Source organism: Hymenobacter aerophilus DSM 13606 (assembly GCF_000382225.1).
Classification (GTDB): domain Bacteria; phylum Bacteroidota; class Bacteroidia; order Cytophagales; family Hymenobacteraceae; genus Hymenobacter; species Hymenobacter aerophilus.
In genome coordinates this window covers 1-55,515 of sequence record NZ_KB907824.1, presented here as the reverse complement: position 1 = coordinate 55,515, position 55,515 = coordinate 1, and the positions used below count along the sequence as shown (strand labels likewise).

The following is a 55,515-nucleotide window of genomic DNA, read 5'->3' as shown; positions in this document are numbered from 1 at the left end:
CTTCGCTATCCTGCGGCGCCGGACGAGTTGTGCGTTTCCTGGCTCCAGGTGGGCATGGTGGGGGAGCCGGGGGCAAGCCGTTGGCCTCCGCTTCTGCTTCGACCAGGTCGATCCAGTGCCGAACGGTTTTACGTGTGAGCTCAAATTTGGCGGCGGCCTGGGCAATGTTGAGCTTGCCCAGATGAATTTCAGCCACCATTTGGCGCATGGAAAGCGCGTGCTTTTGCATACGCAAGTCAGACAGTGATGCCATAAGTTAACCAAGTTTTTGGTCAACTTTTTCTAGGACGAGACATACGCTGTTTTTCCAAACGCTGGGCTTTGCGGTGCTGATGGTCCTGCTGGGCCTGTCGGTGCCGGGCTGCATCAACCCGCCCGATTACCCCGATACGCCAGAAATTGAGTTCCAGCGCATCAGCATCCAGTCGATTCTCAAGCAGGGCAGCCCCTTCGACAGTATCAACATAGCCATCAGCTACCGTGATGGCGACGGCGACCTGGGCCTGGGGCAGAACGATACGCTCCCGCCCTTCAATCCGCGGCTGCCTGACAAATCGCCTAACCCTAATACGCTGAACTACTTCTGCCAGGCGCAGATTCGCCAGACCGATGGCACGTATGTAAACTACGACCCACCGGCCGGTACGCTCAGTGGCCGCTACCCCAACCTGACGCCTGAGAGCCAGGCCGACCGGAAGGCGCCGTTGCGGGGCGAGATATATTACGGCATCCTGTTTTCTCCGATTGGTTCGCCGCCGCCCGGAACAGTTATGCGGTTTAAAGTGAGCATTCAGGACCGCGCCTTGCACCGCAGCAACGAGGTGCTAACGGACCCCATCACCATCCCGCAATAACCCCATTTGCCCTGAAGCGTATGGGCAAAGCGCCCGCCCCAGCAGTTGCCGGGGCGGGCGCTTTGCGTTACGGGCCGCCGCTTAGTAAATGGCCGGGAAGCGCTTGGGGTCGGCTTCCTGCATCATTTCGTACACGGCATCGAACACATCCTCGGCATTGGGCTTGCTGAAATAGTCGCCGTCGGAGCCGTAGGGCGGGCGGTGCGCCTGCGCCGAGAGGCAGCGCGGCTGCGAATCGAGGAAGCGGTAGGCCTGCTGCTCGTCGAGCACCTGCTGCATCATGAAGGCGGTGGCGCCGCCTGGCACGTCCTCATCGGCAAACAGCACGCGGTTGGTGCGCCGGATGCTGTCCACAATCAGGTGGTCGGTGTCGAAGGGCAGCAGGGTCTGCACGTCGATTACTTCCACCTTGATGCCCACTTCGGCAAGCTGGGCGGCGGCGTCGAGCACGATGCGGCACATCGAGCCGTAGGTGACGATGGTGAGGTCGGCGCCGCGCAGCAGGGTTTCGGGGCGGCCCAGCGGCAGCATAAAGTCGCCGGGGTTCCGGGGCATTTTCTCCTTGAGCCGGTAGCCGTTCAGGCACTCAATCACGATGGCCGGCTCATCACTCCGCAGCAGCGTGTTGTAGAAGCCGGCCGCCTGGGTCATGTCGCGCGGTACGCACAGGTGCATGCCGCGGATAGAGCCCAGAATCATCTGGATGGGCGAGCCCGAGTGCCAGATACCTTCGAGCCGGTGGCCGCGGGTGCGCACAATCAGCGGGGCCTTCTGGCCGCCTTTGGTGCGGTACTGCAGGCAGGCCACATCATCAGAAAGCGGCTGGATACCGTAGAGCAGGTAGTCGAGGTACTGGATTTCGGTGATGGGCCGCAGCCCGCGCATCGAGGCGCCGATGCCCTGCCCGATGATGGTGCACTCACGGATGCCGGTATCGGTCACGCGCAGCTCGCCAAACTTCTCCTGCAGGCCAGCAAACGCCTGGTTTACGTCGCCGATGCGGCCCACATCTTCGCCGATGGCAAAGATGCGCGGGTCGCGCTCGAAGTTGGCTGTGAAGCAGGCCTGCAGCACCTCGCGGCCATCAACGGCGGCGGCATCGGCGGCGTACTCCACTTCCACTTCCTCGATGTTGCCCACGGCTTCCTCGCTCTGGCTGAACAGGTAGGAGTTGTAGCGGTCGGCGTTATCGGCCAGAGCCTGCTCCAGCCAGTGCTGCAGCTCGCGGCGGCTGCCGCTGTGCTGGCCGCGCACATTGCGCAGGGCCTTGCGCACGGTGCGCACCAAATCGGCGCGGATGGGCGTGGTGTTGTGCTTGAGGGCTTCTACCAGTTCGTGGAGCTGGTTTTCGGTGCCGGTTTCGGCTACCAGCTTGTTCAGCAACTCCACTACCTCATCGCGCTCCTGCTTGATGGGGTTGAAGAACTCCTGCCAGGCGGCCGTGCGGGCTTCTTTCACTGTTTGCTGGGCTTCTTTCTCGATGGCATCCAGCTCTTCGGCCGAAGCGTGGCCCTCGGCCAGCAGCCACTCGCGCATCTTCAGCAGGCAGTCGTGGGCCTGCTCCCAGCTCAGGCGCTCGGCGTTCTTGTACCGCTCGTGCGAGCCCGAGGTGCTGTGGCCCTGCGGCTGCGTGACTTCGCGCACGTGGATGAGCGTGGGCACGTGCTGGCTGCGGCAGATGTCGGTGGCGCGCTCGTAGGTTTCGAGCAAAGCCGGGTAGTCCCAGCCATTTACGCGGTAAATCTCGAAGCCGTCCTGGCCCTCGCCTTCGCGCTGGAAGCCCTTCAGGATTTCGGAAATGTTCTGCTTGGTGGTTTGGTACTCGGCGGGCACCGAAATGCCGTAGTGATCGTCCCAGACGCTGACGAGCATCGGAATCTGGAGCACGCCGGCCGCGTTGATGGCCTCGAAGAACATGCCCTCCGAGGTGCTGGCGTTGCCGATGGTACCGAACGCCACCTCGTTGCCGTCCACCGAAAAGTCCGAAAATTGGTGCAGCTCGGGGTTCTGGCGGTAGAGCTTGGAGGCGTAGGCCAGGCCCACGAGGCGGGGCATCTGGCCGCCGGTGGGCGAAATATCAGCCGTCGAGTTTTTCATCTCGGCCGAAGGGCGGAACTGGCCGTCCTCGTCGAGAAAGCGGGTGCCGAAGTGGCCGTTCATGGCGCGGCCGGCGGTGGCGGGCTCGGCCTCCACATCGGGGTGGGCGTAGAGCTGGGCGAAGTACTGCTGCAGCGTCAACTCGCCGATGGCCAGCATGAAGGTCTGGTCGCGGTAGTAGCCGGCGCGCCAGTCGCCGGCCCGGAAGGCGCGGGCCATGGCCAGCTGGGGCAGCTCTTTGCCGTCGCCGAAGATGCCAAATTTGGCCTTGCCCATGAACACCTCCTTGCGGCCGGCCAGCGAGGCGTGGCGGCTTTCCCAGCCCAGGCGGTAATCGTGCAGGAAATCGGTTTTGGTGAGCGAGGCAACGGGCACAGGCGCGGTGGCAGTCGAAGCGGTGTCGGTAGTGGGCATAGACAGAGGCGGCGGGTGGGATGGAAAACCGGGAGCGATAGAGGGGTAGGCGCCCGCTTCCCGGAAAACAGGCCTACAAAAGTACGGATTTGCCGCCGATGCCGCGGCGGCCGGGTTTGGTTGAGTATCTTTGAGATACGCCGCGGCGGTGTATTCCTGTCATCCTTCATCTTGCGTCCGCTTGCGAAGGATCTATACAGAAGCTATTATTCAATGTTACCCTCTGTATAGGTCCTTCGCAAGCTCAGGATGACAGGCGGGTTCTGGCCGCCTGTCACCTTCCAACAATTTTCTGCCATGAAACACCTGCTTTTTCTGCTGCTCAGCTTCGCCACGCTCACGGCCGCCCGCGCCCAGGGCGTACTTACTTTCCAGGGCGAGCAGCACGATTTCGGCTCCATTCCGGAGGGCACGATGGCCGCCCACGAGTTCCGGTTCAAGAACACCGGCAACCAGCCCATCATCATCGCCAATGTGCAGGCCAGCTGCGGCTGCACCACGCCCGACTGGACCAAAACCCCCATTCTGCCCGGCAAAAGCGGTATGGTGAAGGCCGTGTACAGCAGCGCCGGCCGGCCCGGCGTGTTCAACAAAACCGTGACGGTGGTCAGCAACGCCACTACGCCCAGCGCGGTGCTCACCATCAAGGGCAACGTGCTCAACAAGGAGCAGATGCGCTCCAGGCTCACGCCGGCCCAGCTGGCCCAGTCGCCGCGCCTGACGCTGGACCGCACCCGTTACGACTTCGGCAAGGCCGAGGCCGGGCAGACGCTCACGGCCCGCTTCAAAGTAACCAATACCGGCAAGCAGGACCTGGTGCTGAGCGCCATCACGTCGCAGTGCTACTGCGTGGGCTACCGCAACGTGCCCTCGCCCATCAAGCCCGGCGAAACGGCCGTGGTGGAGCTGGTGTACAACCAGCGCCGGGTGGGCCAGCAGCAGGAGCCCGTCGTCATCACCAGCAACGACCTGAACGGCGACGCCAAGCTGCTGCTCACGGCCGACCTGGTAAAGGACCTGAACGCCGGCAGCATGGTGAAGGAAAGCGCCACCTCGGTGCCGTTTAAGTAAGGAGTGCGCAGCGGGGTGAGCCGCTTGTCATGCTGAGCGAAGCGAAGAATCTCGCGTGCAATGGTAACTTCTCATAGCAGAATTACTTTGGCACGCGAGATTCTTCGCGCTGCTCAGCATGACAAGCGGCTCATCGTCTCGCTCCCTCACCCCGCAATTCTAAGCGCCAACTTCTCTATCTTTGCCCCGCGTTAACCCACCCATTTACCCCACCCCTTTTTCCTGCTGTCAGCCATGCTTATCGGCGTTCCTAAAGAAATCAAAAACAACGAAAACCGCGTGGCGCTGACGCCCGGCGGTGCGGCCGAATTTGTGAAGTACGGCCACGAGGTGTACGTGCAGGCTACGGCCGGCGAAGGCAGCGGCTTCTCGAACGAGGAGTACGAGCAGGCCGGCGCCACCATTCTGCCCACCATTGAGGACGTGTACGCCAAGGCCGACATGATTATCAAGGTGAAGGAGCCGATTGCCTCGGAGTACCCGCTGGTAAAGGAAAACCAGCTGCTGTTCACCTACTTCCACTTTGCCTCGGGCGAGGAGCTGACCCACGCCATGATCAAGAGCAACTCGGTGTGCCTGGCCTACGAAACCGTGGAGGCGCCCAACCGCGCGTTGCCGCTGCTGATTCCGATGAGCGAAGTGGCCGGCCGCATGGCCCCGCAGGAGGGTGCCAAGTACCTGGAGAAGCCCCTGAAAGGCCGCGGCATTCTGCTCGGCGGCGTACCCGGTGTGAAGCCGGCCGAAGTACTGGTGCTAGGCGCCGGCATCGTGGGCACGCAGGCCGCTAAAATTGCCGCCGGCTTCGGTGCTCAGGTGACCATCATGGACATCAACCTCAACCGCCTGCGGGAGCTGGATGATTTCATGCCCAAAAACGTGACCACCCAGTACTCGAACGATTACAACATCCGCGCCGCCGTGAAAACGGCCGACCTCGTGATTGGGGCCGTGCTGATTCCGGGCGCCAAGGCCCCGCACCTCGTTACGCGCGACATGCTGAAGACTATGAAGCCGGGCGCCGTGCTCGTGGACGTGGCCGTGGACCAAGGCGGCTGCATCGAAACCTGCAAGCCCACGACCCACGAAAACCCGACCTTCATCATCGACGACATCGTGCACTACTGCGTGGCCAACATGCCGGGCGCCGTGCCTTACACCTCCACGCTGGCCCTCACCAACGCCACGCTGCCCTACGCCCTCAAGCTGGCCAATCAGGGCTGGCGCGTGGCCTGCCTGCTCAACGACGACCTGCGCCTCGGCCTGAACGTGGTAAACGGCAAGGTGGTGTACAAGGGTGTAGCCGATGCTTTCGGCCTGGAGCTGACCGACGTGCTGAGCGTACTCAACGAAAACTCGCTGGTCGAAGACAGCTCGTACCACACGGCGTAAACTGCTCGTTGCTTAACCTGAAAAGCCTTTCCCGCCCCGTGCGGGAAAGGCTTTTCTGTAAGAATACACTGCCCCCGTTTTGCGGTAGTACACCCATTAAAATCGAGGGCGACTTTCGCACCTGACTTCTCATGAAAGGAATAATTTACACCGGTGGCGAGCTGACCGACCTCGTGACGCTGGCGCGGCTGCCAACCTATTTGCAGGCGTTTCTGCGGGCCCGGAATGGCGTGGTGGCCTACTTCGGCGGGCTGCACATCCGGGGCTGCGTGGCCGCGCCGGGCTGGCACGCGCTGGCCCAAGTCTGGCAGGGCGAGCAGGCGCTGTGGCGCACGTATGGCGAGCTGCGCAAGTCCGACATTCCGTTCGGGCAGGATTGCGTGGGCAACCAGTTTCTGCTGCGCGGCGACGCGGTGCTGCTGCTCGATACCGAAACCGGCGAGCTGGCCGACCTCGACGTGGACTTCAAGCACTTCCTGTTCGGGGCCGAGAAGTTTCCGATGGATGCCCTGGGTCTGGAGCCGCTGCGCACCTTTCAGCAGGCGGGCGGCGTGCTGCAGCCGGGGCAGCTGCTGAGTTTGTATCCGCCGCTGTGCCTGGCCACCAACGGCAGCACGCCTGCCGCCACCAAAGCCGTACCGGCGGCCAAGCGGCTGGACTGGCTGGCCGATTTCTACCGTCAGATAAAGGATTTGCCCGACGGCCAGGCCGTAACGCTGGCGCCGTTGTAACCGACTGCAGGCACCAAGGAGCGGCCCGTGCCCGGGCTGTAGCGACACGACCCCTCGCGTCTTGGCGTTGAACGACCGACCCATGCGCCGCGGCCTAAACAACATCAGCAACGCCGAGGCGCGAGGGGTTGCGTCTCTACAACTGGCTCAGCAACCTAAAAAAGTACTCCTGTCTGCTGATAGCTTATTACTAGCCTATGCCCACTGAGTTTTTACGTCTGCTGGTTCGTCGATTTGCGCTGCTGCTGGGGGCGTATCTGCTGCTGCGGGCGGGCTTTTTCGGGCTGAACTACGCCGTGTTCCGCGAGGCGCCGGCGCAGCAGGTGGCGCTGGCCTTCTGGCACGGTTTCCGGTTCGATTTATCGGCGCTGCTGCTGCTCAATATTCCGTGGCTGCTGCTGAGTCTGGTGCCCAGTCGGGGCCAGGGCTGGCAGCGGCTGGTGCGGGCGGTGTACTTGCTGCTCAACGGCTTCGGGCTGCTGCTGAACCTGGTCGATTGGGAGTATTTCCGCTTCATTGGCCGGCGCACCAGCAACGAGCTAAGCACCATCGGGGCCGATGTGCAGCGGCAGGCGGGCCAGCTGCTGCTCAGCTACTGGTGGCTGCTGCTGCCCTTCGGCGCGCTGCTGGCGACGCTGTGGTATTTCTACCCGATGCCTAGGGCTGAGCGGCAAGCTGACGAAGGGAAGCTACAAGCTGCAAGCCGCAAGCCACAAGCTGATGGCCGAAAAGGCTGGTGGCAAGGAAAAAGGCTTATGGCTTGGGGCTTGCAGCTTGCAGCTATAGCCGGCCTAGTGGTGCTCGGCATCCGGGGGGGCTTGCAGCTGAAGCCGTTGCGCACCGGGGCGGCCTTCGTGCAGCAGCCGGCGGTGCTGGGGCATCTGGCGCTCAACAGCACGTTTACTTTCCTCAAAAGCCTGGGCTACGCGGCACCGGAGCGCAAAAGCTACTTTGCCACGAAACAGGCCTTGCAGGCGGCCCTGGCGGCCCGGCCGCTGCCGAAGCGGGCCACCGCGCCGCTGCCAGGCCGCAACGTGGTCATCCTCATTCTGGAAAGCTTCGGCTCGGAATACAACGGCGTGGAAAACCCCGGCCGGCGCGGCTACACCCCGTTTTTCGACTCGCTGGCCACCCAAGGCGGCGGCCTGCTGCTGCCCGACCACTACGCCAACGGCCGCCGCTCCATCGAGGCGCTGCCGGCCGTGCTGGCGGGCCTGCCCAGCCTGATGGAAACCTCCTTCATCACCTCCGATTTCCAGACCGACGAGCTGCACGGGCTGGGCAGCCTGCTGGCCCGCCACGGCTACCAGACCAGCCTGTTCCACGGCGCCCAGAACGGCACGATGGGCTTCAACACGTTCGGCGGCATGGCCGGCATGCAGCAGTACTTCGGGCTCGATGAGTACCCCGGCGCGGCCGGCAGCCCCGATTTCGACGGGCACTGGGGCATTTTCGATGAGCCGTATCTGCAGTATTTCAGCCAGCAGCTGAGCCGGCAAAAGCAGCCATTTTTCAGCACCCTGTTCACGCTGAGCGCCCACGAGCCGTTCGGGCTGCCGGACAAGTACCGGGGCAAACTGCCCACCGGCCCGCTGGCCATTCAGCCCACCATTGCCTACTCCGATTTGGCTCTGCGGCGCTTCTTCGCCACGGCCCGCCGCCAGCCCTGGTACGCCAACACGCTGTTCATCCTGCTGGCCGACCACACCTCCCAGTCCGACGCGCCCGGCTACCAGAACGTGCTGGGCGAGTACAAAACGCCAATGTTGCTCTTCGCGCCCGGCCAAACGCTGCCGGCCGTATCCCAGCCCCGCATCAGCCAGCAGGCCGACGTGCCTGCCACCGTGCTCGACCTGCTAGGCCTGCCCGCCGAGGGCCAGCTGCTGCCTTTCGGCTCGTCGGTGTTCGATACCGGCACCAGCGGTCGGGCCCTTTTCTCAAGCGGCGGCAGTTACTGGCTGGTGCACGCCGATTACGTAACCGAGCTCACGGCCGACAACCAGGTGCGCCTCTACCCCTACCGCCGCCACCAGCTGCCCGCCAGGCCTCTCTCCCACCCCGACTCCGCCAAGCTGCGCCAGTATGGCGACGAGTTGAAAGCCTGCGTGCAGTTTTACCTGAACGGGCTGGCCGACAACACGCTGTATAAGTAACGACTATTCCGCAGCCGGCCGCAGGTAGTAACGCGAACTTTGCAGTTCGCGCCCTCGCGCCGTTAACGCCATTCCAACGGTGCGGGGTCGCGAACTGCAAAGTTCGCGTTACTACCTGCGCCACATTCTATATTCATCTTTTATACAGACTTTTCCTTTTGGAACACCTCTTCATCACCGGCATCGGCACCGACGTGGGCAAAACGCTCGTGGCGGCCATCCTCACCGAGGCCCTGCAAGCCGATTACTGGAAGCCTGTGCAGGCGGGCCTGACGCCCACCACCGACGCGGGCACCGTGCGCGGGCTCGTCACGAATCCGGTCAGCCGCTTCTGGCCCGAGCGGTACCGGCTGGCGCTGCCGGCCTCGCCCCACGCCGCCGCTGCCGCCGAGGGCCTGCTGCTGCGACCCGACGATTTCGAGCTGCCCGCCACAACCAACCACCTCGTGGTGGAGGGTGCCGGGGGCCTGCTGGTGCCGCTGGCCCCCGGCTTTTCGGTGGCCGATTTGGTGCAGCGACTGGGGCTGGCAGTGGTAGTGGTGTCGCGGCACTACCTGGGCAGCATCAACCACACGTTGCTGACGCTGGAGGCGCTGCGGATGCGGCAGATTCCGGTGCGCGGCCTCGTATTCAACGGGGCGCCTAACCCGGCCACCGAGGAGGCCATTCTGAGCTACTACGATGGGCCGGTAATGCCGCGCATATTGGAGGAGCCGGCAGTATCGGCCGCGGTGGTGGCGCGGTATGCGGCGGAGTTTCGGGCGTGGTTTAATCACTGATTTACGCTGCTTTTTTGGCTGATTCCGCTGGACTATTTTACCAGAACAGCTCTGCGTACCTCTGCGAAAACCTCTGCGCACCTCTGCGGGAAACGCTACCTGGCCTACCTTTGCGCCCATGCCTACTCTTGCTGAACGCGACGCCTCCGTGCTGTGGCACCCCTACACCCAGATGCAGACTGCCCCGCTGCCCATTGCCATCACCCGGGGCGAGGGCAGTTGGCTGGTGGCCGAGGATGGCACCCGCTACCTCGACGCTATTTCGTCGTGGTGGGTGAATTTGCATGGGCACGCCCACCCGCACCTTGCGGCCCGCGTGAGCGAGCAGTTGCGCACGCTGGAGCACGTGCTGTTTGCCGGCTTCACGCACCCGGCCGCCGTCGAGCTGGCCGAGCAGCTGCTGGAAATTCTGCCCCAGAACCAGGCCCGCGCGTTCTACTCCGACAACGGCTCGACGGCCGTGGAAGTGGCCCTGAAAATGGTGCTCCAATACTTCCACAACCAGGGTCAGCCGGCGCGGCGCACGTTTATTTGCTTTCAGAACTCCTACCACGGCGACACGTTCGGGGCCATGGCCGTGAGTGCACGTGGGGCCTTCACCGAGCCGTTCTGGCCGCTGCTGTTCGACGTGGAGTTCATCGACGTGCCAGTGCCGGGCCGTGAGGCCGAAGTGCTGGCCCAGCTCGACCAGCTGCTGCAGAACCCGCAGGTGGCCGGCTTCATCTTTGAGCCCCTAGTGCTGGGCACGGCCGGTATGGTAATGTACGAGCCCGAAGTGCTGAGCGAAATGCTGCGCCGCTGCCACGCGGCCGGCGTTCTGGCCATTGCCGATGAGGTGATGACCGGCTTCGGCCGCACCGGGCCCCTGTTTGCCAGCAGCCTGCTGACCGAGCAGCCCGACCTGATGTGCTTTTCAAAGGGCCTGACCGGTGGCACGCTGGCCATGGGCCTGACCACCTGCGCCGCGCCGGTGTACGCCGCTTTCCTGAGCGACGACAAGATGCGGGCGCTTTTCCACGGGCACTCCTACACGGCCAACCCCGTGGCCTGCGCCGCCGCTTTGGCCAGTCTGGAGCTTACCCGCGCCGAAGAATGCACCCAACAGCGCCAGCGCATCGCCGCCGCCCACGCCGCGTTTAAAGCCGAAATTGAGGGCCAGCCGGGCATCCGGGCAGTGCGGCACCGGGGCACCATCCTGGCCGTGGAGTACGACCCGGGCGAGGGCACCAGCTACTTCAGCCGCCTGCGCGATGCCTTCTACCAGCTCGCCCTCGACCACCACGTGGTGCTGCGGCCGCTGGGCAACGTGGTGTACCTGCTGCCGCCCTACTGCACCACCGACGCCGAGTTGGCGCTGCTCTACGCCGTGCTGCGCCGCATGCGCGAGCTGATGCTCGACTTCGTGCCCGCCGCCAACCTGCCCCATATCCTGCATGACTAACTCGGATTCGGACCTCGTAATCGTTATCCGGGGCCGAGGCCGCGTATCAGCACTGGGGCTTGGTTTAGATTGGAGCGCCCCGACCACCTCACCCTTCACGCAGCACCCGGCAGGCTTGCCCGTAGCCGCCCTGCCGGCCGCCGCCGAAGCTGCCGTGGCCGAGTTGCGCCAGTCCCACCCCGCCTACCGCCAGCTCGACCGCACCGTGCTGCTGGCAATGCTGGCCGCCCGGGCCGCTGCGCGGCAGAATAAACGTCATTCAGAGCGAAGCGAAGAATCTCGCTCGGAGTCATCGCACCTATTTGCAACGATTCCGAGCGAGATTCTTCGCTTCGCTCTGAATGACGTTCCGTTAGCTGACACCAATCAACTGCAACTGGCCGTCAGCATCGGGAGCAGCCGGGGCGCGACGGGGCGGCTGGAGGAATTTCATGCGGATTTTCTGGCCGACGGGCGGGTGCCGGCCGCCGCTTCACCCCTCACAACGCTGGGCAACGTGGCCAGTTGGGTGGCCTTTGATGCCGGGCAGGCCGGCGCGGCGGCGCTGAGCCATTCGAGCACCTGCAGCAGCGCGTTTCAGGCCCTGGGCAACGCCGTGGCTTGGCTGCGCGCCGGCATGGCCGACCGGTTTCTGGCGGGCGGCGCCGAGGCCCCGCTCACCGATTTCACGCTCGCCCAGATGCGGGCCATCGGCATCTACTCGCCCCGGGGCGCCGCCGACTGGCCCTGCCGGCCGGGCGCGGGCCGGCCCTCCACGTTTGTGCTGGGCGAGGGCGCGGCGGTTTTCGTGCTGGAGCGCGGCAGCCGGGCGGCGTTGCGGGCCGCCGGCGAAACGCTGCCGCTGCTCGAAGGCGTGGGCTTCGGCTTCGAGGCGCTGGGCAGCAAAACCGGTCTTTCGGCCGACGGCCAGCACTTTCAGCAGGCCATGCGGGCGGCGTTGCGGCAGGCGAACATCAGCCCTACCGAGGTAGATGCGGTGGTGCTGCACTCGCCCGGCACCCCCGCCGGCGACGCGGCCGAGCGGGCGGCGCTGCGGGCCGTATTCGGCGAGCAGCTGCCGCTGCTGCTGTCGAACAAGTGGCTGCTGGGACACACGCTGGGCGCCTCGGCTGCCTTGAGTCTGGATTTCGCTTTGCACGTGCTCGAAACCCAGAGCTGGCCTACGCCACCCTTTGCCACCGACGTGAATGGCCCGGACGAGCGGCCGGTACGACGGGTGCTGGTGAATGCGGCCGGCTTCGGCGGCAACGCGGCGAGCGTGGTGGTGTCGTTGGGAATGTAGCGCGAAGCTCCCGCTTCGCGTATCGTTGAACGGAATCGTTGTAGCGTCAGCAACGACACGCGAAGCGGGAGCTTTGCGCTACTTCCCCAACTCCGTCCTATATTTCCCTCTTCCAACCACAACCCGCCCCTTATGTCCCGCCCGCTACTCCTGCTGCTCGGCCTTAGCCTGCTGACGACTCCCGTTTTCGCCCAGATCCAGCCCACCAAAGCGCCCGACCCGCTTATCCTGCAGATGGTGCAGCAGGTGTCAGAAAAGAACCTGCGCGACGACATCGACAAGCTCGTGAGCTTCGGCACGCGCCACACGCTTTCCGATACCAAAAGCAAAAAGCGCGGCATTGGGGCGGCCCGGAATTGGGTGGAAAGCGAGTTTCGCAATTACAGCAGGGCCAGCGGCGGCCGACTCAAGGTCGAGCAGGACACGTTCACCATCAAGCCCGACGGCCGCCGCATCAACCGGCCGGTGCTCATGGCCAACGTGATGGCCACGCTGCCCGGCACCGACCCCACCGACACGCGCGTGTTCATCGTCAGCGGCCATATCGACTCGCGGGTGACCGACGTGATGAACGCCACGGCCGACGCGCCGGGCGCCAACGACGACGGCTCGGGCACGGTGGCCGTGATGGAGCTGGCCCGCGTGATGAGCCAGCAGCAGTTTCCGGCCACCATCATTTTCGTGGCCGTGCAGGGCGAAGAGCAGGGCCTGTATGGCTCGACGCACCTCGCTCAGCGGGCCAAAAAAGAGGGCTGGAACCTGGTAGCCATGCTCAACAACGACATCGTGGGCAACTCGACCGGCCACGACCCCACCATCAAAAATACCACCCAGCTGCGCGTGTTCAGCGAAGGCATTCCGGCCGCCGAAACACCCGAGCAGGCCCGCCTGCGCCGCACGCTTTCGGCCGAAAACGACTCGCCCAGCCGCCAGCTGGCCCGCTACGCCCGCGAGGCCACCCGCCAGTACGTGCCCGGCCACGAGCTGGTGCTGGAGTACCGCCCCGACCGTTTCCTGCGCGGCGGCGACCACCTGCCCTTCAACCAGCAGGGCTTCACGGCGGTGCGCTTCACGGAGATGAATGAGGATTTCCGGCACCAGCACCAGGATTTGCGCGCCGAAAACGGCGAGGAGTACGGCGACCTGGCCAAGTTTATGGACTTTACTTACCTGCGCCAGAACGCGGGCGTGAACCTGGCCACGCTGGCCAGCCTGGCGCTGGCCCCGGCCGCCCCGCGCAACGTGGGCGTGCTCACGGCCAAGCTCACCAACCGCACCGAGCTGCAGTGGGAGGCCCCCGCCGCGGGCGAAAAACCGGCCGGCTACTACGTGCTTATGCGCGAAACCAGCGCCCCCGAGTGGCAGCAGAAGTTCTTCGTGAGCGACCTCAAAGCCGATTTGCCCTACAACAAGGACAACTTTATGTTTGGCGTGGTGAGCGTGGACGCCGAGGGCCACGAGAGCCTGCCGGTGCTGCCCACGCCGGTGCGGTAAGCTTCCTGATCCAATCAACGAATACAGGGCCACGACGCAGCTCCTTGCGTCGTGGCCCTGCCTTGCCTTTGTCATAAGCATGTCCCTGCCCGCGCCTGTTCAGTTCAAATACCCCTGGCGGGGCTACCAGCAGCGAATTCTGGACGAGCTGAGCGCGCATCTGGCCAACGACCACCTGCACGTGGTGGCTCCGCCCGGCTCGGGCAAAACCGTGTTGGGCCTGGAGGTGCTGTGCCGACTCGGGCAGCCCGCGCTGGTGCTGGCCCCTACCCTCACCATCCGCGACCAGTGGGTGGAGCGTTTCTGCGAGCTGTTTCTGGCCGACGCCACCCGGCCGGTCTGGCTTTCAACCGACTTGCACCAGCCGGCCTGGCTGACCATCAGTACCTACCAGGCGCTGCACGCCGCCTGCGCGGAGCCTGCTGCCGATGCAGCGGATGCCGGCTCAACCAAAGCCAGCCATACCGGCCAACGTGCGCGCGGCCCGGCGGCGCTGGTGCAGCGGCTGCGGGCGCAAAAGCTGGGGACGCTGGTGCTGGATGAGGCGCACCACCTGCAGAATGCCTGGTGGCGCAGCCTGATGCAGGTGAAGGAACAGCTGGCCCCGACCGTAGTCAGCCTGACGGCCACCCCGCCCTACGACGTGTCGGCGGTTGAGTGGGAGCGGTATTGCGACCTGAATGGGCCGGTGGATGCCGAAATAACGGTGGCCGAACTGGTGGCGGCCGGCGACCTGTGCCCGCATCAGGATTACGTGTGCTTTTCGGAGCCCACCGGCACCGAAGGCCAGCAGCTGCAACAGCTCCACCACCTGCTGCAGGCCGAGTACGAGGCCCTGCGGCAGGACCTGGCGTTGGGAGCCGCGCTGGCCAGCCACCCAGCCCTGCAGGCCCCGCTCAGCCACCTCGACTGGGTATACGGCCAGCTGCCCAGCTTCGCGGCCAGCCTGATTCTGCTGCATTCGCAGGGCCAGCCGCTGCACCCCGACCAGCTGGCCGTGCTCGGGGTGGCGCCGACGCAGGTGCCCCCGCTCACGCCCGAGTGGCTGGAGAAGGCCGTGCAGTTTTATTTGTTTGAAGACGGTTTCGAGGTGGCCCACCACGCCCACCGCCAGGCCCTGGAGAAGCGCCTGCGCCAACACGAGCTGCTGCAGGGCAAACGCCTAACGCTTCGCTTCCATCCCCAGCTCGACCAGCTGCTGGGCACCAGCCTGAGCAAGCTGCACGCCATTGGACAAATCGTGGAGTTCGAGCAAGCGGCGCTGGGGCCCGCTTTGCGCCTGGTAGTGCTCACCGACTATATCCGGCGCGAATTTATGCCGGCCACGCCTACGAATGAGTTGCCGCTCAACCGGCTGGGCGTGCTGCCGGTTTTTGAACTGCTGCGTCGCCAGCCGGTGCCGGGCCAGCGCCTGGGCGTGCTTACGGGCAGCGTGGTGGTGCTGCCGACCGCCGCCTTACCGGCCCTGCAGGCGGCAGCCCCCCACCAGCCGCCGCTGCCGGCCCGGCCGCTGCCCTACGATGCTGCCTACTCGCTGCTGCTGCCCCCGGCCAACCGGCAAACCGAGGTGGTAGGCCTCGTCACGAAGCTGTTTGAGCAGGGCCACATCACCACGCTTATTGGTACGAAGGCGCTGCTGGGGGAAGGCTGGGATGCGCCCTGCCTCAACACGCTGCTACTGGCCAGCTTCGTGGGCTCGTTTGTGCAGTCGAACCAGATGCGGGGCCGGGCCATTCGCACCGACCCGGCCCGGCCGGCCAAGGCCAGCCACATCTGGCACCTGGCCTGCCTCGACGCGTACGCCGCCAGCGGCGGCCCCGACCTGGAGCTACTGCAGCGGCGGTTTCGGGTGTTTGTGGGCGTCACGCTTCCGCCCCGGCCCCCCGCCCTGGCCGAGGGCCTGGCCCGCCTGGGTTTGCCCAGACGGGCGGGGCAGCTGGATAGGGTTCCGGCGCCCGATGTGCCAACGGCCGAGGCATCCGCCGCTGCGCCACCATCGGCCCAAACCCTCAACGCCCCCACCTTTTCCCACGCCGCCGACCGGCCGGCGCTGGTTGAGCGGTGGCGCACGGCCCTGAAGACCGGCTCGCAGTTGGTGCCCCAGCTACACGTGCGGCCCACCGTCAATTTGCCCGAAAGCCTGCCCCGGCTCCGCCGCATGTCCCTGCAACGTACTCTCGCTTACCTGTTGGCCGAGCTGGGGGCCGCAGTAGCGCTGTTTGCCAGCGAAACCCTTACCAGTTTGCTTCGCTCCCTGCGGCCCGGGCACTCGTGGGCAGAGTTGCTGCTGTTCCTGAAAATAGCGGCCGTTACCGCGCTGGTGGTGTTTGGCCGGCGGCTGTGGCGGGCGCTGCGGCTCTACCTCACCTACCGCGACATCGGGCGCGACGTGGAGCCGATTGCGCGGGCCCTGCTCGCGGCCCTGCGCCAGGCGGGCCTGGTGCAGGGTGGGGCCGACCTGGAAACAGTGGTCGAGCCCGCCCCCGATGGCAGCGTGACCTGTTACCTGCGCGGGGGCAGCACCCACGAAACCAGCCTGTTTCTGCGGACTCTGGCCGAAGTCCTCGACCCGCTGGACAACCCCCGCTACGTGCTGGAGCGGCAGAGCACTTTGTGGCAGCTCATCGCCCAGCGCGACTACCACGCCGTGCCGGAAGTGCTGGGCCGCACCAAAAAGGAAGCCGAAACCTACGCCCGTTTCTGGCGCCAGTATGTCGGCCCCTGCCACCTCCTGTATACCCGCACGCTTGAAGGCCGCGAGCAGCTGCTGCAAGTGCGCGGCCGTACGCTGGCCGCTGCGCTGGCCCCGCGGGCAAAGCCCCGCAGCCGGTGGCAATAGGCAGCTTTCAAGTTGGCCCGGCGGGCCGGGCTTTCGGCTGAGGTGGCAGCAGTGGCCAAAAAGTCACTCAGCTTACCAGTTTTTCAATTCATTTTATTGAATATCCCGAATCCGGAGCGTACTTGCGGCCGCTAATGCGCCGGGGTTGCCGGCTTGCTCCTATGCTGACTTCTGTTTCCACATTCTCTTCTCTCGCTTGCGCCCGCCTTTCGGCCGGGGCCGGGGAGGCGTGTGGGCAGGCGGCCGGCAGTAAATTGATGGGCAAGAAATCGAAGAAACGCACCCCGACCCGACCGTCGCACTAGTTCACTGTACCTGATTCTGAACGTTTTCCGCGCCGGTCCTTTCGAGGGTCGGCGCTTTTTTTTGGCCCGGACGAAACGATGCTTCGTCTCACAACTGTTTTTTCATGAAGATTTTGAAGTTTGGCGGCACGTCCGTCGGGTCGGCGCAGCGGATGCGCGAAGTGGCGGAGCTGATGCACGCGCCGCACCTGCAGCGCCGCCTCGTGGTGCTCTCGGCCATGAGCGGCACCACCAACGCGCTGGTCGAGCTGGCCGGTTTGCTCTACGCCCGCGACGCGGCCCTGGCCGCCGCCGCCCACCTTGCCCAACTGCGCCAACGCTATCACGAAGTAGCCCACGAGCTGCTCGGCACGGCGGCCGCGGCCGTGCTGCCTTACCTCGACGAGTCGTTCCAGACCCTGCACGAGCTGGCCGCGGAGCCGCTGTCGGCGGCCGGTGAGCGGATTATCCTGGCCCAGGGAGAACTGCTGAGCTCCCGGCTGCTGCACGGCTACGTTACGCAGGTGCTGGGCCGGCCGGCGGTGCTGCTGCCGGCGCTGGAGTTCATGCGCCTCGGTGCCGATGGGGAGCCCGATGCCGCCGCCATCCGGCAGGGGCTGGCCGCCGCGCTGCTCCCCTACCCCCACGAGGCGCTGTTCATCACCCAGGGCTTCATCTGCCGCGACGCCCACGGCCACATCGACAACCTCAAGCGCGGCGGCTCCGACTATTCGGCTTCGCTGATCGGGGCGGCCCTGGAAGCCGAGGAAATCCAGATCTGGACCGACATCGACGGGCTGCACAACAACGACCCGCGAGTGGTGGCCGGCACGTATCCGGTGCGCGAGCTGTCGTTTGATGAGGCCGCCGAGCTGGCCTATTTCGGGGCCAAAATCCTGCATCCCAGCTCGGTGCTGCCGGCGCGGGCCCACGGCATTCCGGTGCGGCTGCTGAACACGATGCAGCCCGACGCGCCCGGCACGCTTATTTCGGCCCGCACCGGCCCCGGCGCCATCAAGGCCATTGCTGCCAAAGACGGCATCACGGCCATCAACGTGAAGTCGAGCCGGATGCTGCTGGCCCACGGGTTTCTGCGGAGTCTGTTCGAGGTGTTCGAGCGCCACTGCACGCCCATCGACATGATTACGACCTCGGAAGTGGCGGTTTCCCTGACCATCGACGACGCCGGCCGCCTGCCGCAGATTGTGGCCGAACTGCAGGACTTTGGCGTGGTGGCCGTCGATGAAAACCAGAGCATCATCTGCCTCGTCGGCAGCCTCACGCAGGATGCCAACGGCAGCGCCCACCGCGCCTTTGCCGCCCTGCGCGATGTGCCGGTGCGCATGATCAGCTACGGCGGCTCGCCCAACAACATCAGCGTGCTGGTGCGCACCGAAGACAAGGTGCGCGCCTTGCGGACGTTGAATGCGGACCTGTTTGAGGATATTGAAGGCAACCATCTGTCATCCTGAGCTTGAGAAGGACCTATACAGAAGCTGACGTCAAATATTACCTTCTGTATAGGTCCTTCGCTCTGCTCAGGATGACAGGTTTTTTCTCCCAGTTCACGACACCCCAGCCCCTAACAACCCCCATGCCTTTCCAGCTTCCCGCTGAATTTTTGAATCAGCCTACCCCCTTTTACTACTACGACCTCGGCCTGCTCGACCAGACGCTGGCGGCCCTGACGGCTGCCGCCCGGCCGGGCAACTTCCGGGTGCATTACGCCCTCAAGGCCAATTCCAACCTGCCCATTCTGGAACGAATAAAGCGCGCCGGGCTGGGGGCCGACTGCGTGAGCGGCGGCGAGGTGGCGCGGGCCCTGGAGGCCGGTTTCGGGGCCGACGACGTGGTATTTGCCGGCGTGGGCAAGTCGGATGCGGAAATAAACCGGGCGCTGGCGGCCGATATTTTCTGCTTCAACGCCGAGTCGGTGCCCGAGCTGCGGGTGCTGAACGAGCTGGCCGGAGCGCAGGGCCGGCGGGCGCGGGTGGCGCTGCGCATCAACCCCAACGTCGACGCCTACACCCACCCCCACATCACCACGGGCCTCGACGCCAACAAGTTCGGCATCAGCCTGCCTGACCTGGTCGGCGTGCTGGAGCAGCTGGAGCAGCTGCCCCACGTGGAACTGCTGGGTTTGCACGCCCACATCGGCTCGCAGATAACCGAACTGAGCGTATTCGCTGCCCTCAGCCGCAAGCTCAACGACCTGCAAACCTGGCTCGAAGACCGGGGCCACCACCTGCCCCACCTCAACGTGGGCGGCGGCCTGGGCATCAGCTACGAGCAGCCCGACGAACACCCGATTCCTGATTTCGCCACCTACTTTGGGCTGTTCGAGCAGCACCTGCAGCGGCGGCCGGGCCAGCAGGTGCACGTGGAGCTGGGCCGCTCGGTAGTGGCGCAGTGCGGCACGCTGCTCAGCCGGGTGCTTTACGTGAAAGAAAGCCAGCACACGCGGTTTGCCATTCTCGATGCGGGCATGACCGAACTCATGCGCCCGGCCCTCTACGGCAGCCACCACCACATCCAGAACCTAAGCAGCCACCGCCCCGAGCTGGCCTACGACATCGTGGGTCCCATCTGCGAATCGACCGACACGTTCGGCCGCGCCCGCCTGCTGCCCGAAACCCAGCGCCACGACCTGCTGGCTATCCGCTCGGTGGGCGCCTATGGTGAAGTCATGTCGTCGGGCTACAACCTGCGGGAAAAGGCCGCGGCGGTGTACGGCTCAAGGTGATTTGGTGACGTGGTGATTTAGTGATTTGGTTAGGGGGCAGCCCCGGAGGGGCGACATATTGGTAGCCGTGACGTAACCAGAAGTAGAAAAAGCCCCAGCGGGGCGGCACCAACCGCTGAACGAGGGGTGTCGCCCCGCTGGGGCTTTAACCTGAATAGATGCCGACCTGCTACCAATATGGCGCCCCTCCGGGGCTGCCCCATCACCAAATCACCACCTCACCAAATCACCACCTCACCAAATCACCAATACACCACCCATTTGCCCAGCTTTTCCTGGTGCTCGAAATTAGCCAGCAGCCAGCGCCGCTCGGGTTTCAGCTCGCCTTTCACCAGCAGCACGGGGTGGCTGGCCAGCAGCCAGCGTAGCGGGGCCTCAGCTTCGGGCTGATTGAGGTAGAGCAGGTAGCGGTGCCAGCTGGTGCCGGGCTCGAACTGGGTTTCGCGGTTGAGGTTGTGGTTGCCGTCGTTGAGGAACACCGGCAGCGTGCCCAGCTCGAAGGCCAGCGACGGCAGCAACTCGTCGTAGACCACTACCTGACGGGCTTGCAGGCCCTGCTGCCGGATGAAATCGGCCAGCGGGCGGCTGCCGTTGAAGGTCAGCTCGTTCTGCTGCATAATGGGCTTGGCCGAAATCAGCAGGAAAACCGTGAAAATACTGGTGGCCACCAGCAGCCGGGGCGCAATGCGCACCTGGTTCCAGACGGTGAGCGTGAGCACCAGCGCAACCACCCCAACGGCGGGCCGGAGCGAGGCGATGGGATGCACCTCCAGGCCCAGCTCGAACACGGCCGCCAGCACCGGCAGCAAACACAGCGCCCCCAGCAGCAGCCCGAAAAAAGCCAGCATGCCCACGTACCAGCGGTGCAGCGCGGCCTCGGTGCAACGGCCCAGGTAGTAGGTTGTGAGCAAAGCCACGCCCGGAAAAATGGGCAGCACATAAAGCAGCAGCTTGGAGCTGGAAAGCGAGAAGAACAGCAGCGGCATCAGCACCCAGAAAATAAGCACGTTGCGCCACTGCCGCGGCACCGTGGCCCAGGGCGTGCGCACGGCCCGCACCACCAGCGCCACCGCCCAGGGCAGGCTGGTAGCCGGCGCCAGCACCACGTAAAACCACCAAGGCTTGCTGCGGTTGAAAGTGGCCGCGTTAGCAAAACGCTCCACGGTGTGCTCGTACAAAAAGTAGCGCACGAAAGCTGGGTTTTCGGCCACCAGGTAGCCGTACCAGCTCAGCCCCACCACCACAAACAGCGCCAGCCCCAGCGCGTGGTGCACCGTGAAGGGCCGCCGCGCCAGTCCGGTTCGCTCGGCGGCCGGCAGCCGGAAGTAGGCGCCCGCCACGGCCATCAGCGGCAGCACGAAGCCCACCGGCCCCTTGGTGAGAAACGCTAGCCCCAGCCCCAGCCAGAACAGGTACAGCCAGCGCACCCCGCCGCCATGATAGTAGCGCAGGATGCCGTAGGCCGCCGCTAGCTCCAGCGTAGCCAAGTATACATCGGTGGTCACGTTGAGGGCCGAGATGAGCACGACCGGCAGCGAGCCGTAGATGACGGCCGCCGCCAGCGCCCGGGCCCTATCCTGGCCAAACAGCAGCAGACCCAGCGCGTACATCAGGCCCACCTGCGCCAGCACGGCCAGCACCGGCAGCAGCCGCACGCCCACCGTATTCAAGCCAAACAGCCCCAGCCCCGCCGCCGTGGCCCAGTACGTGAGCGGCGGCTTGTGGAAGTGCTGAATGCCCAGCAGCCGCGGGTGCAGCCAGTCGCCGCCCGTCAGCATTTCCCGCCCGATTTCGGCGTAGCGGGCCTCGCTGCTTTCCAGCGGCCCCCAGCTACCCAACTGCCAAGCAAAGGCCCCACCCAGCACCAGCAGAAACAGCCACAGCCAGCGGCGCGAAGTCATTGGGAAAGGCATGGGGCGTTGGGTTAGTGGAGTGATGAGGTGAGGGGGTAATAGGGTGAGCAAAGGTAGCCTGTGAGGGCGATGAAAAAACGTCATTCAGAGCAGAGCGAAGAATCTCGCGTGCTGACGTTGCAACGGTAATCCAACGTCAGCACGCGAGATTCTTCGCTGCGCTCTGAATGACGTTCATTTTCCCCTTACCTCCTCCCCTCATTACCTCATCCCCCGATTCACCGCCGTACCTTTGCGGCATGAACCTTCTTTCTGCCGAGAACCTCTCCAAGAATTACGCCGACCGTTGGCTGTTTAAAGACCTGAACTTTGGGCTGCTGCAGGGCCAGCGGGTGGCCTTCGTGGGCATCAACGGCACCGGCAAAACCACCCTGATGCGCATTCTGGCGGGCCTGGAGCAGCCCGACACCGGCCTGGTGAGCACCCGCAAGGGCATCCGGGTAACCTACCTGGGCCAGCAGCCGGTGTTTGATGAGACGATGACGGTGGAGGAAACCATCTTCGCCAGCCAGAACGACACGCTCAAGGCCATCAAGGAGTACGAGCACGTCGTGAACGACCCCGACCATAAGGCCGACGATTTGCAGCGGGTGCTGGAGCGCATGGACTCGCTGAATGCCTGGGACTACGAGGCGCAGGTGCAGCAGATTCTGAGCCGCCTGGGCATTTTGGGCGAGTTGCTGACGCGCAACGTGAGCAAGCTTTCGGGCGGGCAGCGCAAGCGCGTAGCTCTGGCCCGGGTGCTGATTGAGGAGCCCGACGTGCTGCTGCTCGACGAGCCCACCAACCACCTCGACCTAGCCACCATTGAGTGGCTCGAAAACCGCCTGTCGTCGCCCAGCCTCACGCTGCTGATGGTGACGCACGACCGGTACTTTCTGGACAGCGTGGCCAACGAAATCGTGGAGCTCGACAAGGGCCAGATGTACCGCTACCAGGGCAACTACGCCTATTTCGTGGAGAAGAAGGCCGACCGCGAGATGCGCGAAGCCACCGAGGTGGAGAAGGCCCGGCAGCTGTTCAAGAAGGAGCTGGAGTGGATGCGCCGCATGCCCCAGGCCCGCGGTACCAAGCAAAAGGCCCGCATCGACGCCTTCTACATCACCAAGGAGAAGGCCAGTACCAACCTGAGCAAGCAGAACGTGGAGCTGAGCGTGAAAACCACCCGCCAGGGCGGCAAAATCATCGAAGCCAGCCACCTCAACAAAGCCTTCGGCGACAACGTGGTGCTCGACGACTTCAGCTACGTGTTCAAGAAAAAGGACCGCATTGGGCTGGTGGGCCCCAACGGCGCGGGCAAGTCCACGCTGCTCAACATGCTCACGGGCAAGCTGCAGCCCGATTCCGGCACGATTGAAGTGGGCCAGACCACCGTGTTCGGCTACTACACCCAAACGGAGCTGGAGTTCGACCCCAGCCAGCGCGTGATTGACATTGTGAAAGAAGTGGCCGAAGTGGTGGAGCTGGCCAACGGCGACGTGCTCACGGCCAGCCAGTTCCTGAGCTTGTTCCTGTTTCCGCCCGCCCAGCAGTACACGCTGGTTTCCAAGCTGAGCGGGGGCGAGAAGCGCCGCCTGCAATTGCTGCGGGTGCTCATCAAAAACCCCAACTTCCTCATTCTCGACGAGCCCACCAACGACCTCGACCTAGGCACGCTCAACATCCTCGAAGACTTCCTGCTGCACTTCAGCGGCTGCCTGCTGATTGTGTCGCACGACCGCTACTTCCTCGACCAGCTGGCCGAGCACCTGTTCGTGCTGGAGCCGGGCGGGGCCGTGCTCAACTTCCCCGGCAACTACACCGACTACCGCGAGTACCTGGCCGAGCGCGAAACCGAAGCCACACTGTTGGAAGAGGAAAAAGCTGCCAAAGCCGCCCGCGCCGAGGCCAAAGCGGAAGCCGCCAAGCCCGCACCGGTAGCCGCGCCCGCCCCGGCCGCCGCCCCCAAGCGCCGGGCCTCCTACGCCGAGAAAAAGGAGTACGAGCAGCTCGAAAAAGACATGGCCGCCCTTGAAACCGAGAAGCAGCAGCTCACCGCCAAGCTCAACGGCGGCAGTGCCGACGAGTTTGCCACCTGGGGCGCCCGCCTCGGCACGCTCACGCAGGAGCTGGAAGAGAAAGAGCTCCGCTGGCTGGAGCTGGCCGAGCTGGTATAAAGCGGCAGTAAGGCAAAAAAGGCGGCCCCGAAGCTGAGCTTCGGGGCCGCCTTTTTTATTTCCGGCTGAGCTGTTGCAGCTGCTGCGTGAAATCAAACTGTACCGGCTGCTCGTCGAAGGTCAGCACGAACCGCAGCTGCCGGGCCGCATCGAGGCGCGGGAAATACACCAGCCCCACGGCCCGGTCGCCGGGCTGCAGCGTGGCGCGGCGCAGGCTGGTTACGGCCTGTTCCGCCACGGTGGCGTGCAGCTTTTGGGCCTGCGCGGCCCGCACCACCCGCTGCACCTCAAAAAACGCCTGCCCGCCCTGCTGCCGCACCTGCCGGCTGGTCCGCTGAATGGGCGTTTCGCGTCTGTTGCTGCTGGCTACGTCCTCCGCCACGCTGGCCGCCAGCAATAGCACCTGCAGCACGCTTGCCCGGCTGGCCTTAACGGCCAGTTCGTCGCGGCGGTAGGCCATTGAATCCAGCCGCATTTCGGGATTGAAGGCCAGATGGTGGCCCTCCGCGGTAGTAGGCGCCATGGCCGGAACTGCGGCCGTGGCCGCCGCACTATCGGGCAGCGGCTGGAAGTAGAACTGTGCCGGGTCGATGCTGATTGGGTGGTTGGCGGCGTTGCTGAACTCGGCCTCAAAAACCAGCTCCCGTGGCTCAGCCCGCACAAAATTAAAGCGCACGTACACGCTATCGGGGCGGCTGATGAGGCTGGAAGCCGGGCCCGTGCTGGCGGGCGCCACGCTCAGGGTCTGGCTGGGGGCGCACGCGCTCAGCAACGAGCCCAGCAAAAGCACGGCCGCGGAACCCGGCAGCAGCCGGCGCAGCAAAGGCAACTCCGAAGTAATAGTAGCAGGCATAAAACGACGCGTTGGAATGGATAGATAGAAACCGGAGCCGCGGCAGCAGGCATTACCGGCCCAACCGTTTTGCGCAACAATAGTACCGCTTTCGTCCATTCTTTCAGCGGCTTACCGCCCCGCCAGCTCGGGCGGCAGCGTGGCCGCGCCGTCGGTGGCTATGGGCAGCGGCCACACCCGGCGCACGGCCGCCAGCGGCACCGGCCCGAACAGGTGCGGAAACCACGCCTGCCGCCCCGCTGCCCACTCGCGCGCCACCCGCACGCCGGCAGTCTGCAGAGCCGCCTCGTCTAGTTCCAGCAGCAGCGCGTTGGGGCTGCCGGCGTAGTAAAGCCGGGCCGTTTCCAACACCTGACCCAGCTCCGAGGCGTGGATAAACCCTTCGGCCGCCAGGTCGGCGCTGGCGAAAAAGCCGGTTTGCTGCGCCCGTTGCCAATCTTCGGGCCGGCTGATGCGGTAGAGCACTTTGGGGGGATTATGAATTTTGGATTATAAATTTTGAATTGCTGGGGCCGCCTGAACCAAGGAGCGCTCGGTGCCGGACTTTGGTTTATCCTTTTACCTCAACTTCGCTATACAGCTACAAACACAAAAAAACGGGAGCCTACGACCCTGCCGCCGGCTCCCGTTTTCAATTCCTAATTCAGAATTAAAAATTTATAATTCCCTCTCTACGCTTTCCACACGTCTTCCTGCACGGCTTTGCCCACCGTGAGCACGAGGCGCACGGGGTTGGGCACCAGCGTCAGGCGGGCCTCCTTGCCGGAGTATTTCTCCGAATCAATCCAGACGCCTTCCTTGGGGCCGGGCTTGGCGCCGGTGCCGGCCGGCAGGTAGGCGGTGGGCAGCAGCACGTCGGTATCGGAGCTTAGCTCGTCGTGTACTTTTTCGAGGGCCGCTTCGAGGTAGGCGCCGTACTCTTCGTTGAAGTCGTCTTCGAGGTCGTGCAGTTCTTCCTCCACGTCGTCGTAGCGGGCATCATCGTAGGTGAGTTTGTGCAGCTCGGCTTTCTTGTCGATAAGGGCCACGAGGGCGCTGTTCAGCTCTTCCGAATTCATAGGTCGAATGGCAATAGGTTCGCTGGCAAAGGTAAGGGCTGCGGGTTGGTTTTCAGTTAGGGTCTGCTTGTTTATGGATTTTAGCAAGCTCTTTTAGGCCTCTGCAGGTGCAGCGGCCGGCGCCCTCAACCCACGGCCGAAAGCCGCGCCGCCGAAACCGAAAGTTAAAAAACTGTATTTTTACCCCACCCAATCGTTTTCCCGCTCAACAAGCCACCCTTCTATGCAAACCATGACTTCGCCGGCCGTGCAGGCCCATCCCGCCCACGATTTCCTGCCCCTCAACGGCACCGACTACCTCGAATTCTACGTCGGCAACGCCAAGCAGTCGGCCTACTTCTACCAGGCCGCGTTCGGCTTCGAGCTAGTGGCCTACGCCGGCCCCGAAACCGGCGTGCGCGACCGGGCCAGCTACGTGCTGCAGCAGAACAAAATCCGGCTCGTGCTCACCACCTCCCTCCTGCCCGACTCCGACATCACGCGCCACGTGGCCCAGCACGGCGACGGCGTGAAGGTGATGGCGCTGTGGGTGGACGACGCCCGCAAATCGTTCGAGGAAACGACCAAGCGCGGCGCCAAAGTGGCCTTCGAGCCCTACGTTATCGAGGACGAAAACGGCTCCGTCACGCTGGCCGGCATTTATACCTACGGCGAAACAATCCACACCTTTGTGGAGCGCAGCAACTACAACGGGCCGTTTATGCCGGGCTTCGTGGCCCGCACCAGCACTGTGCCCCAGGGCAACCCGGTGGGCCTGCAGGTGGTCGACCACTGTGTGGGCAACGTGGGCTGGGGCGAGATGAACCAGTGGGTGAAATTCTACGAGGACGTGCTGGGATTCAAGCTGCTCATTACGTTTGATGACGACGACATCAGCACCGAGTATTCGGCCCTGATGAGCAAGGTGGTCAGCAACGGCAACGGCTTCGTGAAATTCCCCATCAACGAGCCCGCCGAAGGCAAGAAGAAAAGCCAGATTGAAGAGTACCTCGACTTCTACCACGGCCCCGGCGTGCAGCACATGGCCCTGGTAACCAACGACATCCGCACCACCGTAACCGAACTACGCCGCCGTGGCGTAGAGTTCCTGACGGTGCCGGCCAGCTACTACGACGACCTGCTGGAGCGCGTGGGCCACATCGACGAGGACCTCGACAGCCTGCGCGATTTGAACCTGCTCGTCGACCGCGACGAGGAAGGCTACCTGCTCCAGATTTTCACCAAGCCCGTCGAGGACCGGCCCACCGTGTTCTACGAAATCATTCAGCGCAAAGGGGCCAAGAGCTTCGGCAAAGGCAACTTCAAGGCCCTGTTTGAGGCCATTGAGCGCGAGCAGGGCCTGCGGGGCAACCTGTAGGTTTTAGAGGTGAGAACTTAGAAGTGAGACGCTGACGGCTTCTTTCTAAAGTAGTACGTCATTCAGAGCGAAGCGAAGAATCTCGCGTGAAGTCGTTGGGAACCACCCTGACGATTAGCACGCGAGATTCTTCGCTTCGCTCTGAATGACATCCGCGTTTTCTCCTCTCGGTACGCTTGCTCCTTTCTTTGTACTCACTCCTGTCCTCTATCTTAGCCCCGCGTCTCACCTCTAACTTCTCACTTCTCTATAAAATGCCGCTCTCTCCCGACCTGCAAACCAAAATCAACGGCTGGCTCACGGCCGACTACGACGCCGACACCCAGGCCGAAATCCGGCAGCTGCTGGCCGACGGACAGGACGAGCAGCTCTCCGACGCCTTCTACCGCAACCTGGAATTTGGCACCGGCGGACTGCGCGGCGTGATGGGCGCGGGCTCGAACCGCATGAACCGCTACACGCTGGGCATGGCCACCCAGGGTTTGTGCAACTACCTGCTGCAGTCGTTTCCGGGCCAGGAAATAAAGGTGGCCGTGGCCCACGACTCGCGCCACAACAGCCCGGAGTTCGCGCGCATCGCGGCCGATATTTTCTCGGCCAACGGCATCACGGTCTATCTGTTTGAAGCCCTGCGGCCCACGCCCGAGCTGTCGTTTGCTATCCGCGAACTGGGCTGCCAGAGCGGCTGCGTAGTCACGGCCTCGCACAACCCCAAGGAGTACAACGGCTTCAAGGTGTACTGGACCGACGGCTCGCAGGTAGTAGCCCCGCACGACCAGAACATCATCCGCGAAGTCGACGCTATTCAGTCGGTGCGGGAGGTGAAATTTGAGGCCGATCCGAGCCGCATTCACTTCATTGGGGCCGAAATTGATGCGGCTTATCTGGCCAAAGTGAAAGGCCTGAGCATCAACCCGGAGGCCATCCGGCGCCAGCACGACCTGAAAATCGTGTACACGCCCCTGCACGGCACCGGCATCACGATGGTACCGGCCGCCCTTTCGCAGCTTGGGTTTGATAACGTGCACATTGTGGCCGCCCAGGCCACGCCCGACGGCTCCTTCCCCACCGTGCAGTCGCCCAATCCCGAGGAGAAAGTAGCCATGCAGATGGCGCTTGATGAAGCCAAGGCCCTCGACGCCGACCTCGTGCTGGCCACCGACCCCGACTCCGACCGTGTGGGCATCGCCCTGAAAAACCCGGCCGGCGAGTGGGTGCTCGTCAACGGCAACCAGACGGCCGCGCTGCTCACGCATTACCTGCTGTCGGCCCGCCGCCAGGCCGGCAAGGCCACCGACAAGGACTTCATCGTCTACACCATTGTAACCAGCGAAGTGCTGGGCGACATTGCCCGCGCGCAGGGCGTGAAAGCCTACCGGACGCTGACGGGCTTCAAGTACATTGCCGGCATCATCCGCGACCTGGAAGGCCAGGAAAACTACGTGGGCGGCGGCGAGGAAAGCTACGGCTACATGCTCGGCGACTTCGTGCGCGACAAGGACGCCATTTCGGCCTGTGCGCTGCTGGCCGAAATGGCCGCCGTGGCCAAAGACCAGGGCCACACGCTCTACGAGGAAATGGTGGCCATGTACCTGCGCTACGGTTTCTACAAGGAGCACCTGATTTCCATCACCAAAAAAGGCCAGCGCGGGGCCGAGGAAATTCAGGAGATGATGCGTGAGCTGCGGGCCAACCCACCCGCCACGCTGGCCGGCCTGCCGGTAGTGGAAATGCGCGACTTCAAGACTGGCAAAATAAAGGACCTGCGCACCGGCCTCGAAACCGAAACCGGCCTCGAAAGCTCCAACGTGCTCCAGTTTATTCTGGAAGACGGCAGCAAGATTTCGGCCCGCCCGAGCGGCACCGAGCCCAAAATCAAGTTCTACTTCAGCGTGAAGCAGCCGCTGGCCTCCGCCGTGGATTTCGACCTGGCCACCCGCCTCGCCGACGAGAAAATTCAGCGCATCATCCAGGATATGGGCCTGGAGTAAATCAACCTGAGTCGTAGTTTTATCGGACCTTTTCAATTTCCAAAAAAGCAAAATCCCCCGCACGTTTTCGTGCGGGGGATTTTGCTTTATCTGGTTGTGAGGCCCGGCTACTTCTTGTTCTGGTCGCCGTCCTGGGCAGCCTGGCGGATGGCCTCCTCGTTTACCTGGTCGCTGATGGGGGCGTTGGCATCGGTCTGACCGTCGGCAGCGGTGGTCATCACCTTGGTGGCACCGGTGAGGTCGGTGGCGGTGCTGCCGGTTTTGGTCGAGTACGTTTTATCGTCGTTCTGGTCAGTGGTCTTCTTGGAATCGGACATGGGAAAGGGAAATAAGGAAAGAATAGGTTAAGCGCGGCCCCAATGGAGCAGCTTGCTAAGTAGTACGCACAACAGGGCCTGCAGGGTTATTCTCTGGGTAGATAGGCAGCCGGTAATTCGAATTTGGCCATCCGCCTACTCCGGCTTGCGGCGGCGGGGCGGGCGGCGGGTGCCCAGCAGCAGCAGAATCAGCAGCAGCAGCGCGGCCACGGCCAGGGCCCACCACGTGATGGCGGGCAGCCCGCGGTAGTAGGGCATTTGGGGCGAGTAGTGGCCCAGCAAACTCAGGCCCGCAAACAGAATGATGGCCACCGTAACGGCCGCCAGAATGCCGCGGCCCACCAGCTCGTCGGCTTTGGCCATAAGCTGCTGATAGCCGCTGAGCTCGACGCGCAGCCGCAGGTCGCCGCGCGAGATTTTGCGCACGATCTGCCGCACGTCGGTGGGCAGCGTCTGGAGCAGGGCCAGCAGCTGGGTGCCGGTATACAGGGCCTCGTTCTGGATGTTTTCGCGCGAATACTGCTCGGCAATGATGCGCGCGCCGTAGGGCCGCACGAACTCGAAGGTATTGAAGCGCGGGTGCAGCACCTTGCCGATGCCTTCCAGAATCACGAGGGCCCGCAGTATCAGAAACACGGCGCCCGGCACCTGCAGCTTGTAGCGGTAAATCACGTCCTGCAACGAATCGGCCAGATCCGACATGCTCATCTCCTTCACATCAAGCGAGGCGAAATCCTCAATCAGCTGGCTCAGATCGGCCTCAAAAGCCCGCATATCGGGAATTTCCGAGGTTATGGCCAGCCGGCGGAAGTTGAGCGCCATGCTGCGCGCATCCTGCCGGGCCATGCCGATGAACACCCCCGCGAAGGCATACTTCTGCTGCTTGGTCAGTCGGCCCACCATCCCGAAATCGATGAGGACCAGCGTGCCGTCGGGGCGCACCAGCACGTTGCCGGGGTGCGGGTCGGCGTGGAAGGCGCCGAACTCGAAAATCTGGGTTAGGTAGATGTCCATACCCGTTTCGGCCACCTTTTCCGGGCTCAGGCCCCAGGCCAGCAGTTGGGCTTTGTCGGTGATTTTGCAGCCGCTCACAAACTCGATTACCAGCATGCGGCTGGTGCTCAACTCGCGGTAGGGCTTCGGGATATAGAACGTGTCGTAGTCTTCGTAGAGCTTGCGGAACTGCTCCATGCTGCGGGCCTCGGAGGTGTAGTCCAGCTCCTTGGTCATGCTGCGCTCGAAGGCGTCCACAATGTCCTGGGGGTTGCTCAGGCCCTGTTTGCGGAGGAAACCGGCGGTCAGGCGCACCAGCTCGTGGAGCAAGCTCAGGTCGGTGCGCACCTTTTCCTGCACGTCGGGGCGCTGCACTTTCACCACTACCTTCTCGCCCGTCAGCAGCCGCGCGCCGTGCACCTGCCCGATACTGGCCGAGCCCAGCGGCACCTCCTCAAACTCATCGAACACTTCCTCCAGCGGCTGGCCCAGCTCGCGCTCAATAATGGCGCGGGCCTCCGCCACCGGGAAGGGCGGCACGTTGCTCTGCAGCTTCTCGAACTCATCAATCAGGGGCTGGGGCAACAGGTCGGCGCGGTTGCTCAGGGCCTGGGCCAGCTTGATGAACGTGGGCCCCAGCTCCTCAATCACCATCCGGATTCGCTCCCAGCGGGTGGTTTCAAACACCGCCTGCTCGCCCTCCAGCCACGAGCGGCGGCGGCTGTTGGGCACCAGCCGCCGCAGGGCCGTGCTCGTCACCACGTCCTCGAAGCCGTAGCGAATCAGCACTTCGGCCACCTGCCGGATGCGGGCAATATTGGAGATGGTGTTCTTGAACATAGTCGGGGCAAGTTACGGCGCCGGTAGGGAGTAGACTGTCATTCTGAGCATGTGGCGCATCAAGCCAGGGACGAAGAATCTCGCGTGCCACAGTAATTTCTGACGACAGGGTTAGCATTGCACGCGAGATTCTTCGACTTCGGCTACGCCTTCGCTCAGAATGACGTTCTTTTACCAACTCTTACCGAAAAACCCCGCCCGCGAAACACGGACGGGGTTTTCTATTTCATTTCGAGGAAGCCAGCCGCTTGCTACTTGGCGTCGGTGCTGTCGGCCTTGCTCTCGGCTTTCCTGGCGGCCCCGGCCGAGCCGGCAGCTGATTTCTGGGCTTTGCCAGCGGCGGCGCCGGCTTTATCGGTGGCTTTTTTCACGGTGCTGGCGGCCTTGCTGGTGGCGCTGGCAGCAGCCCCTTTAGTGGCGGCACCGGCCTTCGAAGGCGCGGCTTTCTTGCTGCCCGCCGATTTGCCGCCGGCTTTGGTGCTGCGCTTCAGCTCCTCCAGCTCCGAGTTGGGGGCCACGCCCACCGTTTTCAGCATTTTAGAGGCCAGGCTCTGGGCCTGCTTTTCCAGCTCCCTGCGCTTGGAATCGGTATTTTTCTTGAGGTCGTCCATGATTTTGGCACCTTCCTTCTCCGAGAGCTTGCTTTCCTTCACCAGCGCATCAATGCTTTTCTGCACCCGGTCATTGGTCAGCGACACGAAGCCCACACCAGCGTTTACGAACTTCTTGAACAAATCTTCCATGATGAGTTGGGGTTGAATGATGGGAAAGTGAAGAAAGTCAGACGAAAAAACCGCGCCGGCAAAGCCGGCAGGCCCAAAATAGTATGCAAGCCTACTATCTGCTACAAACCTACGAAATACCCGCTATATAGTTAAGCTCCAATCTGCAATATTTCTCCTGATACGGCTCATTTTCAGGCTGCTTGCCGCACGGCAGCGGTTTCCGCCACCAAGCGCGTTTCCGATTCGGCCCACACCTGCCGGGTGAAGTCGGCCACCCGGGCCAGGGCCACATCGGCTTCGGGCACGAAACGCCAGAACAGGTGCCACCAATGCACCAGCCCATCGAAAATCTGGAGCGTAACGGGCGTGCCGGCCGCGCGGGCCTGCTCGGCGAAGCGGCGCACGTCGTCGCCCAGCACTTCGGCATCGGATACCTGCAGCAGCAGCGGCGGCAGCCCGTGCAGCGCGGCGCGGGCCGGCGACACCAGCGGGTGGCTCAGGGGCGTTTCGGCGGCGTAGAGTGGGCCCCAGCTCCGGATTTCCAGCGCCTCCAGCAGCAGGCTTTCGTGGTGGCTGAGGCTGCGCAGCGTGGCCGTGGGCAGCCGCAAATCGGTCCAAGGCGAAAGGCCGACGGCGGCGGCGGGCAGCGGCTCGGCAGCATCGCGCAGGGCCAGCAGCAGCGCCAGCGCCAGCCCGCCCCCGGCCGAGTCGCCGGCCACGATGATATCGGCGGGCGCGTGGCCCTGGTTGAGCAGCCAGAAGTAGGCCGTCAGGGCATCTTCGAGGGCGGCCGGGAATGGGTACTCGGGGGCTTTGCGGTAGTTGATGGCCAGCGCCGCCACGCCGCACTGCTGCGCCAGCCGGCCCACCAGCGCCCGGTGCGTGTTGAGCGAGCCTAGCACGTAGCCGCCGCCGTGCAAATACAGCAGCACCCGCCCGGGGGCCGCACCGGCCGGCCGCACCCACTCGCCCGGAATACCTTCCACGTCGACGTCCTCCACAAACACATTCCAGGGCGTGAACTGCCCGAAGGCCAGCAGCTCGGCAAACAGGCGCATAGCCGGCAGTTGGGGGCGCCGCGCAGCCAGCGGCCCGGTAGCCTGCACCAAGAACTGTTTCAATAAGGCGTGCTGCGAAGAAGCCATTCTGGGTTAATTATGGATTTTGAATTATCAATTTTGAATTAATAAGGCGAGTAATAAACTGCTGTTACGCAGTGGGTTCGTTGCAGTGCTGCCAGGGTAGTAGCGCGAACTTTGTAGTTCGCGTCCCCGCGCCGTTAAAGCAGCGTGAACGGCGCAGGGACGCGAACTACAAAGTTCGCGCTACTACTCCCTGCGTAACAGCAGTAATAAACACGCATATCTTCACATTAAAACCTTGACGGAATTCATAATTCTACTTAATCCGATGGTTTTTGTAGCCGCGGATGGCGATGGGAATCCAGCCCAGCAGCGGAATAAAAAAACTGATGGTAAAGGGGTTGCGCCAGAGCATGCGCCAATAGGCGCCGGGCGTGCGCAGGTCGAGGTCGAAGTCGCGGCGGCCGGCGCGGATGTATTGGCGCTCGAACTCCTGAAACAGCGCGGGCCAGGCCCACGGCAGGAAAAACGGGAAGTAGCGCCAGTTGGTTTTGATGCGCTGCCACAGCTCGCGCCAGCGGTACGGGTGCTGGCCGTACTTGGCCACGGCGGCGTCCAGCTCAGGTTGCATGCGGGCGCGCAACTGCTCCGAAAGCGCCCGGTAATCGTCGCGGGTGAGGTCGGCGGGGGTTTTGTCGGTCAGCTCGTAAGGCTTCACGCGGGTGCCGAGCACGAAGGTGAGCTTGGCCGGAAAGGCCATGTAGAAAAACCAGGGCTGCAGCAGCACCAGCAGCAGCACCGGCCCCACCGGAATAAACGGAATCCCGATTTTCTTGCTCAGCCGGTTCACCCACTCCCAGCTGTAGGTGTAGGGGTTGAGGTACTCGCCGTTGATGGTGTAGAATGGGATGATGTCGGTGCGGTGCTCGATGCCCAGGCGCACGATGCTAGTGGCCAGGCGTTGCAGCCGGTACTTATTATTGAACCCCTTGCCGATGCCCGGCACGCCCTCGGGGTACAGCATCAGGTTGTGGTCGTTGTAGTACATCATCGTCTCGAAGTTGAGCGTGGTGGCATCCACGCACCCGGCCCGCTTCCAGAAGTTTTTCACCAGAAACGGGTTCATCAAACTCGACTGCGAAAGCATGGGCGCCGACAGCGGCCGGGGTAGGTCGCGCAAATCGGGCAGTTGGCGCCACAGGTGGGCCAGGGCCACCATGGCGTCCCACGGAAAGGCCATGCCCGAGTGGTTGGAGGCGAACAGCAGGGGCCGGTCGGGGCGGTTGCGCTGCGGGTAGTCGTCGAAGCCCACCAGCTCGGAGCGAAACCACACCCGGTCGAGCAGCTGCATAATGTTGCGGTCGAGCGTCTCGACGAACTGCTCGTCGAAATAATCGGCGTAGATGTACTGGTTGGCCACAACGGCCGGTGGTGGCCCGGCAGGATTCGCAGCGGCAGCGGGGGGCGTCATCATAGGGGGCGGAACACGGTCGGGTTTCCAATGTACTGCTTTTAGCCGCCTCCGAGTTGCGCCCCGCCCTGGCAATGGCCGCAAAAGATTCAGCCAACAGCGCCGGGCGGAGGCCGAACTCAAATCTGGCGGGTGAGGCGCACGCGGGCCGTTACCAACTCGTCTGAGCCCGCGCGGCGCACCACAAACAGCAGCTGGCGGCCGTTGGCCGAATGCAGCAGCCGGCTGATGTCGGTGAGCGAAAAGAACTCGGCCGGAATCAGGTTGATGGACACGATTTCGTCGCCGGCCCGCAGCCCGGCCTGGTCGGCGGGGCCGCCTGTTTCGGTGCGCAGCAGCCGGTAGCGGCGGAAACCGGGTCCGAAGGCCAGCAGATCGAAGCCGCACATATCGTGCTCGAACGGGTCGCGGAACAGGTTGTTAGGCCGCAGCAGCAGCCGGTTGTGGGGGTAGTCGATGATGGTGGTGAAGCGCTTGAGCAGCTCGAAGCCCAGGTTGCCGTTGCGGAAGCTCTCGGCCCGCGCCGCCACGTCGGTCGAGTCGGGGTAAGACGTGAGCAGGTTTTCGATGCGGTAGCGGCCCAGCTGCAGGGCCGGCACCCGGCCCAGATAGCCGTTGATGTTGCCGTTGAGGCCGCGCCCGAGCTGGGTGCGCAGGCGGGCCGGCGGCAGGCGCAGGCGCGGGTCGGAGGTGGTTTCCAAGGACAGCGCGTGGCCCGCGCCGGTATCGAGCACCAGCCGCAACGGCAGCTGCAGCGAGTCGGTGAGTTGCACGGGCAGGTTGAGGAAGGCTTTGGAGCCGTCGAACTCCAGCGGCAGCCGCGTCCAGCGGCGGCCCCGCGGGGCGCGGTAGCGGGCCGGGTCGAAGAAAACGAGCTGCTGCTGCTGGGCATCGACCTGCACCACGAGGTGGCGGAACACATCGGAGCCCAGCAGGCCGTGCACCGGCAGGCCCACGTAGCCCGAAATGTTGAGCACATCCTCCGAAAGCATCAGAAACGGAACCCGGGCCGCCCCTACCCCGCCGGCCAACGCCACCGCCACGCCCGGCACCCGATAGGCTTCCAGCGCGTTTTCCTCGCCGGCGCCCGACACCAGAAACCGGTCGGTGGTGGCCAGCTGCAGCTCGCGGCCCACGGCCGGGTCGGTGATGAGCGAAGTGCCCAGGCCCGTATCGAGCAGAAAATTGTACGGCCCCTGCCCATTGAGCAGCACTTCCACCACAATCAGGTTGCGCTGCAGGCCAAACGGGATGCGGGCCTTGCGGGCGCGGGGCTGCGTGAGCCGGAACACCGGCTCGGGGCCCTGCGCCCGACCAGGCGCCGCGGGGCCGGCCAGTGCCAGCAGCAGGAGCAGCAGCCAGCCCAAAAGCGGCGGCCGGCGCCAAGAGTACGCACGCAAGAAAGGCCCGATTCGCAGCGGCATACCAAAGGAAAAACTTCCCTGGTAAGGTACTTAAAATTAGACACCAAGCGCAAGCCCCAACGGCCCCGGCGGCTAGCCGGGCGCCTCCCAGGGGCCGGCCGGATGGTAGTGCAGCTGCCCGGCCGCAATGCTGAGCGGGGCCGCCAGGTTGTTGTGGTAGAGCTGGCCGGTGCCCAGGCCCTGCGGAAAGCCCGGCCGGGCCACCGTGCTGGCCAGCTGGCTGATGGCATTCAGGCCCACGTTCGATTCCAGCGCCGAAGTCAGCCACCAGCCGATACCGTGCGCGTCGGCCAGCGCGGCCCAGCTCTGGCTGGCGGCCAGCCCGCCCAGCAGCGTGGGCTTGAGCACGAGGTAGGCCGGGCGCACCCGTTCGAGCAGCTCGGGCCAGCCGGCGGGGTTGGTCAGGCCAATCAGCTCCTCATCCAGCGCCACGGGCACCGGCGAGTGGCGGCACACCTCGGCCAGCGCCGCCCACTGCCCGGCGGCAATGGGCTGCTCGATGGAGTGGAGGTCGAAGCGGGCCAGCTGTTCGAGCTTGCCCAGCGCCTCGGCCGGGGCAAAAGCGCCGTTGGCATCCACGCGCAGCGTAAGCCGCTCGGGCCCCGCCTGGGCCCGGATGTCGGCCAGGATGCGCAGCTCGGTGGCAAAATCGAGGCTCCCGATTTTCAGCTTCAGGCAGTCGAAGCCGGCCGCCAGCTTGGCTTCAATCTGCTCGCGCATGAAAGCGGCGTCGCCCATCCACACCAGGCCGTTGATGGGCAGGCCGGCCTCGCCCCGGCTGAAAGCGTTGTCGTAGAGCTGGCGGCGGGCGCCGTGCTGGTAGTCGAGGGCGGCCGTTTCGAGGGCGAAGCGCAGCGCCGGCCACTCGGGGCCCACCAGGTCGGCGGCCTCGTGGGGCAGCAGCTCGCGCAGCTGGCGGCGGTTGAACTCGTGCACAAACCCTTCGAGCGTCGCCTCAAAATCGGGGCCGTAGTCGGGGCTGAGGCCGGCCAGCGGGGCGGCCTCGCCCCAGCCGGCGCGCTCGGGCGCCCCCGAATCGGAGAGCAGCAGGTAATGGGCTACATGCTCGGTGAGGGCCCCGCGCGAGGTGCGGGCCGGGAAGTTGAAGCGCAGGGCGCGACGAGCGGATCGAAGCTGAAGCATGGCGGCAGAAATCGGCAGAAATAGCAAACGGCCCGCTGCGGCGGGTGCGGGCCAATATACAACCCGCCCCAACAGCAACGCCGCCTTCCGACCGGGCTGAACCGGGCAGAAGGCGGCGCTGGGGTTGGGGCCGAAGCCGAAAACCGACTAGGAGTTGGTTTTGGCTTTGGCAGAGCCGCGGGTGGCCTGGCCGCCCTTGCGGCCGGCGGCGCGGGCCTCCTCGGAGGTGAAGCGGTGGCCGCGGCCGCTCTGGTGCGAGGCACGGCCGCCTTCGCTGGCGATGCGGCGCTGAGTGGCGGGGTCCATGGCGGCGAAACCGCGGGGGCGCTTGGTAACCGTTTGGCCGGCGGCGGCTTTGCTGGCGGCAGCTTTGGAACCGGAGGCGCTGGCTGCTGCGGCAACGGGACGGGCGGAGGAATTGGTGTTCATCGGTTGGAAGGAAAGTGGTGGACGAATAAATGAAGGGGAAGCGCCGGAATTCCGGAGAGTAGCGGAAGGGCCGGCGAGGTAGCTGAATTGTTGATTGCCTACGTTCAATTAGGCGCTTTTAACCTTATTTATAAGCATTTAGCGGAGTCAAAACAGTAAAATACCACTTTCTACGGACGAGCTAATCCGTATTATTACGCAGCAGCTTCGGTTTATTCAGCAACGCCCCTGGGAATTTGCGCCGCTAAACCACTCGGCCGTTTTGGTGTTTTAGCTGTTATTATAGCTGCCGCTTCCATCCCCTATCCTGCCCATGTCTGTTATTTCTGCCCCGATTTCCGCCGCGCCGCGCCATTCACCTCCGGCCGCCCTGCCGGCCCCAACCGTCCTGCCAGTTCCCGCCACCCGATTTGCGGCCGTGCGGGCCCAGTCGGCCGAGCTGTGCCGGCCGCTGCTGCCCGAGGATACCGTGGTGCAGCCCATGCTCGATGTGAGCCCGCCCAAGTGGCACCTGGCGCACACCACCTGGTTCTGGGAAACGTTTCTGCTGCGCGAGTATCTGCCCGGCTACCAGCTGTTCCACCCCGATTACGCCTTCCTGTTCAACTCATACTACAACTCGCTGGGCTCGCGCGTGAACCGGGCCGACCGTGGCACCCTGTCGCGCCCGCCCCTGGCCGACGTGTACGCCTACCGCCAGGCCGTTGATGCGGCCATGCAGCAGCTGCTGACCCAGCAAGCCGATACGCTGCCGCCCGCGTTCTGGGAAGTGTTTGAGCTGGGCCTGCAGCACGAGCAGCAGCACCAGGAGCTGCTGGCCACCGACATCAAATACATCCTCAGCACCAGCCCGCTGGCCCCTTCTTATTTGAATGAAGAATTAATAATTAATAATGAAGAATTGTCATCCGAAGAAGTAGCTCAAAAACACAACCTACCGGAGCAGGATAATTCTTCATTACTAATTACTAATTCTTCATTACCAAAAGCGGCCTGGCTGCCGGTAAAAGGCGGCGTGCACCGCATTGGCTTCGAGGGCGAAGGGTTCTGCTTTGATAATGAATTGAGCCCGCACGACACCTACGTGGCCGATTTTGAGCTGCAGAACCGGCTCGTGACCAACGCCGAGTACCTGGAATTTATAACGGCCGGCGGCTACCACGATTTCCGCTACTGGCTGGGCGAAGGCTGGGATTTGGTGCAGCAGCAGGGCTGGCAGGCGCCGCTCTACTGGCTGGAGCGCGACGGGCAGTGGCTGCGCTTCACGCACCACGGCCTGCAGCCCGTGAACATGGCCGCGCCGGTTACGCACGTAAGCTTTTATGAGGCCGACGCCTACGCGCAGTGGCGGGGCTGCCGCCTGCCCACCGAGCAGGAATGGGAAATTGCAGCCCGCCAGTTTGGGGCCACCACAGCCGGCGGCACTTTCCTGGAAAGCAGCCGCTTCGACCCGCAGCCGCTGCCGCCCGACGCCGCCCCCGACCAGTGCCACCAGCTGCTCGGCGAGGCCTGGGAATGGACGTATTCGGCCTACCACCCCTACCCCGGCTACCAGAAAGCGGCCGGCGCACTGGGCGAGTACAACGGCAAATTCATGGTGAACCAATTAGTGCTGCGCGGCGGCTCCTGCGCCACGCCCGAAAGCCACATCCGCCTCACCTACCGCAACTTTTTCCACGCCGACAAACGCTGGCAGTTCACCGGCATCCGCCTGGCCCGCTAACTGCTTTACCGTCATTCAGCGCGCAGCGAGGAATCTCGCGTACTAGCATTAAATTACTATAGCAACGTCAGCACGCCGGATACTTCGCTGCGCGCTGAATGACCCGTCCTGTTAGCGGACAGCCCGTAAACCTTCCTTTATGCCCCACGATAGTACTGTTTCTACGGTTGCAACGGCTCCGGCTGCAACTACCGCCGCTGCCGCCGACCCCAACTTGTTGCTGCGCGAGCATGTGCGCGAGGGGCTGAGCCGGCCGTTCAAGGCGCTTTCGTCGATGTATTTCTACGACGACGAGGGCAGCCGGCTTTTTCAGCAGATTATGGCCCTGCCGGAATACTACCCCACCCGCACCGAGTTTGCCCTCCTGACCCGGCACCGCGCCGCCATTGCGCGGGCGCTGCGGCCCCAGAACCCCGCCGAGCCGTTTTTCCTGCTGGAGCTGGGCGCCGGCGACGGGCTGAAAACCAAGATTCTGCTGCGCGAGCTGCTCGAAAACGGCGCCGATTTCACCTACGTGCCCGTTGATATTTCGGCGGCCGCGCTGGCCGGCCTGGCCACCAGCCTGCAGGCCGAGCTGCCGGGCCTGCGCGTGGAGCCCGTAGTGGCCGATTACGCCGACGCCCTGGGCCTGATGGCCGCCCGCCCCGGCCGCAAGGCGGTGCTGTTTCTGGGCTCCAACATCGGCAACTTCAGCCCCGAGGAGCGCCACCAGTTTCTGGCCGACCTGGCCCGCCCGCTCACCCCCAACGACCGGCTGCTCATCGGCTTCGACCTGCAGAAGGACCCGCGCCTCATTCGGGCCGCCTACGACGACAGCCAGGGCGTAACGGCCGCCTTCAACTTCAACCTGCTGCACCGCCTCAACCGCGAACTTGGTGCCGATTTCGACCTCGCCCACTGGCAGCACTACACCGATTACAACCCGCTAACCGGGGCCGTGCGCTCGTTTCTGGCCAGCACCCGCGCCCAAACCGTGCACTTTGCCGAACTCGGCTGGTCGGTTGATTTCCGGGCCTGGGAGATGATTCACACCGAGAATTCCTTCAAGTTCACCCAGCCCGGCATCGAGGAAATTGCCCAGGCGGCCGGCCTCACCACGGCCGATTTCTTCACCGATGAGCAGGACTACTTTGCCGACGTAATTCTGCGGCGCGCGGGCCACTAAACGGGCTGGCTGCGGGCCGACTACGCTTTTTGCTTATGACCGATTCTGTTTCCCTAGCCTCGGGCTACGGCAATTTTGCGGTGCCGCCCGAAGCCGCTGCGGCCGCCGCCCACGCCCTGCAGTCCTCGCCGCTAGCCGTGCTGCCCGCCGCGGGTTCCGAGGCGCTGCGGGCCGCCCTGGCCGGCCGCGCCCGCCCGGCCGATGCCGCGCCGCTGGGGTCTACCAACGTAGTAATTACGCCCGGCGCCAAGGCGGCCCTGTTTGCGCTGCTGAAAACCGTGCTCCGCCCCGGCGACGAGGTGCTGCTGCCCACGCCCAACTGGTTCGGCTTCGAGGAGCTGGTAGTGCGCGCCGGCGGCACCCTGCGCACCCTGCCGCTGCACCCCGACGATGGCTACGCCCTGCCGGAAGAGCAGCTACGGACGGCGCTGACGGAGCGTACGCGGGTGCTGCTGTTTTCCAACCCCAACAACCCCACCGGCCGCCGCTACGGCCGCGCCGAGCTGGCCGGCTGGCTGCGCGTAGCCGCCGATTTCCCCAACCTATATCTGCTGAGCGACGAGATTTACGACCTCATTTATTTCGACGCCGAGCCGCCGGTTTCGCTGCTCGATTTCCCCGACCCGCGGGGCCGCCACCTGGTAGTCAACGGCTTCAGCAAGTCGCTGGCGCTTATTGGCTGGGGAGTCGGTTACCTGGTAGCGCCGGCTCCGGTAGCGGCCGCGTGCGCCGCCTATCAGCACGCCACCGGCGCGGCCGTGCCCGCCCCGTTGCAGGCCGCCGCCCTGGCCGTAACCGGGGCGGCCACCGACGTAGCCGGCCGTCTCGTGGCGCAGTTGCGCCCTACCCGCGCCTACCTGCTCGACTTTCTGGCGTCGCTGCCGACCAGCGCGCTACTGGTGGCGCCAACCAGCACCTACTATGCCTTCCCCGACCTGCGCGCCTACCTACGTCCCGGCCAGCCGGCAGTTCAGTCTTCCGCTGAGTTGGTAGCCCGCCTGCGCACGGCCGGCGTGGATGTGGTGGACGGGGCCGGCTGCCAGGCTCCTGGTTTCGCGCGCCTCTCTTACGCCGTTCCGGAAGCCGACCTGGCCCTGGCCTGTGAGCGAATGGCGGGGGTGTTGGAAGTGCTGGGGTGATGGGCTAAGGAGGTGATGGCCTGACAAAGTGGTGTCATTCTGAGCGGAGCGAAGAACCTCGCGGGCAGTGGTAACTCAGATGTTAGGATATCCTGTGGCCCGCGAAATTCTTCGCGGCGCTCTGAATGACAACCTCCTTACCCTCTGACCCACTCCTGCTCTTGCCCTCCGGCAAAGCCGTACCTTTGCGGCCTGTTTTGCTGTTTGGTTATGTCTGCTACTACTTTCCGTTCCCATCTCAACCCCACGCTCAGCCTGGCCTACCCGGTGGTGCTTAGCCAGTTAGGCCACGTACTGGTCAACGTGGTGGACAGCATGGTGGTCGGGCAGACGGGCAAGGTGCCACTGGCGGCCGTGTCGCTGGCCGTGAGCGTGAGCACGGTGGTGATGGTGCTGGGCCTGGGCCTGACGATGGGCATCACACCGCTGGTAGCCGCCGCCGACGGCCGCCAGGATGTGGCCGCCAACGGCCGTTTGCTTGTGAATGGCGTGTGGCTGAGCGCCTTTGCCGGCCTGGTGCTGGCTGCGGTGGGCCTGCTGGTGCCCGCGCTGCTGCCCCATTTGGGCCAGCCCGCGCCGGTGGTAGTGCTGGCCGCGCCCTGGGTGCAGGTGTTGTTTCTGTCGTTTTTCCCCCTGATGATTTTTCAGGGTTTCAAGCAGTTTGCCGAGGGCCTGGGCCTCACCCGCCAGGCCATGTCGCTCTCCATCCAGGCCAACGTGGTGAATGCCGTGCTCTGCTACGGGCTGGTGTTCGGCAAGCTTGGCATGCCGCAGCTGGGCATGATGGGCGCGGCCTGGGCCACGCTGGTCGCCCGCGTGCTGATGGCCATTCTGATGGCCTGGTACGTGCTGCGGGCCGCCCGGCTGCGGCCCTACCGCGAAGCCGCCGCGGCCAACCCGCGGCCCGATATGCCCGGTTTGCGCCGCCTGCTGGGCCTGGGCGCCCCGATTGGTGTGCAGATGACCTTTGAGATGGGCGCGTTCAGCTTCTCAGCCATCATGATCGGCTGGCTCGGCGCTACCCAGCTGGCGGCCCACCAGATTGCTATCAACGTGGCCTCGGTTACCTACATGGCCGCCAGCGGCATCGGAGCGGCAGTTACGATTCGGGTGGGCAAGTTTTTCGGGGCCCACGACGGCGCCGGCGCCCGGCAGGCCGGCCAGATGGGCTACCTGCTCACGTTCGCGTTTATGTGCCTGACGGGCCTGGTGCTGGTGCTGGTGCGCAACTACCTGCCCTTCTACTATAACCACGACCCCGCCGTGGTAGCCCAGGCGGCCACGCTGCTGCTGATTGCCGCCGCCTTCCAGGTTTCCGACGGCCTGCAGGTGGTGGGGCTGGGCGCGCTGCGGGGCCTCGAAGACGTGAAAGTGCCCTCGGTGGTGGCCCTGCTGGCCTACTGGGTGGTGGCGCTGCCGCTGGGCTACGTGTTGGCTTTCAAATTGAATATGGGGGCCGTGGGCGTGTGGCTGGGCCTGCTCACGGGCCTGACGCTGGTAGCCGGCATGCTCCTGCTACGCTTCTATCGTCGCCCCCTGGTAGCGGCTTCCCTGAGCGAACCCGCCCTGGCCACCCATTGAGCTGGTAGCTGGTAGCTGGTAGCTGGTAGCTGGTAGCTGGTAGCTGGTAGCTGGTAGCTGAAAAAACGAAGCCTGCTGATTAACCGCTCGAACACAGCCGGCCGGAAAAGGAACGAAAGCGGCCGGCTATCCGCTATAAGCTCATAGCTCCCGAACAATGGTTTTCACTACTCCTTTCTGGCTTCTGAGCCTGCTGCTGCCCGCCCAACCCGTCCAGAACACGCTGCCGCCCCCGGCTCCGAAGGTTGTCTGGAGCGCCGCCCGCCCGCTTACCTGGGACGATTTCCGAGCCCGCCCCAACACCGACCGGCTGGCGGCCCTCACCTCTTCCTCCATCGATGCCACCATTGGCTGCGTCGATTTCCACTTTTCGGGCAAGGTGCAGGCCACGTTTGCCCCTTCCGAGTCGTGGGTGCGCAATGCAACCCAGGCCTCGCCGGCACTGCTGCGCCACGAGCAGCTGCACTTCGACCTGACGGAAGTGCACGCCCGCATGCTGCGCCAGAAGCTTAGCCTGGTGAAGTTCGACTGCCTGCACCTACAGCCGGCCTTCAACAACCTCACGAAAGTGGCCTTCCTGGCCTGGCAGCGCGACGAAGCCCGCTACGACCAGGAAACCAACCACGGCCTCAACGCCCCCAAACAGGCCGAGTGGGAGCAGAAAACGCGCCAGCGCCTTGAGCAATTCGCCGCCTTCGCCGAATAAGGTGAGATGGTGAGTTGGTGAAATGGTGAGTTTACCGTTCTTGGGCCCGAATTGCGCCATTTGCGCCGCCAGTACTTTAGGCCGACGGAACGTCAACTCACCATTTCACCATTTCACCAAATCACCATCTCACCGCATGCTAACCTGGGAAGAATTTGAGCGCGTGGATATGCGCGTGGGCACCATTGTGGAGGCGCACGAATTTCCGGAGGCGCGGCAGCCGGCCTATCGGTTGCTGATTGATTTGGGCCCGGAAATCGGCCTGCGTAAGTCCAGCGCTCAGATTACGCACCACTACCGCCCCGCCGACCTGCCGGGCCGGCAGGTGCTGTGCGTGGTCAACTTTCCGCCCAAGCAAATCGGGCCGTTGCGCTCCGAGGTGCTGGTAACCGGCGCCCCCGATGCGGCCGGCCATATTGTGCTGGCTACCCTGGCCGCCCCCCTGCCCAACGGCAGCCGCCTGCGGTAGCGGTTCAGGAGGTGATAAAGAAACGGTCATTCAGAGCATGTGGCGCATCAAGCCAGGGACGAAGAATGACACGCTGTTTCACCAATTCACTCACTTACTCAGTCGTTTCTCGCGGGCGGCCAGGCTGTCGATGACGGTTTTGTAGAGGTCGTTCAGGTCGTGGCCGTGCATGGCGTAGTAGCGGAAGCTTTGCGTGAAGGCCGAATCCGACACCTCGTGGCGCGCATACACCTGCTGCTGCTGCTGCCGGAACAGGGCGCGGCTGGAGTCGGGCGGCAGGGCGGCGCCTTCGGTGCGAGCCTCCAGCGTGTGCAGGTCAATCAGTAGGCGCACCATTTTGTCGGGCGGCAGTAGCTGGGCGGGGGCGGGCACTTCGTTGGCCGGCTGGCAGCCGCTGGCAGTCAGCAGGAAAGCCGTGAGCAGCGCCGGCGCGCCGGCCAGCGGCAGGGCCCGGCAAGCGGCGGCAAGGCGGGAGGAAATTCGTTTCACGAAGGCAAAGTTAGGCCAATGCCGTAGTTTAGGCCGAATGAAACCCGCTGACTCGCCCTTCCAGCAGCTCGTGCGCCGCCTGCGGCAGATGGAAATCCGCATCCTGAAGGCCGTGGATGCCCAGCTGCAGGGCAATTTCCACTCCGTATTTAAAGGCACGGGCCTCGAAGTGGACGAAGTGCGCCTGTACCAGTACGGCGACGAAGTGCGGGCCATCGACTGGGCCGTGAGCAGCAAGGGCCACGGCACGTTCGTGAAAACCTACAAGGAGGAGCGCGAGCAGCAGGTGCTGCTGCTGCTCGATGTGAGTGCCTCGCAGCAGGTGGGCGCGGCCGGCCGCCGCAAGCTCGATGTGGGCCGCGACATTTGCGGCGTGCTGGCCCTGGCCGCCGCCCGCCAGGATGCCCAGCTTGGCCTGCTGGCCTTCTCCGACCAGAAAGAGCTATACCTGCCGCCCGGCAAGGGCACCCGCCACGCCTACGCCCTCATCAAGCGGCTCTACGAGCTGGCGCCTCAGCACCGCCAGACGGCAGTAGCGGCCGGCATTAAGCAGGCCCTGGGGCTGCTGAAGCGGCGTAGCATCGTGCTGCTGATTTCCGATTTTATTGATGCCGACTATGAGCGCGAGCTGACGATGCTGGCCCGCAAGCACGACTTGGTGGTGCTGCAGCTGCTCGATAAGCGCGAGCAGGAGTTTCCGCCCCTGGGCATCATTCCGCTGCACGACCAGGAATCGGGCCGCACCGTCTGGACCAATACCTCCTCGGCCGCGTTTCGGGCGCGCTACCGGGCCACCTACGAGCAGAATCATGCCCAGATCGGCCAGATCTGCCGCCGCCATCGCACCGAGTTTCTGTCCATCAGCACCACCACCGACTTCGTTCCCCAGCTGGTGAACCTGTTTCGGCGGCGCAACCAGCGCGGCGGCCGGGGGTAGGGATTAGGGATTAGGGATTAGGGATTAGGGATTAGGGATTAGGAAGTTACGGGACATGAACGGGAGAAAATGAAAGGCAGGCGACTGTTTAGAGGCGTTTTTCTTTGGGCTGGGCTGCTGCTGGCGGGTACGGGAGCTGCGCAGGTGCCGGCTGCTCCTACGGCTGCCGACACCGCGGCGCAGCAACCCGTGGCGCAGGGCCGGTTTCGGCAGGCCACGGTGCAAGTGGGCGAAATCATCGAATTTGAGTTGACTTCGCGCCACGCGCCGGCGCTGGAAATCATCTTTCCCGACTCGGCGGCCAGCTTTGCGCCCTTCGAGTACGTGAGCCGCCGCTACCGCCCTACCCGCACCCGCCAGGGCCGCAGCCTCGATCAGGCCGTGTACCGGCTGCGCACCTTCAGCCTCGATTCGGTGCTGACGCTGAGCGTGCCCGTAACCGTACTGCGCGGCCGCGATACGCTGCTGCTGCCCACGCCGCCGGTGCAGGTCCGGCTGCGGCGCACGGCCCCGGCTACCGTTCAATCCGGCGAGGTGCCCGCGCTGCGCCAGAATCTGCAGCTGCAACCCGTGGCGGCCCGTTTCAACTACCCCTACTGGCTGGCCGGACTGGCCGGCGTGCTGCTGCTGGCCGGCGGGCTGGTGCTGGGTTTCCGGCAGCGCCTGCGCCTGCGCTACCGCCGCTACCGGCTACGCAAAAACCACGCGTACTTCCTGGCCCAGTACGCCCGCCACGTCGAGCGATTCACACTTTCCCGCTCGCTTACCAACATGGAGCGGGCCATTACGCTCTGGAAAAACTACCTCTCCACGCTCACGGGCTTCAACATTACCAGCCTCACCACCCGCGAAATCGTGGCTCGCTACAACCACGACCCCGCCGTGCGCCAGGCCCTGGCCCTGGCCGACCGCGTTATCTACGGCAATCAGTTTTTCGAGGAAGACACCGAAACCGACGTCATTTTCGATCTGCTCCGCCAGTTTGCCGAGCGCCAGTATGCGCAGGTAACGCTGGAAGGGGAATGAGTTGTCCTACAATCTTGTCATCCTGAGCGGCGCGAAGGACCTATCCAGGGGATAATAGCTGATGTTAGCGTCTGGATAGGCTCTTCGCGCCGCTCAGGATGACAGTACCTTTACCCTCCGGTTCACCAAATCACCAAGTCACCAAACCGCCAAATCACCGCTAGATGAATGAACTGCTCGACAGCCTGCGCTACGCCACGCTGGCCGGCTACAGCTGGGAGCAGCCGCGCCTGTTGCTGCTGCTGCCGCTGGTGCCGCTGCTGTTTGTGCTGCGCTGGGCGCTGGCGCGGCGGCGGCGGGCGCACCTGGATGTGGCTTTCGTGGCCGGCGAGCTGCGGCGCGACTGGAGCGCGGCCCTGCGCTTCGTACCCGATGTGGTGCTGGCCCTGAGCCTGATGTTCGGCATTGTGGCGCTGGCGCGGCCCCAGCGCACCGACGAGCGGGTGGTGCAAACCGGCCAGGGCATTGACATCATGATGGTACTCGACGTGTCGGCCTCGATGGAGCTGCAGGATTTGCGCCCCAACCGCCTCGAAGCCGCCAAGCGCGTAGCCCTCGATTTCCTCGACCGCCGCCGTGGCGACCGGGTGGGGCTGGTGGTGTTTGCCGGCGACGCCTACTCGCTGGCCCCCCTCACCACCGACTACGAACTGCTGCGCGAAAACCTGCAAAGCATCCGCCTGGGCCTGATTGCCAACGACGGCACGGCCATCGGCACGGCGCTGGGCGTGGCCACCAACCGCCTGCGCGACTCCCCCTCGCGCACCAAAGTGTGCATTCTGCTCTCCGATGGCGAAAACACGGCCGGCTCGCTCGATCCGCTCACGGCCGCCCAACTGGCCCACGCTTACGGCCTCAAAATCTACACCATCGGGCTGGGGCAGGATGGCACTGTGCCCTACGGCACCGACGAAAACGGCCGGCCCCGCTTCGTGGAAACCCGCCTCGACGAAACCACCATGCGCCAACTGGCCCAGGCCGGCGACGGCCGCTTCTTCCGCGCCACCGACAACGCCGGCCTGCGCCAGGTGTTCGCCCAAATCAACCGCCTCGAAAAGTCCGAAATCAAGCAGACCCGCTACCGCAACACCCAGGACTACTACCGCACCTACCTCTACTGGTGCCTGGGCTTCTGGCTGCTCTGGCTGGGGTTGAAGAACACGTTTCTGACAAACGCGCTGGAGGACTAAATCACAGATTTACGCTGATTCGATCGGATAGTGATTCTAACATCATTTTAAGGCTAAAAAAAATCAAACCTTCCAAAAATCCACAACTAATAGAATATGTACTCTGAAAAAGTCTTTCATGATTTTCTGTCTAATACAGAATTCACAGAAAATGAGATTTCCGTTTTAATGCTTGCATATAGTAATGCTAATGGCATCACAGCCCCGCAGGTTGCTGAATCATTAGGATATAAGCATTTTTTAACGGCTAATGGAATAGTAGGGCGTCTAGGCAAGAAACTAGCGGCACAAGTATCAGATGTAAATATCGATGACAAGAGTATTCAATGGTGGACTTTACTTTTTATTGGTGTTTGAACACTGGAAAGAGGGTTTGTTTGGAAGCTGCATAAAAACTTGCGTAGGGCTTTAGATAGCATTTCGGATGGTGTAGACGAATTCTATTCGGCAAATAAAAATGAGGAAAACAACCCCATTCTAATAGATAGTAATGAATTAATAAAGCAAGATTTTATCAAAGAGGAGGACGACTCTTACTACGAAGGGAAACGGCATAACCTAATCCTAAATACTTATGAACGTAACGCAAAGGCAAGATTGGCCTGCATCAAATACTATGGGACTCATTGTCAGGTTTGTGGTTTTGATTTCGAGAGAGTATATGGATCCATTGGTAGCGGGTACGTTCAGGTTCATCACTTAAAGCCTTTATCTGAGATAGGAGAGGAATATAAGGTAGACCCGATAAAGGACTTGATACCGCTTTGCTCAAACTGCCATTCGATGATTCACAGGCGCGAAAAACCATATTCAATTGAAGAATTACAAAATATTGTTAACGCTAATCGAGAAGAAAAATAGGGTAATTGACACCTTAAAAGGCACTGCATATAACTAAATGGGCCGGAAGTCGCAGCTGTTAACTGCAACTCCCGGCCCTGTAAAGATGAGCTACTTAAGAGGTAGCACCCTTACCGCCCCACCACTTTAAACAAGGTACCGGCGCTGAGCTTGTCACTGGTTTTCAGGCCGTTCAGGATGGCCATTTCTTCGTGGCGCTTGGCGGGAATGCCGTTGGCGGCCAGGGCCTGGGCCAGCGTCTGGCCGGCTTTGGCGGTGCGGATGCGGATTTTCTCGCTCTGGCGGTTGAGCTTGCTGGCATCGGTGAGGGGGCGGAAGTTTTGGGCGGTGCGCTGGAAGGCGGGGCCGTAGCTGCCTAGCGTACCGGGGGCGCACAGGCCGATGAGGGCGTAGAGCGTTTTGCCGTCCTGAATGACGTAGGACAGCGTGCTGGCCTGGATGCCCTGGCGGCCTTGCTGGTCCTGGCCCACCTGGTCGCCCTGCAGGGCAATGGCGGGCAGGCCGTTGAGGGTGGTGCGGCTGGCCTGGGGCGAGTTCAGGTTCAGCTCCTTAGCCAGGGCCTGGGCGGCCTCCTGGGCCGAAGAGCCGGGGGCCAGCGTCAGAATCTGCACGGCTTTGCCGTTGGGCTCGGCCATCTGGAACTGCTGGGGCGAGTTCTGGCTTTTCCAACCCTTCGGCACCGGAAACTGAAACTTCAGCTCGGGATGGTAGAAGGTGCTGTTTTCCACGAAGCCCTGGCGCGGGTCGTCGCCGTAGGGCAGGCCCTCAATCATCCGCAGATACGAGTTGCGGTTGATGGTGAGCGTGCGGCCGCCGCTATTCTGGCGGGCCTGAGCGGCCAGTTGCTTCACGGTGCTGTAGCGGTCGGCCGAGTTGGGGTGGCTGCTCAGGAAGGTGGGCGTGCCACCGGCCCCGCTGGCCTGCTCCTCGCGCTGCAGCGTGAGAAAGAAATCGGCCATGTGGGAGGCGTCGTACCCGATTTTGCTCGAATAGGCCACGCCCAGCTTGTCGGCCTCGCGCTCATCGTCGCGGCCGTACTTGAGGAACAGCAGGCCCGCACCCTGCGACAGCGGCTGGGCGATGGAGGCTATGCGTTTCGAGAGGATGGAGCCCAGCAGCAGCGCCCCGGAGGCCAGCGTCGAGCGGGTCTGCTGCTTTTCGCCGTGGCGGGCCGTTACGTGGCCCAGCTCGTGGCCCAGCACGCCGGCAAACTGTGCTTCGTCGTTGAAATGGGCCATGATGCCGCGCGTAAAGTACACGTTGCCATCGGGCGCGGCAAAGGCGTTAATCATTGGCGAATCGAGGATGGTAAACTGGTAGCCGAAGTCGGCCCGACTCGATACGGCGGCCATCTGCTGGCCTTTCTGGTCGATGAATTTCTGCAGGGACGGGTTGTTGAGCAGGCCGAACTGGGCAATTACCTGCGGGTCGGGCTGCTTGGCCGGGCCCGCGGGCCGGAAACCGGTGGAGCCGGCCAGCGGCAGCAACGCCAGCGCCAGGGCGCCAATTCGCAGGGAAGGATGGGAAAGGAAGTTTTTCATGCGGAAGAGAGCGAAAAGCGGAAAACAAGGCCAGCCTGGGGCCCCGGCGCTACCATCACGGCAGCCTCGCCGGACGGGCGGCTAACCCGGCCGTAACCAAAGACCCCGCCAGTTCTACTTGCCCACCACCTTAAACAGCAGCCCGCGGCCCAGCTTGTCGGAGAGCTGCATGCCGTTGAGGATGGCCATTTCTTCGTGGCGCTTGGTGGGCACGCCGTTGGCCGTCAGGGCCTGGGCCAGCGTCTGGGGGGTTTTGATGGTGCGGATGCGCACGTGCTCGGGCTGACGGCCCAGCTTGTCGGCCGACGTAAGGCGCTGGAAGCCTTCCATCGTGCGGGTGAAGATGGGCGCGTAGGCCGCGAAATCCTGCAGGGCGCTGCCGCCCAGCAGCACATAAAGCGACTTGCCATCCTGAATGATGTAGCTCAGCACCTGCATGCCCGTCTGCTGCTGGCCGGTTTGCTGGTCCTGCTGCACCTGGGTGCCCACAAAGGCCAAAGCCGGGAAGCCGTGCACCGTCAGCTGGCGCGAATCGGCTACCTGCAGGCTAAGCTGCTTGGCCACGGCCTGGGCGGCCTCCTGCAGCGAGCTGCCGGGGGCCAGTGTGAGCAGCATCATAGCTTTGCCGTTGGGGTCAGCCATCTGGAATTGCTGGGGCGAGTTCTGGGTTTTCCAGCCCTGCGGCACCGGAAACTCAAACTTCAGCTCCGGATGATAAAAGGCATTGTTCTCCACGAAGCCCTGGCGCGGGTCTTCGCCGTAGGTGATGCCGTCGATGAGGCGCAAATACTGGTCGCGGTTGATGGCGAGCTTGGCGGGCGTGGTGGGCTTGGCCTTCCACTCGGCGGCCAGCCGGTTGACGTGGGTGTAGCGGTCGGCGGGGTTGGGGTGAGTGCTCAGGAAATCGGGGATGGCCTCGCCGCCGGCCTTCTGCTGCTCGCGCTCCAGAGTGCGGAAGAAATCAGCCATTTCGGCGGCGTTGTAGCCGATTTTGGTCGAGTACTCCACGCCCAGCTCGTCGGCCTGGTTTTCATCGTCGCGGCTGAACTTGAGCGTGAGCAGCTGCAGGCCCTGCATGGCCTGCTCGCCGTACTGCGCCAGCCGGGGCGAGGCAATCATGGCCCCCATCAGCCCCACCTGGCTCAGGATGGAGGTGGTTTGCTGCTTGGCCGAATGCCGGGCCGTTATGTGGCCGATTTCGTGGCCCAGCACGCCGGCAAACTGCGCCTCATCGTTGAAATGGGCCATAATGCCGCGCGTGAAGTACACGTAGCCGCCGGGCACGGCAAAGGCGTTGATGATGGGCGAATCGACGATGCGGAACTGGTAGTCAATCTCGGGGCGGTGCGACACCTTGCCCATTTTGTCGCCCATCGTGTTGATGTACTTCTGCAGCTTGTCGTCCGGATACAGGCCGAACTGGGCAATAACGGCCGGGTCCGATTCTTTGCCCATGGCCAGCTCCTGCCCTTCCGACACGAGCATCACTTCTTTTTTGCCCGTTACCGGGTTCACGGCGCAGCCCGTCAGAAACGAACTGGCAATTAGCAGGGAGGGAAGTAAGCGTCGGAGCATGGCAGCGGGGGTTAAGAATGGGAGTTGGGCCTTTCAACGCAACTTCTCCGCTGGCGTTCGGCATCTGGTGTTGGGCTGGTAGCAGATAGTCTAGTAGTTGCAGATTTATTACGTTCTCGGTGCGCCTCCCCTCCCGGCCCCCTCTCCGTTGAGGAAAGGGAGCCGGGGGTGAGGCGCAGTGCCAGAACGGCCCTTACCAAAAGGTAATAACCTCAGCTAACGGCCCTTTTTTCTTCTTCCCGCACCTCCTGTTCCTCCAGCTCCACCTCCGTGAGGCGGCCCTGGCGCTTGTCGAGCCAGTTCATGACGGGTGTGGCCAGGCAGCCGTGCATAATGATGGAGACGAGCACCGTGAAGCCCGTGATGGCCCACAGCTCGCGGCTTTGGGGGAAGTAGCGGGTATCGAGGGCGAAGGCCAGGTAGAAAAACGAGCCGATGCCCCGGATGCCAAAAAACGACACTACCAGCCGCTCACCCATACCCAGGCGGCTGCCCCAGAGCGTGAGCAGGCCACCCAACGGCCGCAGTACCAGCAGCAGCAGCAGCCCCAGGGCCGCGCCCCGCCAGGTCAGGTGGTCGAACAGGCCCCAGGCAATGGCGCCACCGAACAGAATGAGAATCACCACAATCAGCAGGCGCTCCAGCTGGTCGGTGAAGTCGTGCATCTCGTCCTGGTGCTCGTGGCTGCGCTCGTGGCGGCGCAGCGTAACGGCGGCCACGAACACGGCCAGAAAGCCGTAGCCGTGCACCAGTTCCGTCAGGCCGTAGGCTATCAGCGTTACGGCCAGCGCCACAAACCCGTAGGCATTGGGGCGGATGCTAACGCGCTTGGGCAGGTCGAAAATCAGGTAAGAGAGCACCTTGCCCGCGAGCCAGCCGGCAAATAGGCCCATGGCCACGCGGTAGCCCATATCCATCCAGGCCCAGTGCCAGAGCCGGTCGGCTACGCTTTCCTTGGCGATGGGCAGCAGCGCCAGGCCCAGGTACACGAAGGGAAAGGCCAGCCCGTCGTTGAGGCCCGCTTCGCCGGTGAGGGCGAAGCGCACGTTGTCTTCGCCGCCTTTGCCGGGCTCGCCTACCTGCACGTCGCCGGCCAGCACGGGGTCGGTGGGCGCGAGAGTGGCGGCCAGCAGCACGGCCGAAGCCAGCGGCAGCCCGAACACGCCCCAGGCCAGCCCCACGAAGCCGGCAATGGTGAGCACCATCAGCACCAGCACCAACATAATAGGAACGCGCCAGGCCTTGAGCGAAAACCGCTTGTCAATCTTGAGCCCAGTGCCGGTGAGGGCCACCGTCACGCAGATTTCGGTAAGGTGGGTGGCAAAAGTGGAGAACTCCACCGGGTCGGGGTCGGGCAGGCCCAGCGGCAAACTGAACAACAGCAGGCCCAGCCCCACAAACAGAATCGGATAGGAAAGCGGGTATTTCTTGAGCAGCGAGGGCAGCCAGGCCACGCCCAGGATGGCCACGCCGAGCACGACAAGGATGGTGTTGTACATGTTGGGTGATGAGAAGCGAGAGAACCGGCCGTCATCCTGAGCAGCGCGAAGGACCTTAGCACGCAAAAACAGCTCATCTGGTTTTGTGCCGTAACCCATGCTCACCCGATAAGGCCCTGCGCAGGCTCAGAAAAACGTGCGTTACCGGTGTACTGGCAGTAGTGCGAACCGCAGAACGGCTGTAGCGCGAAGCTTCCGCTTCGCGTACCGTTGAACGACGTCGTTTGGAAGTCAGCAACACTGCGCGAAGCAGAAGCTTCGCGCTACAAGCACGCGTACCGTTGAACGACGTCGTTTGGAAGTCAGCAACACTGCGCGAAGCAGAAGCTTCGCGCTACAAGCACGCGTACCGTTGAACGACGTCGTTTGGAAGTCAGCAACACTGCGCGAAGCAGAAGCTTCGCGCTACAAGCACGCGTACCGTTGAACGACGTCGTTTGGAAGTCAGCAACACTGCGCGAAGCAGAAGCTTCGCGCTACAGCCGTTCTACGGTTCGCGCTGCATTAGGGCCGGCGGCGGTTCACATCCAGCCGCTGGTAGCCGATGAGCAAGTCGGTGCGGGTGCCAGGCGGGCGGTAGTACACCAGCAGGTCATACTGGTTTTCGGTTTCCTGGTGGCTGCCTTCCCAGGGCACCGAGTTGGCCCCGGTGGGCGTTTGGGTGGCGTAGATGTAGTTGTAGTAGCCCTGCTTGAGCAGCGCGTGGCCCCGGTACATCTTGCTTGCGGCGTCGTAGGTCAGCTTGAACTCGTCGCGCAGCTGCCAGTCGGAAAGGGCGCCGAGCACGTACACCGGGCCGGCGGCGGGCGCCTCGGCCAGCAGCTGGAACGTTACGTCGAGGTACTCGGTGTTGGTGCTGGGGTCGCCGGGGTACTCGCGGCTTTCAATCAGGCGCTGGCCGTTGATGTCGTCGTACTGGGTGTACCGCTCGCCGGCCCGGGAGGCTTCGGGCAGCAGCAGCGCGGCGCGGGGCGTGGTGGCGGCATCGAGCTGGGCCACGCCGGCGCCGGCCGAGCGGAAGGTGCGCAGGTCCACGAACCGGAACTCGCTCAGGCCGGGAAAGGCGTTTTCGAAGTTGAAATACTGGTAGTCGAGCTGCTGCTCGGCGTCGCGCACGAAGGTGGGCCGCAGGTTGTAGTGGGCGTTGTCCCAGCGGAAGTTCTGGCGCAGCACTACCTTCACCTCCTGGGCCGGATTGACGAGGGCCATGTTGTAGCGAATCCCGAAATCAACCTGCTGCCAGCGGAAGCGCTCCTCCCCCGCCACCGGAATGCCCTGGCGCATCGAAATCTGCACGGCCCCATCCTCGAACACCAGCACCCGGCGGCTCAGCAGCGGCGTACCGCCCGCGCCCTGCACCACCCACAGGTAGTTGCCCGACAGCTTCACGCGCGGCATCTGCACCTGGTAGTGCTGGTAGGGCACTTTGGTGCTCACCGAAGGCCGGTAGTTGCTGATGAGCTGCTCGTTGATTTCGCTCAGAAACTGCATGTCGGTCAGCATCGAGGGCTGCCAGTTCAGGTCGCAGTGCACAAGCTTGGCCGTGAGCCGCTGCCCAGACCCGCCCAGCACATCAAACTCCAGCACCGGCGACTGTCCCTGGCTCAGCGGCACCACCGGCGGATTGAACACTTGGCCCGCCTGGCCCGTGGGCACGTAGCAGAGCACGGTGCGCACGTTGGGGTCGTAGATGTAGTCCTCGTAGCGCAGCTTTTTATCGGCGTAGTACTCGGTGCCCACCTGGCCGGGCGTAGCGGGCCGGCGGGCAGCATTAGGGTCGGTGATGGGCGTACCCAGCGGCACGCAGGCCGGGGCCAGCAGAACCAGCAGGGGCAGAAAGCGGGAAAGTAGACGCATGATTGCGAAGGTAAGGACGACGGGCTACCTTTAGCAGCAGGAGTTGCGTTGCTCAGAACCTGCCAATGTACATCGACACTGAAAGAACCGCCATAGTGCCTGACACAACAACTCTGGCTTAATTTTGCATTTCTGCACCACTAGTTTCGCTTATCGTACCACCAACAGTCATATAGCGGATTCGTGAACGGTTAGGCCTTTCTGGGTATCTAGCCGTATGCCCTATTATGCAACCTTACTCGCTTGATTTACGCACCCGGGTGGCCGCCGCCTGCCGCGAACCGAAAGCTCGCCAGACGCAGGTCGCCCAACGCTTCGGCGTGAGCCGCTCGTTCGTGCGCGACCTGTTACGACGTGAGCGGGAAACCGGCTCGCTGGCTCCTAAACCCGCTAGCGGGGGGCCTGCGCGCCTACTCTCGGCCGACGACCAGGCC

Annotated in this window: 46 protein-coding genes; 27 read left to right on the top strand and 19 right to left on the bottom strand. The window is 63.7% G+C overall.

Features of this window, described 5'->3' with window-relative positions; genetic code table 11:
- A partial coding sequence (locus H145_RS24235) for a helix-turn-helix domain-containing protein (RefSeq protein ID WP_240471711.1) occupies positions 1-253 on the bottom strand: 253 nt, incomplete at its 3' end.
- Between the two features lie 79 nt (positions 254-332).
- Here H145_RS24235 and H145_RS0115630 point away from each other — a divergent pair.
- Complete coding sequence (locus tag H145_RS0115630) at positions 333-854, top strand: hypothetical protein (RefSeq protein WP_019949098.1); 522 nt, start codon at positions 333-335, stop codon at positions 852-854.
- 81 nt (positions 855-935) lie between these two features.
- Here the strand turns inward: H145_RS0115630 and H145_RS0115625 are convergent, their stop codons facing one another.
- Entirely contained in the window at positions 936-3,365 is a 2,430-nt protein-coding gene (locus H145_RS0115625; protein WP_019949097.1) for a thiamine pyrophosphate-dependent enzyme, read from the bottom strand.
- 297 nt (positions 3,366-3,662) lie between these two features.
- On the opposite strand from H145_RS0115625, the gene H145_RS23435 reads away from it, so the two are divergent.
- The 11 genes from H145_RS23435 to lysA all read left to right on the top strand — a co-directional run bounded on the left by H145_RS23435 (position 3,663) and on the right by lysA (position 19,571).
- The gene (locus tag H145_RS23435; RefSeq protein ID WP_019949096.1) at positions 3,663-4,436 is read left to right on the top strand and encodes a DUF1573 domain-containing protein; all 774 of its coding nucleotides are present in this window, start codon (positions 3,663-3,665) and stop codon (positions 4,434-4,436) included.
- A 234-nt stretch (positions 4,437-4,670) separates the two neighbouring features.
- Complete coding sequence (ald, locus tag H145_RS0115615) at positions 4,671-5,825, top strand: alanine dehydrogenase (RefSeq protein WP_019949095.1); 1,155 nt, start codon at positions 4,671-4,673, stop codon at positions 5,823-5,825.
- Positions 5,826-5,956: 131 nt separating this feature from the next.
- The gene (locus H145_RS0115610; RefSeq protein ID WP_019949094.1) at positions 5,957-6,556 is read left to right on the top strand and encodes an SMI1/KNR4 family protein; all 600 of its coding nucleotides are present in this window, start codon (positions 5,957-5,959) and stop codon (positions 6,554-6,556) included.
- A 197-nt stretch (positions 6,557-6,753) separates the two neighbouring features.
- A complete protein-coding gene (locus H145_RS0115595; protein WP_019949093.1) occupies positions 6,754-8,709 on the top strand; it encodes an LTA synthase family protein in 1,956 nt (651 codons plus the stop codon).
- A 158-nt stretch (positions 8,710-8,867) separates the two neighbouring features.
- Positions 8,868-9,488: a dethiobiotin synthase gene (bioD, locus tag H145_RS0115590; RefSeq protein WP_019949092.1), complete on the top strand. Its 621-nt coding sequence runs from the start codon at positions 8,868-8,870 to the stop codon at positions 9,486-9,488.
- Positions 9,489-9,606: 118 nt separating this feature from the next.
- The gene (bioA, locus tag H145_RS0115585) at positions 9,607-10,929 is read left to right on the top strand and encodes an adenosylmethionine--8-amino-7-oxononanoate transaminase (protein ID WP_033426331.1); all 1,323 of its coding nucleotides are present in this window, start codon (positions 9,607-9,609) and stop codon (positions 10,927-10,929) included.
- Positions 10,922-12,211: a beta-ketoacyl synthase N-terminal-like domain-containing protein gene (locus H145_RS22950; protein ID WP_033426330.1), complete on the top strand. Its 1,290-nt coding sequence runs from the start codon at positions 10,922-10,924 to the stop codon at positions 12,209-12,211. The genes bioA and H145_RS22950 overlap by 8 nt, the downstream gene beginning before the upstream one ends.
- Positions 12,212-12,343: 132 nt before the next feature.
- Complete coding sequence (locus H145_RS0115575; RefSeq protein WP_019949088.1) at positions 12,344-13,705, top strand: M28 family metallopeptidase; 1,362 nt, start codon at positions 12,344-12,346, stop codon at positions 13,703-13,705.
- Positions 13,706-13,784: 79 nt separating this feature from the next.
- On the top strand, positions 13,785-16,544 hold the full coding sequence (locus H145_RS0115570; RefSeq protein WP_019949087.1) for a DEAD/DEAH box helicase family protein: 2,760 nt from the start codon (positions 13,785-13,787) through the stop codon (positions 16,542-16,544).
- A gap of 409 nt (positions 16,545-16,953) precedes the next feature.
- Positions 16,954-18,300: an aspartate kinase gene (locus tag H145_RS0115565; protein ID WP_019949086.1), complete on the top strand. Its 1,347-nt coding sequence runs from the start codon at positions 16,954-16,956 to the stop codon at positions 18,298-18,300.
- A 149-nt stretch (positions 18,301-18,449) separates the two neighbouring features.
- Positions 18,450-19,571, top strand: a complete 1,122-nt coding sequence (lysA, locus tag H145_RS0115560; protein ID WP_026351553.1) for a diaminopimelate decarboxylase — start codon at positions 18,450-18,452, stop codon at positions 19,569-19,571.
- Positions 19,572-19,813: 242 nt separating this feature from the next.
- On the opposite strand, the gene H145_RS0115555 is transcribed toward lysA, so the two are convergent.
- On the bottom strand, positions 19,814-21,484 hold the full coding sequence (locus H145_RS0115555) for an ArnT family glycosyltransferase (RefSeq protein ID WP_169513201.1): 1,671 nt from the start codon (positions 21,482-21,484) through the stop codon (positions 19,814-19,816).
- Between the two features lie 239 nt (positions 21,485-21,723).
- Here H145_RS0115555 and H145_RS0115550 point away from each other — a divergent pair, with 239 nt between their 5' ends.
- Positions 21,724-23,640: an ABC-F family ATP-binding cassette domain-containing protein gene (locus H145_RS0115550; protein ID WP_019949083.1), complete on the top strand. Its 1,917-nt coding sequence runs from the start codon at positions 21,724-21,726 to the stop codon at positions 23,638-23,640.
- A gap of 55 nt (positions 23,641-23,695) precedes the next feature.
- Here H145_RS0115550 and H145_RS0115545 read toward each other — a convergent pair whose 3' ends face one another.
- The 3 genes from H145_RS0115545 to H145_RS0115535 form a co-directional block, all read right to left on the bottom strand.
- Positions 23,696-24,493 (bottom strand): hypothetical protein, encoded by a 798-nt coding sequence (locus tag H145_RS0115545; protein WP_157541651.1) that lies wholly within the window; start codon positions 24,491-24,493, stop codon positions 23,696-23,698.
- A 111-nt stretch (positions 24,494-24,604) separates the two neighbouring features.
- Positions 24,605-24,958 (bottom strand): DUF952 domain-containing protein, encoded by a 354-nt coding sequence (locus H145_RS0115540; protein ID WP_019949081.1) that lies wholly within the window; start codon positions 24,956-24,958, stop codon positions 24,605-24,607.
- A gap of 206 nt (positions 24,959-25,164) precedes the next feature.
- Positions 25,165-25,551 carry a hypothetical protein gene (locus H145_RS0115535; RefSeq protein WP_019949080.1) on the bottom strand — a complete coding sequence of 129 codons (387 nt, stop codon included), beginning with the start codon at positions 25,549-25,551 and terminating at the stop codon, positions 25,165-25,167.
- Positions 25,552-25,774: 223 nt separating this feature from the next.
- On the opposite strand from H145_RS0115535, the gene hppD reads away from it, so the two are divergent.
- Both hppD and H145_RS0115525 read left to right on the top strand, forming a co-directional pair.
- Positions 25,775-26,908, top strand: a complete 1,134-nt coding sequence (gene hppD, locus H145_RS0115530; RefSeq protein WP_019949079.1) for a 4-hydroxyphenylpyruvate dioxygenase — start codon at positions 25,775-25,777, stop codon at positions 26,906-26,908.
- A 254-nt stretch (positions 26,909-27,162) separates the two neighbouring features.
- Positions 27,163-28,899, top strand: a complete 1,737-nt coding sequence (locus tag H145_RS0115525; RefSeq protein WP_019949078.1) for a phospho-sugar mutase — start codon at positions 27,163-27,165, stop codon at positions 28,897-28,899.
- 107 nt (positions 28,900-29,006) lie between these two features.
- Here the strand turns inward: H145_RS0115525 and H145_RS0115520 are convergent, their stop codons facing one another.
- From H145_RS0115520 to H145_RS23780, 8 genes are all read right to left on the bottom strand, one after another.
- Positions 29,007-29,216, bottom strand: a complete 210-nt coding sequence (locus H145_RS0115520; protein WP_019949077.1) for a hypothetical protein — start codon at positions 29,214-29,216, stop codon at positions 29,007-29,009.
- Positions 29,217-29,351: 135 nt separating this feature from the next.
- Positions 29,352-31,049, bottom strand: coding sequence for an ABC1 kinase family protein (locus tag H145_RS0115515; RefSeq protein WP_019949076.1), 1,698 nt, complete (start codon positions 31,047-31,049; stop codon positions 29,352-29,354).
- A gap of 251 nt (positions 31,050-31,300) precedes the next feature.
- Positions 31,301-31,792, bottom strand: coding sequence for a phasin family protein (locus tag H145_RS22945; RefSeq protein ID WP_019949075.1), 492 nt, complete (start codon positions 31,790-31,792; stop codon positions 31,301-31,303).
- Between the two features lie 173 nt (positions 31,793-31,965).
- On the bottom strand, positions 31,966-32,919 hold the full coding sequence (locus tag H145_RS21610) for an alpha/beta hydrolase (protein WP_019949074.1): 954 nt from the start codon (positions 32,917-32,919) through the stop codon (positions 31,966-31,968).
- Between the two features lie 253 nt (positions 32,920-33,172).
- Complete coding sequence (locus tag H145_RS0115500) at positions 33,173-34,330, bottom strand: lysophospholipid acyltransferase family protein (RefSeq protein ID WP_157541649.1); 1,158 nt, start codon at positions 34,328-34,330, stop codon at positions 33,173-33,175.
- 116 nt (positions 34,331-34,446) lie between these two features.
- The gene (locus H145_RS21605) at positions 34,447-35,727 is read right to left on the bottom strand and encodes an aspartyl protease family protein (protein ID WP_169513200.1); all 1,281 of its coding nucleotides are present in this window, start codon (positions 35,725-35,727) and stop codon (positions 34,447-34,449) included.
- Positions 35,728-35,823: 96 nt separating this feature from the next.
- Positions 35,824-36,894 (bottom strand): o-succinylbenzoate synthase, encoded by a 1,071-nt coding sequence (locus H145_RS0115490; protein ID WP_019949071.1) that lies wholly within the window; start codon positions 36,892-36,894, stop codon positions 35,824-35,826.
- Positions 36,895-37,041: 147 nt separating this feature from the next.
- Positions 37,042-37,323, bottom strand: coding sequence for a KGG domain-containing protein (locus H145_RS23780; protein WP_019949070.1), 282 nt, complete (start codon positions 37,321-37,323; stop codon positions 37,042-37,044).
- Positions 37,324-37,636: 313 nt separating this feature from the next.
- On the opposite strand from H145_RS23780, the gene egtB reads away from it, so the two are divergent.
- From egtB to H145_RS0115455, 6 genes are all read left to right on the top strand, one after another.
- Positions 37,637-39,046, top strand: a complete 1,410-nt coding sequence (gene egtB / locus H145_RS0115480) for an ergothioneine biosynthesis protein EgtB (protein ID WP_083937808.1) — start codon at positions 37,637-37,639, stop codon at positions 39,044-39,046.
- A gap of 139 nt (positions 39,047-39,185) precedes the next feature.
- On the top strand, positions 39,186-40,211 hold the full coding sequence (egtD, locus tag H145_RS21595) for an L-histidine N(alpha)-methyltransferase (RefSeq protein WP_083937807.1): 1,026 nt from the start codon (positions 39,186-39,188) through the stop codon (positions 40,209-40,211).
- A gap of 35 nt (positions 40,212-40,246) precedes the next feature.
- Positions 40,247-41,350, top strand: coding sequence for a pyridoxal phosphate-dependent aminotransferase (locus H145_RS0115470; RefSeq protein WP_019949067.1), 1,104 nt, complete (start codon positions 40,247-40,249; stop codon positions 41,348-41,350).
- Between the two features lie 210 nt (positions 41,351-41,560).
- Positions 41,561-42,931 (top strand): MATE family efflux transporter, encoded by a 1,371-nt coding sequence (locus H145_RS0115465; RefSeq protein WP_019949066.1) that lies wholly within the window; start codon positions 41,561-41,563, stop codon positions 42,929-42,931.
- 157 nt (positions 42,932-43,088) lie between these two features.
- The gene (locus H145_RS21590; RefSeq protein WP_019949065.1) at positions 43,089-43,637 is read left to right on the top strand and encodes a DUF922 domain-containing protein; all 549 of its coding nucleotides are present in this window, start codon (positions 43,089-43,091) and stop codon (positions 43,635-43,637) included.
- Positions 43,638-43,773: 136 nt separating this feature from the next.
- Positions 43,774-44,106, top strand: a complete 333-nt coding sequence (locus H145_RS0115455; RefSeq protein WP_019949064.1) for a tRNA-binding protein — start codon at positions 43,774-43,776, stop codon at positions 44,104-44,106.
- Positions 44,107-44,196: 90 nt separating this feature from the next.
- On the opposite strand, the gene H145_RS23775 is transcribed toward H145_RS0115455, so the two are convergent.
- Complete coding sequence (locus H145_RS23775; RefSeq protein WP_019949063.1) at positions 44,197-44,595, bottom strand: DUF4296 domain-containing protein; 399 nt, start codon at positions 44,593-44,595, stop codon at positions 44,197-44,199.
- A gap of 37 nt (positions 44,596-44,632) precedes the next feature.
- Between H145_RS23775 and H145_RS0115445 the strand changes: the two genes are divergently transcribed.
- From H145_RS0115445 to H145_RS25055, 5 genes are all read left to right on the top strand, one after another.
- Entirely contained in the window at positions 44,633-45,532 is a 900-nt protein-coding gene (locus H145_RS0115445; protein WP_019949062.1) for a DUF58 domain-containing protein, read from the top strand.
- 144 nt (positions 45,533-45,676) lie between these two features.
- Entirely contained in the window at positions 45,677-46,558 is an 882-nt protein-coding gene (locus H145_RS0115440; RefSeq protein ID WP_019949061.1) for a hypothetical protein, read from the top strand.
- Positions 46,559-46,722: 164 nt separating this feature from the next.
- Positions 46,723-47,748 (top strand): vWA domain-containing protein, encoded by a 1,026-nt coding sequence (locus H145_RS0115435; RefSeq protein ID WP_019949060.1) that lies wholly within the window; start codon positions 46,723-46,725, stop codon positions 47,746-47,748.
- Positions 47,749-47,844: 96 nt separating this feature from the next.
- A complete protein-coding gene (locus tag H145_RS24230; protein WP_157541645.1) occupies positions 47,845-48,105 on the top strand; it encodes a hypothetical protein in 261 nt (86 codons plus the stop codon).
- A gap of 39 nt (positions 48,106-48,144) precedes the next feature.
- The gene (locus H145_RS25055; RefSeq protein WP_071595212.1) at positions 48,145-48,609 is read left to right on the top strand and encodes an HNH endonuclease; all 465 of its coding nucleotides are present in this window, start codon (positions 48,145-48,147) and stop codon (positions 48,607-48,609) included.
- Positions 48,610-48,719: 110 nt separating this feature from the next.
- On the opposite strand, the gene H145_RS0115430 is transcribed toward H145_RS25055, so the two are convergent.
- The 4 genes from H145_RS0115430 to H145_RS0115415 all read right to left on the bottom strand — a co-directional run bounded on the left by H145_RS0115430 (position 48,720) and on the right by H145_RS0115415 (position 55,081).
- Positions 48,720-50,150: a M48 family metalloprotease gene (locus H145_RS0115430; protein ID WP_019949059.1), complete on the bottom strand. Its 1,431-nt coding sequence runs from the start codon at positions 50,148-50,150 to the stop codon at positions 48,720-48,722.
- Positions 50,151-50,264: 114 nt separating this feature from the next.
- Positions 50,265-51,725, bottom strand: coding sequence for a M48 family metalloprotease (locus H145_RS0115425; protein ID WP_026351549.1), 1,461 nt, complete (start codon positions 51,723-51,725; stop codon positions 50,265-50,267).
- Between the two features lie 212 nt (positions 51,726-51,937).
- Entirely contained in the window at positions 51,938-53,224 is a 1,287-nt protein-coding gene (locus H145_RS21580; protein ID WP_019949057.1) for a cation:proton antiporter, read from the bottom strand.
- 504 nt (positions 53,225-53,728) lie between these two features.
- Complete coding sequence (locus tag H145_RS0115415; RefSeq protein ID WP_019949056.1) at positions 53,729-55,081, bottom strand: type IX secretion system plug protein; 1,353 nt, start codon at positions 55,079-55,081, stop codon at positions 53,729-53,731.
- Positions 55,082-55,308: 227 nt separating this feature from the next.
- On the opposite strand from H145_RS0115415, the gene H145_RS0115410 reads away from it, so the two are divergent.
- Positions 55,309-55,515: helix-turn-helix domain-containing protein (locus H145_RS0115410; RefSeq protein WP_019949055.1), on the top strand; the 207-nt coding region annotated here is incomplete at its 3' end.

Excerpts from the sequence above, each read along its gene's own strand:
- H145_RS21580 (WP_019949057.1), bottom strand. The coding sequence starts at position 53,224 with ATGTACAACACCATCCTTGTCGTGCTCGGCGTGGCCATCCTGGGCGTG.
- H145_RS0115625 (WP_019949097.1), bottom strand. The coding sequence starts at position 3,365 with ATGCCCACTACCGACACCGCTTCGACTGCCACCGCGCCTGTGCCCGTT.
- H145_RS0115630 (WP_019949098.1), top strand. The coding sequence starts at position 333 with ATGGTCCTGCTGGGCCTGTCGGTGCCGGGCTGCATCAACCCGCCCGAT.
- bioA (WP_033426331.1), top strand. The coding sequence starts at position 9,607 with ATGCCTACTCTTGCTGAACGCGACGCCTCCGTGCTGTGGCACCCCTAC.
- H145_RS0115550 (WP_019949083.1), top strand. The coding sequence starts at position 21,724 with ATGAACCTTCTTTCTGCCGAGAACCTCTCCAAGAATTACGCCGACCGT.
- H145_RS0115535 (WP_019949080.1), bottom strand. The coding sequence starts at position 25,551 with ATGAATTCGGAAGAGCTGAACAGCGCCCTCGTGGCCCTTATCGACAAG.
- H145_RS0115415 (WP_019949056.1), bottom strand. The coding sequence starts at position 55,081 with ATGCGTCTACTTTCCCGCTTTCTGCCCCTGCTGGTTCTGCTGGCCCCG.
- H145_RS0115430 (WP_019949059.1), bottom strand. The coding sequence starts at position 50,150 with ATGAAAAACTTCCTTTCCCATCCTTCCCTGCGAATTGGCGCCCTGGCG.
- H145_RS0115575 (WP_019949088.1), top strand. The coding sequence starts at position 12,344 with ATGTCCCGCCCGCTACTCCTGCTGCTCGGCCTTAGCCTGCTGACGACT.
- H145_RS0115455 (WP_019949064.1), top strand. The coding sequence starts at position 43,774 with ATGCTAACCTGGGAAGAATTTGAGCGCGTGGATATGCGCGTGGGCACC.
- H145_RS21610 (WP_019949074.1), bottom strand. The coding sequence starts at position 32,919 with ATGGCTTCTTCGCAGCACGCCTTATTGAAACAGTTCTTGGTGCAGGCT.
- H145_RS0115515 (WP_019949076.1), bottom strand. The coding sequence starts at position 31,049 with ATGTTCAAGAACACCATCTCCAATATTGCCCGCATCCGGCAGGTGGCC.
- H145_RS0115570 (WP_019949087.1), top strand. The coding sequence starts at position 13,785 with ATGTCCCTGCCCGCGCCTGTTCAGTTCAAATACCCCTGGCGGGGCTAC.
- H145_RS0115565 (WP_019949086.1), top strand. The coding sequence starts at position 16,954 with ATGAAGATTTTGAAGTTTGGCGGCACGTCCGTCGGGTCGGCGCAGCGG.
- H145_RS23780 (WP_019949070.1), bottom strand. The coding sequence starts at position 37,323 with ATGAACACCAATTCCTCCGCCCGTCCCGTTGCCGCAGCAGCCAGCGCC.
- egtD (WP_083937807.1), top strand. The coding sequence starts at position 39,186 with ATGCCCCACGATAGTACTGTTTCTACGGTTGCAACGGCTCCGGCTGCA.
- H145_RS0115435 (WP_019949060.1), top strand. The coding sequence starts at position 46,723 with ATGAATGAACTGCTCGACAGCCTGCGCTACGCCACGCTGGCCGGCTAC.
- H145_RS0115610 (WP_019949094.1), top strand. The coding sequence starts at position 5,957 with ATGAAAGGAATAATTTACACCGGTGGCGAGCTGACCGACCTCGTGACG.
- H145_RS0115545 (WP_157541651.1), bottom strand. The coding sequence starts at position 24,493 with ATGCCTGCTACTATTACTTCGGAGTTGCCTTTGCTGCGCCGGCTGCTG.
- H145_RS0115465 (WP_019949066.1), top strand. The coding sequence starts at position 41,561 with ATGTCTGCTACTACTTTCCGTTCCCATCTCAACCCCACGCTCAGCCTG.
- egtB (WP_083937808.1), top strand. The coding sequence starts at position 37,637 with ATGTCTGTTATTTCTGCCCCGATTTCCGCCGCGCCGCGCCATTCACCT.
- H145_RS0115555 (WP_169513201.1), bottom strand. The coding sequence starts at position 21,484 with ATGCCTTTCCCAATGACTTCGCGCCGCTGGCTGTGGCTGTTTCTGCTG.
- ald (WP_019949095.1), top strand. The coding sequence starts at position 4,671 with ATGCTTATCGGCGTTCCTAAAGAAATCAAAAACAACGAAAACCGCGTG.
- H145_RS22945 (WP_019949075.1), bottom strand. The coding sequence starts at position 31,792 with ATGGAAGATTTGTTCAAGAAGTTCGTAAACGCTGGTGTGGGCTTCGTG.
- H145_RS22950 (WP_033426330.1), top strand. The coding sequence starts at position 10,922 with ATGACTAACTCGGATTCGGACCTCGTAATCGTTATCCGGGGCCGAGGC.
- H145_RS0115470 (WP_019949067.1), top strand. The coding sequence starts at position 40,247 with ATGACCGATTCTGTTTCCCTAGCCTCGGGCTACGGCAATTTTGCGGTG.
- hppD (WP_019949079.1), top strand. The coding sequence starts at position 25,775 with ATGCAAACCATGACTTCGCCGGCCGTGCAGGCCCATCCCGCCCACGAT.
- H145_RS24230 (WP_157541645.1), top strand. The coding sequence starts at position 47,845 with ATGTACTCTGAAAAAGTCTTTCATGATTTTCTGTCTAATACAGAATTC.
- H145_RS0115425 (WP_026351549.1), bottom strand. The coding sequence starts at position 51,725 with ATGCTCCGACGCTTACTTCCCTCCCTGCTAATTGCCAGTTCGTTTCTG.
- H145_RS23435 (WP_019949096.1), top strand. The coding sequence starts at position 3,663 with ATGAAACACCTGCTTTTTCTGCTGCTCAGCTTCGCCACGCTCACGGCC.
- H145_RS0115490 (WP_019949071.1), bottom strand. The coding sequence starts at position 36,894 with ATGCTTCAGCTTCGATCCGCTCGTCGCGCCCTGCGCTTCAACTTCCCG.
- H145_RS0115445 (WP_019949062.1), top strand. The coding sequence starts at position 44,633 with ATGAAACCCGCTGACTCGCCCTTCCAGCAGCTCGTGCGCCGCCTGCGG.
- H145_RS0115595 (WP_019949093.1), top strand. The coding sequence starts at position 6,754 with ATGCCCACTGAGTTTTTACGTCTGCTGGTTCGTCGATTTGCGCTGCTG.
- H145_RS21590 (WP_019949065.1), top strand. The coding sequence starts at position 43,089 with ATGGTTTTCACTACTCCTTTCTGGCTTCTGAGCCTGCTGCTGCCCGCC.
- H145_RS0115525 (WP_019949078.1), top strand. The coding sequence starts at position 27,163 with ATGCCGCTCTCTCCCGACCTGCAAACCAAAATCAACGGCTGGCTCACG.
- H145_RS0115500 (WP_157541649.1), bottom strand. The coding sequence starts at position 34,330 with ATGATGACGCCCCCCGCTGCCGCTGCGAATCCTGCCGGGCCACCACCG.
- H145_RS0115520 (WP_019949077.1), bottom strand. The coding sequence starts at position 29,216 with ATGTCCGATTCCAAGAAGACCACTGACCAGAACGACGATAAAACGTAC.